The sequence below is a fragment of the Solirhodobacter sp. genome, from assembly GCF_964715405.1.
On sequence record NZ_CBAICG010000021.1, the window covers coordinates 1 to 54,319 of the forward strand.

Consider the following 54,319-nt stretch of genomic DNA (forward strand, 5'->3'; position numbering starts at 1 on the left):
TGAGGACGAGTCCGTCCGAAAACCAGCTTGCCGCCATGACGGCGGCTGCGAAAGCCCGAAACCGGAGCACTTTGCCCGAACGCAGCCTCACCGCAACGATCAGGCAGCCAAATCGGCGCAGCCGAAGCGCTTGATCAGACGTTCCTTAACGGTTCCCAAGTTCTCCATTTTGGCGAGCAGGAACCGCGCCGCAAGCCGCAGCGCGTGGCTCGCGTCCCGCGCCACCAGCGACACGATCAGCCGCCGCCAGCGCGCGAAGAGATACGACCCTTCCCCGCGCGTGAAAAGCGCCGCCACCTCGCCCGCCGTCATTGCCCGCCTCTCCCCATTCCGCCGCTCCGCGGGGGAGTATTTTTGCCAAGAAGAACCGGCAAGGAAGGAGTCTGCCCCTTGCGCATCTTCTTGGCGAAAATACTCCCGCCGGAGGCTCCCCAAGCATCGGCAGCGGGCAGGCCGGGGTCATTTCCCGAACAGGTCGGCCTGCCCCGGCGCCTTGGGCGGCTCGATCCCCAGATGCCGCCAGGCCTTCTGCGCCAGCATCCGGCCGCGCGGGGTGCGCTGGATCAGGCCCTGCTGCAAGAGGTAAGGCTCGATCACTTCCTCGATCGCGTCGCGGCTTTCGCTCAGCGCGGCCGAGATCGTCTCGACCCCCACCGGCCCGCCGCCGTAGTTCTCGGCCAGCAGGCTCAGATAGCGCCGGTCGGCGCTGTCGAGGCCGAGGTGATCGACCCCCAGCCGGGTCAGCGAACTGTCGGCGATCGCCCGCGTCAGCGTGCCGTCGCCCTCCACCAGCGCGAAATCCACCACCCGGCGCAAGAGGCGCCCGGCGATGCGGGGCGTACCGCGCGCGCGTTTCGCGATCTCGCGGCAGCCGTCGGGGGCGGCGGGGATGTTCAGCAGGCGGGCGCCCCGGGTGACGATCTCGTGCAGTTCGTCCTCGGTATAGAACTGCAACCGGGTGGGGATGCCGAAGCGGTCGCGCAGTGGCGTCGTCAGCAGGCCCAGCCGGGTGGTGGCGCCGACCAGCGTGAAGGGCTGCAGGTCGATCCGCACAGTGCGCGCCGCGGGCCCCTCGCCGATCACCAGATCGAGCGCGAAATCCTCCAGCGCCGGATAGAGCACCTCCTCCACCACCGGGGACAGCCGGTGGATCTCGTCGATGAACAGCACGTCGCGCGGCTCGAGGTTGGTCAGGATCGCCGCCAGATCGCCGGCCTTGGCCAGCACCGGGCCCGAGGTCATGCGGAACCCCACCCCCAGTTCGCGCGCCATGATCTGCGCCAGCGTGGTCTTGCCCAGACCGGGCGGGCCGTGGAACAGCGTGTGGTCCATCGCCTCGCCGCGCATCTTGGCGCTTTCGATGAAGACGCGCAGGTTGGCGCGCGCCTCGGCCTGCCCGATGAAATCCTCCAGCCGCTGCGGGCGCAGCGCGCGGTCGCCATCCTCGGGCAGCGATTCGGGGCGCAGCGTGGGGTCGGGCGTGGCCATCCCCTACCCCTTCGGCGCCAAGAGCTTCAGCGCGGCGCGGATCAGCGTGGCCGTCGTGGCCTCGGGCGTTTGGGCGGCGACGGTGGCCACCGCCTGCGCCGCCTCGCCCTGGCCATAACCGAGGTTGATCAGCGCCGACAGCGCATCGGCCGTGTGCATCGCCCGCGCCTCGGCCGGGGCCGGCGCGGCGCGGGGGGCGCGGCGCGTCGGCGCCACCGTCCCCTCGGCCTCGGGCAGCGTCGCCGGGGCCGACAGCGCGGCCCCCATCGCCATCACGCCGGGCGCCTTGGCCTTCAGTTCCAGCACCACGCGCTGCGCGATCTTGGGGCCGACGCCGGGCGCCGCCTTGATCGCCGTCACGTCGCCCAGCGCGATCGCGCGGGCCAGCGTTTCCGGCCCCAGCGTGCCAAGGATCGCCAGCGCCGCCTTGGCGCCCACCCCCTGCACCGTCATCAGCAACCGGTGCCATTCCTTTTCCAGCAGGGTCGGAAAGCCGAACAGTTGCAACAGGTCCTCGCGCACCAAGAGTTCGGTATAAAGCGCCACCGCCTCGCCCAGCCCCGGCATCTGCGCCAGCGTACGGTCCGAGACATGCACGATGTAGCCCACGCCGCGCACGTCGATCAGCACATGGTCGGCGCCGCGATGGTCCAGGATGCCCGCGATCCGCCCGATCATCGCGCCGCCTCCGCCCGCGCGAGCGCGGCGGCAAAGCGCCCGGCCGACTGCATGTGATGCGCGTGGCAGATCGCCACCGCCAGTGCGTCGGCCGCATCCGGTCCGGCGATGATGACCCCCGGCAGATGCAGCCGCACCATGTGATCCACCTGCACCTTGGCGGCGTGGCCGACGCCCACCACCGTCTTCTTGACGGCGTTCGGCGCATACTCCCCCACCTCCAGCCCCGCCTGTGCGGGCACCAGCAGCGCGATGCCGCGCGCCTGGCCCAGCTTCAGCGTGGCGACGCCGTCCTTGTTGACGAAGGTCAGCTCCACCGCCGCTGTGTCGGGCGCGTATTTGCGCACCACTTCGGTCAATTGGGTGTGCAGGGTCAGCAGGCGCGGCGCCAGATCGCCCGAATCAGAGTGGCAGATTCCGTTTGCGACGTGAGTCAGTCGCGATCCCGCGACGTCGATCAGCCCCCAGCCGAGGTTGCGCAACCCGGGGTCGATCCCCAAAACCCGCATGCTGCCCCACTGCCCTGTTGCTTTTCTGACGCAGTAGCACGAACAGCGAACATCCGCCAGAGTCATCGCCCGGCGGCAGCCTGCCACACTTCCGCCACAAACCGGCCCTCGCAGATGCAGAAAGCGCCGCTCCGGCCATCAAAAGCGACGCCGCTTTCACAGCGCCGTCACCTTCGTTTCAGCCTTGTTTCATTGGGTGAAAGCCATGCGTTCCACGCATGAGGGACATGCGCCCCGTTCCGCTTGAGTCCGCAAACTGCCGGGCCTAAATGCGCTTCATCGTAACAGCGCCTGAAGATCAGGCACTCTGAAAAGGATATCCGCCATGGCCGCCGCTTCGTCGACCCGCCCGGCGCCGTTCGGCGCCATCGCGACCTACAAGGTCGTTACCGCATTCTCCGCCCTCGCCACCGTGATGTCGACCTGGAACGACGCCCGCGTGACCCGCCATTCGCTGGGCAAGCTCAGCGACCGCGAGCTTGACGACATCGGCCTGTGCCGGGGTGACATCGAGCTGATCGCGCAAAACCGCGCCTGATCGCCCGATCCGCAACAAGAAAGGGCCGCGTCGGGGAAACCCGCGCGGCCTTTGTCTGTTCAAGGGGGGCGCTACTTGGCCGCGGCCTGCGAACTGCGCAGATCCGAAATCTTCTCGGCCAGAAAACCAGTTACCGGATCCACCGACATCACCACCGCGCCGACGCGATCGATGGTGCCGCCCGCCTGAAGCCCGGCGATGCGGTTGGCATAGTCCGCGGGCCCGACGACGGACAGCATGAGAACCTTCACGACGGTCACCGCGATCACAACCATCACAAGCGGGCGAACGATGTGGAATGAACGCGACGGCGGTGGCACGAAATAGGCGCGGCTCAGTGTGCCGGTCGCCTCAAATCCGCCACCGCGGCGATGTCGTTTCTGAATGCGGTAGATGCGTCCGTAGAAGTCACGCAGATTCGGGTCGGCCATAACAAACTCCAACAGCACGGCCCCCGCCACGTGTTGGTTCTACGGTGATATTGCGGCAAAATTAAGGCGCATGACGCGAACTTGCCGCAAATTGGGCTGGTATGACCCGCGCTCGCGCGGTCGTGATCAGCGCGACGTGATCAGGGCGACGGGCCCGGCGCGCGCGGCAATGGCGCCGCGATGAACAGCCCGGCCTTGCCGCGCATGGTCTGGCCCGCGCCGCCAAGCCCGGTCATCGCCCCGCCCGGCATGGGGACGTGAACGAAGGTGATGCCGCCCAGGACCGACCCGCCCGCCCCCGCCGAGCCGGCTGCCTGCGCGCCCATCCCCATGCGGCGCACGCCCGGCGCGGCCACCATCGTCACCCCGGAGGGAGACGGATTGAAATTGAGTGAGGTCGGCGCCGAGGTCGGCGTTTCGGACGGGGCAGAGGCCGCCGTGCTTTCCACCGCGCTGATCTTGGTCTGCGCCGCGACCGCCACAGCGACGGCGTCACCCGTGGTCGCGCGCAGCAGCATCGTCACCGGGTCGGGGCGCATCAGCAGCGCGGCAAACTGGTCGAGCATCGTCCCCCGCGCCAACTCGGCACGATGCTGGTCATAGGCATCGGGACCGATGTCCAGAAACAGGGCGCCCTTCAGCACGATCACCGACACCGCCGCCATGCCCGCCAGCTTCAGGCCGATCTCGGTCCGCCGCCAGGGGCGCGCAAGGTGGGCGCCCAGCGCAATGCGTGGCCGGGTCAGCGCGGCACGGACCCGCGCTTCCTCGATGCGGCGCAGCCGATCCTCGAATTCGTCGTGTTGGTTGGCGTCCATTCCTCATCGCCTCGGGTCCGACCTGCCGGACCGGACGACCCTGAGCCGCAAAAGCGGCGAAAGCATGGAAAATTATCGGCGTTTCATCAGCGTCAGCGCGCTCCACTCGCCCAGATCCTCGCGGGTCTCCAGTTCGAAGCCCTGCGCGGCATAGGCCGCCGTCACCGCCTCGGCCTGCGTCACCAGCAGGCCCGACAGGATCACCCGCCCGCCCGGCGCGACATGGGCGGCCATCGCCGGGGCCAGGTCGATCAGCGGCCCCATCAGGATGTTCGCGAACACGAGGTCGAACGGCGCCGCCGCCTCCAGCCGCGGATGGTCGAACCCCGCCGCCTCAAGGCAGATCACCCGGCCGTCCAGCCCGTTCACCGCCACGTTGACCTCGGCCACCTCGACCGCGACCTCGTCGATATCCGACGCCAGCACCGGGTTCGGCCAGATCGACGCCGCCGCCATCGCCAGAACCGCCGTGCCGCAGCCGATATCGGCGACGTTCAGCGCCACGACCCCCGCCCGGTCCAGCCGGTCGAGCGCGCGCAGGCAGCCCAGCGTGGTGCCGTGGTGCCCGGTGCCGAAGGCCATCGAGGCCTCGATCATCAGCGCGATCCGGCCCTCGGGCACCTTGTCGGCGTCATGGCTGCCGAAAACGAAGAAGCGCCCCGCCTCCACCGGCGTCAGCTCGCGCCTGACCTTGGCGACCCAGTCGATCTCGGGCAGTTCCGACACCGCGAACGGCCGCGCGCCATGCACGGCCGCCAGCAACGCCAGCGCCACCCCGTCGGGGGCTTCGGTGAAATAGACGCCAACCTCCCAGAGGCCCGAGCCGTCCTCGATCTCGAACACGCCAACGCCGGTGGGTTCCGGCTCCAGCGTCTCCAGCGCCTCGGCCAGCGCCTCGGCGGCCTCTTTCCCCGGCAGGGTCGTCAAAGCGGAATAGGTGGGCATCGCGGGCACTCCGGGATTGCGGTCGGTCCTGCCCTACGGCGCGGCGTCCGCGCGGTCAAGCCAGCCCCGCACCGTCTCGACCCCCGCGGCCAGGTCTGCCGCCGCATCGAGCCGCAGCAGCGGGCAGGGCAGCCGCGACAGCCAATCCTCCTGGGTGCGGCGGGAGCGGCGCAGGAAGGTCGGATCGTCATAGCCCGCCGCCCAGGCGACAAACTCGCGATGCGCGGGCTCCAGATCGCCCCCCGGCGCGATCCGCGCGCCATGGCGTGCGACCTCCCGCGCCGTCAGCCGGGCAACACGCGCGGCCGGGTCCAGCGTCAGGAACACGGCATGGGTCAGCCGCGGGATCACCGCATCGCCCCACCCCATCGGCGAGCCCGACAGCACCCAATCGGCGCGCGGCAGGAACATGCCATGCATCAGCGCGACGCGCTCGCCCTCGCGGCGCCGCGCGGTGAAGGGCGGATCGGTCGGGTGCCAGTAGAAATCGTCGAGGTCGAAATGCTGCGTCTCCAGCGTCGAGGCCAGCGCCCGCCCCAGCGTCGAGGTGCCCGCCCCGCTGCCGCCGATGATCAGGATGCGTGCCACGCGCTGCCTCCTCCGGTTCGGGTCCGAGGTAGCGCGTGGCCCCGGGCACGGCAAGCGGCGGCGTGCCTTGGAATCGGCTTGGCCGTGCTATGGTGCGGCAGGGCGGGCCGACGGTGTCCGCCCCACCCCGCAACCCACCGGAGGAAACCCCCGATGACCCGACATTTGGCCCGCGCTTTCGCCCTTGTGCTGGCGCTTGCCCTGCCCGGCGCCGTTCTCGCCGATCCGGCGATGAGCGCCGACAGTGCGAAGGGAAAGATCCTGACGAATGCCGCCGGCATGACGCTTTACACCTTTGCCAAGGACGCAGCCGGGAAATCCGCCTGCAACGGCGGCTGCGCTGCGAACTGGCCGCCGCTCGCGGCCAAATCCGGCGACATGGCGCTGGGTGACTGGACGATCATCACCCGGGACGATGGCACGATGCAGTGGGCCTACAAGGGCGCGCCGCTTTACACCTTCAAGATGGACAAGGCCAAGGGCGACGTGACCGGCGACGGCATGGCGGGCGCCTGGCACCTAGCGCGGCCGTAACGCGCGCCCGCCTGGCTGACCGGCGGGCTGACGGCCTGCCCGCCGATCAGTCACAGAAAGCTCTGCGGGTCGATGTCGATCGCCAGCCGCAGATCGGCGGGCAGTTTCACCTGCCCGACCCAGCGCGCCAGCGCCGCCTGCAACGGCGCGCCCTTGTCCGCCTTGACCAGCAGCCGCACCCGGTGCCGCCCGCGGATGCGCGCGATCGGGGCGGGCGCGGGCCCGAAGACCTGTGCGCCCACCGCGCGCAACGGCCCGTCGCGCCGCGCCAGTTCGGCGCCGAAATCGAACACCGCCTGCACGTCGGGTGACGACAGCACGATGCCCGCCATCCGGCCATAGGGCGGCATCCCCGCCGCCTTGCGCTCGGCGGCCTCGGCGCGCCAGAACCCCTCCTCGTCGCCCGACAGGATCGCGCGGATCACCGGATGCTCCGGCTGGCAGGTCTGCAACAGCGCCAGCCCCGGCTTTTCCGCCCGCCCGGCGCGCCCCGCCACCTGCCGCATGGTCTGGAACGTCCGTTCCGCGGCGCGCAGGTCCGAGCCCTGCAAGCCCAGATCGGCGTCGATCACCCCGACCAGCGTCAGATGCGGAAAGTTGTGCCCCTTGGCCACCAGTTGCGTGCCGATGATGATGTCCGCCGCACCCGCCGCGATGGCCTCGATCTGCTCCTTCAGTGCCCGCGCCGACCCGAACAGGTCGGATGACAGCACCGCCACCCGTGCGGTGGGAAAGACCTTCGCGACCTCTTCTGCCAGCCGTTCGACCCCCGGCCCCACCGGCGCCAGCTTGCCCTCCACCCCGCACGACGGGCACTTGACCGGCATCGGCTTGGTTTCGCCGCACTGATGGCAGACGAGGCGTTTCAGGAACCGGTGTTCCACCATCCGCGCGTCGCAGTGGTCGCAGCCGATCTGGTGGCCGCAGGCGCGGCAGACCGTCACCGGCGCATAGCCGCGGCGGTTGAGGAACAGCAGCGATTGTTCCCCTGCCTGCAAGCGTGCCGCCACCGCCCGTTGCAGCGTGGGCGAGATCCAGCGGTCACTGGCCAGCGTTTCCGCCCGCATGTCGATCGCCCGCATCTCGGGCAATTCCGCCGCGCCGAAACGGGCAGGCAGGTCAAGGCGCGCGTATTTCCCGGCCTCGGCGTTGACCCAGCTTTCGAGCGAGGGCGTCGCCGAAGCCAGCACCACCTGCGCGTGCAGGATCGAGGCCCGCAGCACCGCCATGTCGCGCGCGTTGTAAAGCACGCCGTCCTCTTGCTTGTAGGAGGTGTCGTGTTCCTCATCGACGACGATCAGCCCCAGATCGCGGAACGGCAGGAACAGCGCCGAGCGCGCGCCCACCACCAGTTGCGCCGCGCCTTCCCCTGCCATCCGCCAGACCCGCCGCCGTTCGGTGACGGTGATGCCGGAATGCCATTCGGCCGGGCGCGCGCCAAAGCGATCCTCCACCCGCGCCAGAAACCCCGCCGTCAGCGCGATCTCGGGGATCAGCACCAGCGCCTGGCGCCCCTTGGCAAGGCATTCCGCCACCGCCTCCAGATAGACCTCGGTCTTGCCCGAGCCGGTCACGCCTTTCAGCAGCGTGGTGCCATAGGTGCCCGCGGCCACGCCCGCCCGCAGCACCGCCGCGGCCTTCGCCTGATCGGGCGACAGCACCGCCCCCGCCAGCGTCGGGTCGAGCCGCGGATAGGGCTGATCGCGCGGCGCCGCTTCCTCCGACACCGCGCCCTGCGCCACCAGTCCCTTGACCACCGACGACGTGACCCCGGCAAGATCGGCCAGTTCGCCCAGCGTGAAGGCCAGCCCGCCGTGGTCGCGCAGCACGGCCAGCACGCGGGTGCGCGCATCCGTCATGCGGTCGGGCTCCGCCCCGCCCAGCCGGTAGACGCGCCGCATCGCCGGGCTGTCGCCCAAGCCCGGCGCGCGGGTCGCCAGCCGCAGCATCGCGTGCAGCGGCGTCAGCGTGTAATCGGCGGCGCGGCTCAGGAACAGCCGCATTTCCTCCTGCATCGGCGCCGCGTCCAGCACCCGCGTCACGCCGCGCAGCTTGGCCGCATCAAAGCCGCCCTGCCCCGGCCCCCAGACCACGCCCAGCACCCGGCGCGGGCCCAGCGGCACCTCGACATAGGCGCCCGCGACACAGCCGCCTTCGGGGGCGCGGTAATCCAGCAGACGGTCAAGCGGCTGCGTGGTCAGCACGCCGACCCGCTCGCCCTCGTCAAAATCGCCCGCGTCCGTCATGCCCGATCCTTTGGCCTTCCGAGAGGCCCCACCTTGCGCTAATACATCGCCGACCACAGCCGCAACCGGAAGGGGACGCGCCCATGAAATTCTTCGTCGATACCGCCGACGTCGCCGCCATCGCAGAGCTGCACGCTCTGGGCATGGTGGACGGCGTGACCACGAACCCCTCGCTGATCCTGAAATCCGGCCGCGACATCCGCGAAGTCACCCGGGAAATCTGCAGCATCGTCTCGGGCCCGGTCTCGGCCGAGGTGGTGTCGCTGAAGGCCGACGAGATGATCGCCGAAGGGCGCAGCCTTGTGACCATCGCGCCGAACATCACGGTGAAGGTGCCGCTGACCTGGGACGGGCTGAAAGCCTGCAAGGTGCTGTCGGACGAGGGCCACATGGTCAACGTCACGCTCTGCTTCTCGGCCAACCAGGCGCTGATCGCGGCCAAGGCCGGGGCCACCTTCATTTCGCCCTTCATCGGGCGGCTGGACGATACCAACGTGGACGGGCTCGACCTGATCGCCGACATCCGCACGATCTACGACAACTACAACTTCAAGACCCAGATCCTTGCCGCCTCGATCCGCACCGTGAACCACATCACCGAATGCGCCCGCATCGGCGCCGATGTGATGACCGCCCCGCCGGAGGTGATCCGCAAGCTGGCGAGCCACCCGCTGACCGACGCGGGTCTGGCGCAGTTCATGAAAGACTGGGAAAAGACCGGGCAGAAGATCCTCTGACCTTGACGGCCTGCCCGCCCCGGACCACCTCCGGGGCAGCGCCCCGCCGCGAAAGGATCAGATGATGCACACCCGCCCGCTCGGGCTCACCGGCCCCCAAAGCTCGGCGCTCGGCCTTGGTTGCATGGGCATGTCGGATGCCTATGGCCCCGCCGACCGCACCGAAAGCCTCGCCACGATCCACGCCGCGATGGAGGCCGGGATCACCCTGCTCGACACCGGCGATTTCTACGGCATGGGCCACAACGAGATGCTGATCGCCGAGGCGATCCGGGGGCGGCGCGACCGCGTGCTGCTGTCGGTCAAGTTCGGCGCGCAGCGCGACCCGTCCAACGCCTGGATCGGCTTCGACGCGCGCCCTGCGGCGGTGAAGACCGCGCTGGCCTACACGCTGCGGCGGCTGAACACCGACCATGTCGACATCTACCGCCCGGCCCGCCTTGATCTGCAGGTGCCGATCGAGGACACCATCGGCGCCATCGCCGACATGGTGAAGGCGGGCTATGTGCGCGCCATCGGCCTGTCGGAAGTCGGCCCGGAAACGATCCGCCGCGCCGCCGCCGTGCACCCGATCTGCGACCTGCAGATCGAGTATTCGCTGATCTCGCGCGGGATCGAGGCCGCGATCCTGCCGACCTGCCGCGATCTTGGCATCGGCATCACCGCTTATGGTGTGCTGTCGCGCGGGCTGATCTCGGGGCACTGGACCGGCGCGATGCAGCCCGGCGACCTGCGCGGCAACTACCCCCGCTTCAACGCCGACAACCTGGCGCACAACCTTGCGCTGGTCGAGGCGATCCGCGCCCTCGCCGAGGCCCGCGCCGCCACCGTCGCGCAGGTTGCCATCGCCTGGGTGCTGGCCAAGGGCGCCGACATCGTTCCGCTGATCGGCGCCCGCAGCCGGGTCCGACTGGACGAGGCGCTGGGCGCGCTCGGGCTCGACCTCAGTCCCGGCGAGGTCGCCGCGCTGGAGGCCGCGATCCCGCAGGACGCCGCCGCGGGCCCCCGCTACGCCGCCGCCCAGATGACGCACCTTGACAGCGAACGCGGCTGAACCCGCCAAACGTCTGGTGCCAAGCTCGCATTTTCGTGTATGGTTCGGCGAAACACGTTAGCGAAGCCGCGTCGCTTCGCCCCAAAAGACGAGGCAGGCATGGCTGAGGCGGCAATGATCGACAACGACTTGCGCGACCGGATTCTGGCGGACCCCGAGCGGGTGCTGGACGACCACGATCTGATGCGCGCCCTTGTCGCCGCCAACGAGCGCGCGCTCGGCTCCAACGTGGTCGATCTGCGCGGCATCGCGATGGAACGGCTGGAGGCGCGGCTCGACCGGCTGGAAGACACCCACCGGTCGGTGATTGCCGCGGCCTACGAGAACCTCGCGGGCACCAATCAGATCCATCGCGCCGTGCTCCGGATGCTCGACCCGGTCACGTTCGAGGAATTCCTGACCAACCTTGGCGGCGAGGTCGCGCAGATCCTGCGGCTCGAATCCGTCCGTCTGGTGCTGGAAACCGGCGAAGCCGACAAGGATCCGGTGCTGCGCCGTCTTGGCGACGTGCTGATCACCGCCGCCCCCGGCTTCATCGACAGCTATGTGCAGGCCGGGCGCCGTGGCCCCGCGCGCCCCGTGACGTTGCGCCAGACGCAGCCCTCATCCGACGCGATCTATGGCGAGGCGGCGGGCTGGGTCCGGTCCGAGGCGCTGATGCGGCTCGACTTCGGCACCGGACGGCTGCCGGGCCTCTTGGCCTTCGGCTCGGAAGACCCCCACCATTTCCGCCCCTCGCAGGGCACCGACCTCTTGGCCTTCTTCGCGGGCAGCTTCGAACGGGCCATGCGTCGCTGGCTGGCATGAGCCTCGCGCTCTCGCCCGCCGAACGCGACGCGCTGGAGCAGTGGCTGACCCATCTCGCCGCCCTCAAGGGCCGCGCCGCCAATACCGTCGCCGCCTACCGCCGCGACGTGACCGGCTTTCTGGACTTCCTCGCCCGTCATCATGGCGGCCCGATGGGGCTGGGTGCGCTGGTGGCGCTGGGTCAGCCCGACCTGCGCGCCTGGATGGCGCATGAACGCGGGCGCGGCGTCTCGACCCGCTCGCTGGCACGCGCGCTGTCGGCGGTCAAGACCTTCCTGCGCTGGCTCAGCGACCGTGACGGCGGCGAACCGACCGCGATCCTGGCCGCCCGCAGCCCGAAATACCGCCGCAAACTGCCGCGTCCGCTCACCGAAGACGCCGCCCGCGCGATGCTCGCCGCCGTCGGCGACGACGCGCGCGAAGACTGGATCGCCGTGCGCGACACCGCCGTGCTGACGCTGCTTTACGGCTGCGGGCTGCGCATCTCCGAGGCGCTGGGGCTGACCGGCGCCGCCGCCATGCTGCCCGATACGCTGCGCATCCGCGGCAAGGGCGGCAAGGAACGGCTGGTGCCGGTGCTGCCCGCCGCCCGCGCCGCCGTGGCGGCCTATGTCGCGCGCTGCCCCTTCGACCTCGGCCCCGCCGACGCGCTCTTTCGCGGCGCGCGCGGCGGCCCGCTGTCGCCCCGCCTGATCGCCAGGGCGATGGAGGGCGCGCGGCACCGCCTTGGCCTGCCCGCTACCGCTACGCCGCACGCGATGCGCCATTCGTTCGCCACCCACCTCTTGTCGGCGGGCGGCGACCTGCGCGCCATTCAGGAACTGCTCGGTCACGCCTCGCTTTCCACCACGCAGGCCTATACCGCCGTCGATGCCGCCCGCCTGATGGAGGTTTACGACGCCGCCCACCCCCGCGCGTGACGGGTCGGCCATTGCCAGCCCGCGCGGTTTCGGTCATGAAACCCACATGACAGACAAGCAACGCGCCTTCTCCGTTCACCTGCTCACCGCCACGGGTGCGGTGTTTTCGATGCTGGCCATGCTGGCCGCCGTCGATGGCAAATGGTCGCTGATGTTCCTGTGGTTGGTGGTGGCCTTCATCGTCGATGGCCTCGACGGCCCGCTGGCCCGCAAGTACGACGTCAAGACCTACGCGCCGCAGATCGACGGCGTGCTGCTGGACCTGATCATCGACTACCTGACCTATGTCTTCATCCCGGCCTTCGCGCTGTTCAAATCGGGCCTGCTGCCGGGCTGGACGGGCTGGATCGCGATCTTCGTGATCACCTACGGCAGCGTCGTCTACTTCGCCGACACCCGGATGAAGACCAAGGACAACTCGTTTTCCGGCTTCCCGGCCTGCTGGAACATGGTCGCGGTGGTGATCTTCGCGCTGAAGCCCGATTTCTGGGTCACGCTGGCCGTGGTGGTGATCCTGGCCGCCGCGATGTTCACCCGGCTCAAGTTCATCCACCCGGTCCGCACCGACCGCTGGTATCAGATCTCGCTGCCGGTCGCCGTCGCCTGGACAGTCTTCGCCACCTGGGCCGCCCTGACGAATTTCCAGGCCGGGCTCTTTGCGCACACCGGCCTGCTGCTGACCAGCCTCTACCTCGCCTTCGCCGGCATCGCCCAGCAGATCACGCCCGTGCGCGACTGACCGCGCCCGGCGTCAGATCAGCAACCCCGCCGCCCGTTCGAGCTTCAGCAGCGCCACCTTCGTCTCCACCCCCATCCCGCCGGAAAACCCGCCAAGACCGCTGGCCCCCAGCACCCGGTGGCAGGGGATGAAGATCGGGATCGGATTGGCCCCGCAGGCCTGCCCGATCGCCTGCGCGCTGACGCCCATCTGCCGCGCGATCTCGCCATAGGTGCGGGTGCGGCCAAAGGGAATGGCGCGCAGGATGTCAAGGAACGCGCGCTGGAATTCGCCGCCACCCGGCGCCAGCGGCAGATCGAACGCGGTCAGCCGCCCGGCGAAATAGGCCTCCAGTTGCGCTTTCGCCGTGTCGAGCAGGGCCGACGAATCCTCGCCGCCCCTGCCCCAGCGCAGCCGCACGATCGCCCCGCCGTCCTCCTCGATCGTCACCGGGCCGGTCGGCGTGTCCTGCGTCGCGCGGATCATCGCGGGGTCGCCTTACCCCAGCGCGTCGTTGCAGCGCGCGCAGGTGCCCGCATGGGCGTGGCGGCCCACATCGGGCAGGATCTTCCAGCAGCGCTGGCACTTCCCGCCCTCGGCCGCCTCGAAGACCACGCCCACCCCCGGCACCTCGGGCAGGCGGAACGCCTCTTCCGGCATCGGGTCGGTGGTGATCTGGATGTCGGAGGTGATGCAGAGGTCGGCGAAATCGACCCCGTGCAGCAGATGCGCCACCGTGGCATCCGCCACGTGCACGACCGGCGCCGCCTCCAGACTGGCACCGATCACCTTGGCCGCGCGCTGCACCTCCAGCGCCGCCGTCACCACCCGGCGGACCTGCCGCACCTGCTCCCACTTCGCCGCCAGCCCGGCATCGAGCCAGCCCTCGGGCGTCGCGGGCATGTCGTGCAGGTGCACCGAGTCCTCCGCATCGGGGAAGCGCGACAGCCACACATCCTCCATCGTGAAGACCAGGATCGGGGCGAGCCAGGTCACCAGCCGCTGGAACAGCGCATCCAACACCGTGCGCGCCGCCCGCCGCCGCAGGCTACCCGCCGCATCGCAGTAAAGCGCGTCCTTGCGCACGTCGAAGTAAAGCGTCGACAGGTCCACCGTGCAGAACTGAAAGAGCCGCTGGAACACGCCCTGAAAATCGTAGGCGGCGTAGCCCTTGCGCACCTCGGCATCCAGTTCCGCCAGCCGGTGCAGCACCCAGCGCTCCAGCTCCGGCATCTGCGCCGCGTCCACCCGCTCGGCGTCGTCGAACCCCTTCAGGTTGCCCAGCACGAAACGCAGCGTGTTGCGCAGGCGGCGGTAGCTGTCGGCGGTGCCTTTCAGGATCTCCGGCCCGATGCGCTGGTCCACGGTAAAGTCGGCCTGCGCGACCCAGAGCCGCAGGACATCGGCGCCGTATTGGTCGATGACCTCCTGCGGCCCGACCGTGTTGCCGAGCGACTTGGACATCTTCATGCCCTTCTCGTCCAGCGTGAAGCCATGCGTCAGCACGCCCCGGTAGGGAGCGCGCCCCAGCGTGCCGCAGGCTTGCAGCATCGAGGAATGGAACCAGCCGCGATGCTGGTCGGTGCCCTCCAGATAAAGGTCGGCGATCCCGTCCACCGAGCCATCCGGGCGATCGCGCAGCACGAAGGCGTGGGTGGAGCCAGAGTCGAACCACACATCAAGGATGTCGAAGACTTGCACATAGGCGTCCGGATCATGCAGGCCGCCCAGCACATTCTCCTTGAATCCTTGCACATACCAGACATCCGCGCCGCCTTTCTCGAATGCGGCCACAATCCGGGCGTTGACGGCCGGATCGCGCAGAACGTAATCCGAATCCGTTGGTTGCGTGCCGTTCTTCACAAAACAGGTGAGCGGCACCCCCCAAGCCCTTTGCCGGGATAGCACCCAGTCCGGCCGCGCCTCCATCATCGAATGCAGGCGGTTGCGCCCCGAGACCGGCGTGAACTGCACCAGCTCCTCGATCGAATAAAGCGCGCGGCCCCGGATCGTATCCTTGCCGGTCACGCCGGTCAGCCCGTCCTCCAGGCTGCGGTCGATCGCCACAAACCACTGCGGCGTGTTGCGATAGATCAGCGGCGCCTTGGAGCGCCAGGAATGCGGGTAGGAATGCTTGATCTTGCCCTTCGCCAGCAGCGCGCCCGCATAGGCCAGTTGCTTGATCACCTCGACATTCGCCGGGCCGTCCTTGCCGTCCGGCTGAATGATCGACAGCCCGCCGAACAGCGGCAGATCGGCGCGGAACGACCCGTCGGGTTCCACGTTGTAGGTCATCTTCAGTTCGGGGAACGTGTCGCGGAATTCCAGATAGATCTGGTAGTCGTCGTCGCCGTGGGACGGCGCGGTGTGCACGAACCCGGTCCCGGCATCTTCGGTGACATGATTGCCCGGCAGCATCGGCACGCGGTAGTCCCATTCGCCCTTGGCATCGTCGATGCCGCGGAACGGATGGGCGAGAGTGAGGGCGGAAAGCTCCTCAGAGGTTACGCCGCGCAGCCGGGTGAAACCCTCGACCCTCGCCGCCTTGAACACCGCCTCGGCCAGCGCATCCGCCAGCAGGAGCTTTTCGCCGGGCTTCGCAGTGCTGTTCTCGGCCACGCTACCGACCTCGTAGAGGCCGTAAGCGATGGCGGGGTTGAAGCAGACCGCCCGGTTCTGCGGGATCGTCCAGGGTGTGGTGGTCCAGATCAGGACGCTCGCCCCGGAAAAGTCAGTTCTTTCTGCGGCGGTCACAGATGAATGGTGCCGCCCAGTCTCATCCCGATGCTCTGAGTAGACCGTTTCAACCCTAAACCTTACCCAGATCGTATGGCTGGTATGGTCGTGATACTCGACCTCCGCCTCGGCCAGCGCGGTCTTCTCCACCGGCGACCACATCACGGGCTTGGAGCCCTGATACAATGACCCGTTCATCACGAACTTCAGGAACTCCTCGGCGATCACCGCCTCGGAATGGTAATCCATCGTGCGGTAGGGGTCGGCCCAGTTGCCGGTGACCCCCAGCCGCTTGAACTCGGCGCGCTGGATGTCGATCCAGCCTTCCGCGAACTTGCGGCATTCCTGCCGGAAGGCGACCACGTCCACGTCATCCTTGTTCAGCCCCTTGGCGCGGTACTGTTCCTCGATCTTCCACTCGATCGGCAACCCGTGGCAATCCCAGCCCGGCACATAGCGGGCGTCGCGGCCCATCATCTGCTGGCTGCGCACCACCATGTCCTTCAGCACCTTGTTCAGCGCGTGGCCGATGTGCAGGTGACCGTTGGCATAGGGTGGGCCGTCGTGCAGCGTGAAGGGCACCCGGCCCTGTTTCTGCCGCAGGCGGTCATAGACCCCGATCCGTTCCCAGCGGGCCAGCCACTCGGGCTCGCGCTGCGGCAGGCCCGCGCGCATCGGAAACTCGGTCTCGGGCAGGAAAACGGTATCGCGGTAGTCAGGCGTATCGGCGCACATCGGATGCGGTCCTTCACTCGGATGGGTCTGGCAGGGGCGCGGCAGGGCGCGCGCAGGCGGCATCACCCGGCGGCTGAGCGGCTCAGCGCGCCGGGCCGCTAATTCGACGCGTTGCGACGAGTTCCCGGTCCATGCCGGGCTTATACGCAAGCCCCGCCGCGTGGTCCAGAGCCTGCGGCGCCGCGCCCCGTTGCGCCCGCCCGGCGTCCGCGTCAGGGTCGGCGCTCCAGCGAGGACAGTCCCATGAATGCGATGCCGCCCCGTTTCTTCGTCACGCCCGAGCAGATCGACCGGGTGATGGCCTCGTTCTACCACCGCATCCGCCACCACAGGGTGCTGGGCCCGGTCTTCACCGTCCATGTCGGCACCGATGACGCCCTCTGGCGCGCGCATGAAGACAAGATCGGCCGCTTCTGGAAGAACGCGATCCTGCGCGAGGGCGGTTACGAGGGGCGCCCGATGATGGTGCACCGCGCCGCGATGGACATCCTACCCGAACACTTCCCGCTCTGGCTCGCGCTCTTTGACGACACCGCGCAGGCGATCCTGCCACCCGAGGCCGCGGCCGCCTGGTCGGCGATGGCGCACCGGCTTGGGAACGCCTTCCGCATGGGTGTCGAGGATGCGCGCCGCCCGGCGGGCACGGTGCCACGGTTGGTCTGACCCGCCTCTTTCGGTCCTCAAGTATCCCGGGGTCCGGGGCAGAGCCCCGGGGCCGATCCCCCGCGGATCGGCCGGAGGCTCAGCCGAAGGGATCGACCGGGTAGCCCACGTCGGTGAGGTAAAGCCCCTGCGGCGGGCAGACCGGGCCGCAGGCGGCGCGGTCGCGGGCCTGAAGCGCGGTTTTCACGTCGTCGGGTTGCCAGACCCCGGCGCCGACGCGCTCCAAGGTGCCAACGATGGACCGGACCTGATTGTGCAGAAAGCTGCGGGCGCGCAGGATGAACCGATACTCGGTGCCCTGCGGGGCGGGGTGGGCGGTGATGGAAATCTCGTCCAGCGTCTTGACCGGCGAGGCGGCCTGACACATCGCGGCGCGGAAGGTGGTGAAGTCGTGGTGGCCGATCAGGTGGGCGGCCCCGGCCTGCATCGCGGCCAAATCCAGCGGCAGCATCACCTGCCAGACCCGGCCGCGGTCATGCGTGGCCGGGGCGCGGCGGGCGAGCAGGCGAAAAAGGTAGCGCCGTTCGAGCGCGGAAAACCGGGCGTGGAAGTCGTCGGGCACCCGGGCGGCGGCGAGGATCGCGACGGGGGCGGGCTTCAGGTGCCAGTTCAGCGCCTCGGTCAGCGTGAACGGGCTCCAGTCTTTCGCAAGGTCGCAATGGGCGACCTGTCCGGTGGCGTGAACGCCGGTATCGGTGCGGCCCGCCGCCGCGATGCCGGGCATGGCGGGCTCCAGCCGCCGCAGCGCGGTTTCCACCCTGTCCTGCACGGTGGGCTGGCCGGACTGGCGCTGCCAGCCGTTGAACGGGCCGCCGTCGTAGTCGATTTTCAGCGCGTAGCGGGGCATTGTGCGGGCGTAGCGCGGCGCCGGGGCCTTGGCAAGCGCCGCCCCCTACCGCTGGGGCGCTGCGCTGCCTATCTTGGGGCGGAACAAGGCGGGGCGGGGCGTGGTCATCAGCAGGCTGGCGGACGGGGTGACGCGCGGCGTCGAGGGGGCGCTGGCCTCGGTATCGGGCGCGTTGTTCGAGCCGGTGATCCGGCTTGGCGTCACCGGCCTGTCCCGTGCGGGCAAGACGGTGTTCATCACCTCGCTGGTCGCCAACCTGATGGACCGGGCGCGGATGCCGCAATTGCAGGCGGCGGCGCAGGGGCGGATCCTGTCGGCCTACCTGCAACCGCAGCCCGACGACACCGTGCCGCGCTTTGATTACGAGGCGCATCTGGGCGCGCTGACCGGGCCGCAGCCGCACTGGCCGGACTCGACCCGGGCGGTCAGCGAGTTGCGGCTGTCGCTGCGGGTGCGGCCGGGCGGGTTCTTCGGCGCGCTGACCGGGGTGCGGACGGTGCATCTCGACATCATCGACTATCCGGGCGAGTGGCTCTTGGACCTTGCGCTGATGGACAAGACCTATGCCGACTGGGCCGAGGAAACGCTGACCCGGATCGCCGCGCGGCCCGAGGCGGCGGGGTTCCTGCGTGATGCGGCGGCGGCGGACCCTGCGGCGAAGCTGGAGGAGCCGGTGGCGCAGGCGCTGGCGGCCTCGTTCACCGCTTACCTCACCGCGGCGCGGGCGGCGGGCTATTCCGACTGCACGCCGGGGCGGTTCCTGCTGCCGGGCGAGCTTGCCGGTTCGCCGGTGCTGACCTTCGCGCCGCTGCCAAAGCCCGAGGCGGCGAAGCGGGGCGCGCTCTGGCGCGAGATGGAGCGGCGCTATGACGCCTATCGCCACGCGGTGGTGCGGCCGTTCTTTCGCAGCCATTTCGCCCGGATCGACCGCCAGGTGGTGCTGGTCGATGCGCTGGGCGCGATTCACGCTGGACCGCAGGCGGTGGAAGACATGCGCCGCGCGATGGCGGATATCCTCGGCGCCTTCCGGCCCGGCCGCGCCTCCTGGCTGGCCGACCTGCTGGGGGGCAGGCGGGTGGAACGCATCCTCTTCGCCGCGACCAAGGCCGACCATCTGCACCATTCCCAGCACGGTCGGCTGACCGCGATCATGGAGGCGATGCTGCGCGAGGCCCGCGACCGCGCCGATTTCGCCGGGGCCAAGACCGCGGCGATGTCGATTGCCAGCCTGCGCGCGACGGTGGAGGAGCAGGTGACGCGCGACGGCGCCAGCCTTGACTGTGTGCGGGGGGCGCTGGCCTCGAGCGGCAAGCAGGCCGCGATGTATCCGGGCGAGTTGCCGGAAGACCCCGCCGCGTTGCTGGTGCCCGCCCGGCAGGGCGCGGCGCGCTGGCTTGATGCCGATTTCGCGGTGATGGGCTTCGCGCCCGCGCGGCTGAACCTGAAACCGGGCGAGGGGCCGCCGCACATCCGGCTGGACCGCGCGGCAGAGTTTCTGATCGGAGACCGGCTGGCATGAGCGACGCAAAACGCCCTGTGGTGATCGAGATGGACGACGGCCCCGCCGACCCCGGCGCGGCGCCCCCGGTGCCAGAGGCGACCGGCGCCGCCATGCAGGGCGTGGTGCGGCTGGCATCGCGGCCGCGATCACGGCTGGGCGGCTGGTTCTGGGCGGCGGCCTCGGCGCTCTTTTCGTTCGTGCTGTCGGTGGCGGCGTGGAACTATGTCACCGGCCTTCTGGCCAGCAACCGGGTGCTGGGGCTGATCGCGCTGGTGCTGGTGGTGGTCTTCGTCGCACTGCTGCTGGTCATCGCGCTGCGTGAACTGGCGGCCTTTGCCCGGCTGAACCGGGTCGACGGCATCCGCGCCGAGGCCGAGGCGGCGGCGGGCACCGGCGATCTGAAGGCCGCGCGCCATATCGTGACCCGGATCGAGGCGCTTTATGCCACCCGGCCCGAGTTGCGCTGGGCCCGCGAGCGGCTGGCGGCGCGGCACGGCGAGGTGTTCGACGCCGACGCGCTGATCGCGCTGGCCGAGGCGGAACTGCTGGCCCCGCTCGATCAGGCCGCGCGGCGCGAGATCGAGGCGGCGGCGCGGCAGGTGGCGACCGTCACCGCGCTGGTGCCGCTGGCGCTGGCCGATGTGGTCACCGCGCTGGCCGCCAACCTGCGCATGATCCGCCGCATCGCCGAGCTTTACGGCGGGCGATCCGGTGTGCTGGGCAACTGGCGGCTGACGAAAACGGTGATGACCCATCTGGTGGCGACCGGGGTGGTGGCGGTCGGCGACGACATGATCCATTCGGTGGCGGGGGGCACCGTCCTTTCCAAGCTCTCGCGCCGGTTCGGCGAGGGCGTGGTGAACGGCGCGCTGACCTCGCGCGTTGGCGTCGCCGCGATGGAGGTTTGCCGGCCGCTGCCGTTCCGCGCGCTGCCGCGGCCGAAGGTGTCGAATCTGGTGGCGCGCGGGCTCAAGGGGCTGTTCGGCGACAAGGCCGAAGGCTGACGCCGGGCACCGGGATGGTTTCCGGCAGAAACCGGCGCGGCGCGGGTGGACAAGCCACCGCCGCCGCGCGACGATCCGGGCCATGAAACCGCGCAGCCCCCGCCTTGCCGTCCGCGCGCTGATCCTTGACGGGGATCGGCTGTTGCTGGTCAACGCCTACCCCGGCGGCACCTCCGATCTGTGGTGCGCGCCCGGCGGCGGCGTCCATGCCGGCACCGCGCTGCCCGAAAACCTCGCCCGCGAGGTGATGGAGGAATGCGGCATCGCCATCGCGATCGGCGCGCCCTGTCTGGTGAATGAATTCCACGACCCCGAAACCGGCTTTCATCAAGTCGATGTCTACTTCCGCTGCCGCGCCCTTGGCCCCCTGCCCGAGGACTGGAGCGACCCCGAGGGCGTGGTGACCCAGCGCCGCTTCGTCACCCGCGCCGAACTGGCCGCGCTGCGCTTCAAGCCCGACAGCCTGCCCGAGGCGGCGTGGCCCGACCTTGCCGCCGAAGGCATCCTTTACGACCCGCTGGAGGTGATCGTGCGATGAGCCGCGCCTTTGTGAAAGAGGGCACCGGCGATCTGGACCCGCTGCCCGACCTGCCGCGAAGCCCGCATCCGAACTATGTGACCCCCTCCGGTCTCGCTGATCTGCGCGCGCGGCTCGCCGAGGCGCAGGCCCGGCTGACCGCGCTGCGCGCCCGCCCCGAGCGGCTCGACAAGCTGCCCGAGGCGGCGGCCGAGCGCGACATCCGCTATCTGGAGGCGCGGCTGCGCGGCGCGATCCTGGTCACACCCCCCGAAGCGCCGGCCGAGGTCGCCTTCGCCACCGCCGTCACCGTGGCTGACGAGGACGGTGCCGAAACGGTCTGGCGCATCGTGGGCGAAGACCAAGCCGATGCCACGAAGGGCTGGATCGCGCCGCAATCCCCGCTCGCCCGCGCGCTGATCGGCGCACGGCTGGGCGATACCGTCACCTGGCGCCGCCCCTCGGGCGCGGTAGAACTGGAAATCCTCGCCATAGCCCCTTCGCCATGACCGTGACCATCCGCCCGCTCGACCCCGTGACCGATGCCGCCCGTGTCGATGCCTTCTGGCATGACGCCGCCGATTACATCCGGCTGGAGCGGGACGAAGACCCCCATCCCGGCCTCACCATGGAGTTCTTCACCGATACCCCGCCCGGCTGCGCGCCGGGGTTGAAGTTCGGCCTGTTCGACGGCGCCCGCCTTTGCGGGATCGCCGACCTGGCCTTCGGCTCCCCCGGCCCCGCCGACGCCTATCTTGGCCTGATGATGCTGGCCGCCCACACCCGCGGCCGCGGCTTGGGCACCCGCTTCCTGCGCGCCCTCGAAGCCGAGGCCCGCGCCCGCCGCGCCGCCGCGCTTTACCTCGCCGTGCTCGACGCCAACCCGCGCGGCCGCGCCTTCTGGGAACGCGAGGGCTTCACGCTGCACGAGGCCGACCGCAGCGTCACGTTGGGGCCGAAGACCCAGACCGCCTGCCGGATGGTCAAGCCGCTGGACTGAGCGGCCCGCCCGCAGGTCAGCGTGACCGAACGGGGCGCAACGACATGCCCACCCCGCCCAGCACCAGCAGCGCCGCAGCCGCAAAGCGCCACGATGGCGGCTCGCCGATCACCAGCATTCCGCCCGCCATCGCGATCACCGGCACTGTCAGTTGCGCCACCGCCGCCACCGTCGCGGCGATCCGGGGCAACACCGCATACCACAGCGAATAGCCCAGGCCCGAGGTCACCACCCCCGATAGCACCGCCAGCCCGACGCCCTGCGCGGTGATCCCGTGCATCGCGGGCGAGAACGTCAGCACCAGCAGCGCCAGCGGCGCCGCGAGCAGGAAATTGGCCGCCGTTGTCGCCTGCGGATCAACCGCACCGCGCCCGCACAGCGAATAGACGCCCCAGCCCGCGCCCGCCGCCGCCATCAGTGCGGCGCCGCCGGGCGCAGGCGCGCCCTGCCCACCCGGCCACAACAGCCAGACCAGACCCGAGAAGGCGACCAGGGTTCCGATCCAGCGCCGCGCCGGAACCTGCTCGTGCCGCAGCAAAGCCCCGGTAAACATCGTGATCTGCACCGCGCCGAACAGCAACAGCGCGCCCACTCCGGCGGTGAGGGTGAGATAGGCGAAGGAAAACCCGATCATGTAAAGCGCCAGCGCCGCGACGGCGAGCCCGCGTCGCGGCCCGGTCAGCGGCAGCGACGCCCCCCGCATCCGTGCCAGCGTCACCAGCATCACCGCGCCCGACCCAAGACGCACCGCCGCGAAGGCGGCCGGTCCGATCGCCCCACCCGACAGCGCAAGCCGGTTGAGCACCGAGTTGGCCGCGAAGGCGATCATCGTCAGGGCAACCAGTCCGAACAGACGCATCCGATCCCCCGGTCGTCCAATGCGGCGGGACAGTCGCCACCGCAAGCTCGCGGCGGCGTGATCGTCCCACACTTCCGGCCCCACCGGAAACGGAAAAAGGGGCCCCGTTTCCGGAGCCCCTTCGCTATCGTTCCGGATGGAACGGATGACTTACATCATCCCGTCCATGCCGCCCATGCCGCCCATGCCGCCGCCGCCGCCGGCGCTTTCCTTGGCCGGACGATCGGCGATCATGCACTCGGTGGTGATCAGCAGACCGGCGATCGAGGCCGCATCCTCAAGCGCAGTGCGCACGACCTTGGCCGGGTCGATGACGCCGAACTTGAACATGTCGCCATATTCCTCGGTCTGGGCGTTGAAGCCGAACTTCGGATCGCTCGACTCGCGCACCTTGCCGGCCACGACCGAACCATCGACGCCCGCGTTCTGGGCGATCTGGCGCAGCGGCGCTTCAAGCGCCTTGCGCACGATGATGATGCCCGCGTCCTGGTCCGAGTTCAGGCCTTTCAGCCCGTCAAGCGCCTTGCCGGCCTGGATCAGGGCCACACCGCCGCCAACGACGATGCCTTCCTGAACCGCAGCGCGGGTCGCGTTCAGCGCGTCATCGACGCGGTCCTTGCGCTCTTTCACTTCGATCTCGGTCATGCCGCCGACGCGGATCACGGCAACACCGCCAGCCAGCTTGGCCACGCGCTCTTGCAGCTTTTCCTTGTCGTAGTCCGAGGTGGTGTCCTCGATCTGACCGCGGATCTGGGCCACGCGGGCCTGAATCTCGGCCTTGTCGCCCGCACCGTCGATGATCGTGGTGTTGTCCTTGTTGATCGTGATCTTCTTGGCACGGCCGAGCATGTCGATGCCGACATTCTCCAGCTTCATGCCCAGATCGTCCGAGATCACCTGACCGCCGGTCAGCACCGCGATGTCCTGCAGCATGGCCTTGCGACGATCACCGAAGCCCGGCGCCTTGACGGCGGCGATCTTCAGGCCGCCACGCAGCTTGTTGACCACGAGGGTCGCCAGCGCTTCGCCTTCGACGTCTTCCGAGATGATCAGCAGCGGCTTTTGCGACTGGATCACGGCTTCCAGCAGCGGCACCATCGGCTGCAGCGACGAGAGTTTCTTCTCGTGCAGCAGGATCAGCACATCTTCCAGCTCGACGATCATCTTGTCGGCGTTGGTGACGAAGTAGGGCGACAGGTAGCCGCGGTCGAACTGCATCCCCTCGACCACTTCGGTCTCGGTTTCCAGGCCTTTGTTTTCTTCGACGGTGATGACACCCTCGTTGCCGACCTTCTGCATCGCGTCGGCGATCTGACGGCCGATTTCGGCCTCGCCGTTGGCGGCAATCGAGCCGATCTGGGCGACTTCGGCGCTGTCGGTGACCGGGCGCGAGGCTTTCTTGATCGCTGCGACGACGGCCGCGGTGGCCATGTCGATGCCGCGCTTGAGGTCCATCGGGTTCATGCCGGCCGCGACCGACTTCATGCCCTCTTTGACGATGGCTTGCGCCAGAACGGTGGCGGTGGTGGTGCCGTCGCCCGCTTCGTCATTGGTGCGGGAAGCGACTTCCTTCACCATCTGCGCGCCCATGTTCTCGAAGCGGTCCGACAGTTCCACTTCTTTCGCGACCGTCACACCGTCCTTGGTGATGCGGGGCGCGCCGAACGATTTCTCGATCACGACGTTGCGGCCTTTCGGGCCGAGAGTCACCTTCACCGCATCGGCGAGGATGTTGACGCCACGCAGCATGCGCTCGCGGGCATCGGAATCGAACTTGACGTCCTTGGCAGCCATATTGGTTTGCTCCTGGTAGTCTTGGATTGCAGGGAAAGGTCAGCGCGGGGGCTCAGGCGAGGATGCCGAGCCCCGAGCCGTCAGGCGATGATCCCGAGGATATCGCTTTCCTTCATGATCAGCAGTTCTTTGCCGTCGACGGTGACTTCGGTGCCCGACCACTTGCCGAACAGCACCTTGTCGCCAGCCTTCACGGCCGGGGCGATCAGCTCGCCCGAGTCCTTGCGCGCGCCTTCGCCAACGGCGATGATCTCGCCTTCAGCGGGTTTTTCTTTCGCGGTATCCGGGATGATCAGACCACCCTTGGTCTTCTCTTCGCCTTCCAGGCGACGGACGAGCACGCGATCGTGCAGCGGTATGAAAGCCATCTGTGAACTCCCTCAGGGTTCCGGTTGAAACGGGATTAGCACTCACCGGTGGCGAGTGCCAACGACAGTCATCTAGGCAGCGCCGCGCGACCTGTCAACCGGGTGGCGCGGCGAATTGCGCAGGTTCCGGCGCTTGGCTCTGGCCCGCCGTGCGCCGCCGTGCAAGGCTTCGGCACATCCAGAGGGAACCCATGCTCAGGCTCGCCGTCGCCCTGCTCTGGCTCGCGCTTGCGGGCGCCGCCGCCGCCGCCGCGCCGTCCTGCGGCGGGCGCGACCTCTTGGCCGCGATGACCCCGGCCGCCCGCGCGGCGCTGATCGGCACCGCGCCCTATCCCGAGGGCAACTTCTGGCGCGCCACGCGCGGCGCCACCACCATCGTCGTGGCGGGCACCTATCACCTGAACGACCCGCGATTCGGCCCCGTCACGGCGCAGCTTCAGCCCTATCTCGATCAGGCCGACACGCTGCTGCTCGAAGCCGGCCCGGATGAGGAAAAGCAGCTCAAGGACGATGTCGCCGCCCACCCCGAGCGCATCGTGAACGCCACCGGCCCCACCCTGCCCGAGGCGCTGTCGGCCTCGGAATGGGCGGCGCTGTCGGATGCGCTGCGGCTGCGCGGGATGCCGCCCTTTGTCGCGTCGAAGTTTCAGCCCTGGTATGTCGCGATGCTGCTTGACCTGCCGCCCTGTCCGCTGGCCGCCTCGGCTGCCGACGGGCTCGACGCGCGGCTGACCGTGATGGCGCAGGCCCGGCACATCCCGATCGTGGCGCTGGAGCCCTGGGACACCACCTTCCACCTGTTCACCGGGATGGGGTTCGACACCCAACTGGGCATGTTGCGCATGTCACTGGCGGGCGAGGCCAGCGCCGCCGACCTGAACACCACGCTGACCAACGCCTATTTCGCGGGCCAGCACCGGCTGATCTGGGAATTCGGCCGCCAGAACGCGCTGTCCGCACCGGGCGCCAACCCCGCCGCCTTCGACCAGTTGGAACGCACCCTGCTGACCGACCGCACGCAATCCTGGATGCCCGGCCTGCTGGCCGTCGCCGATGGCCACAGCGTCGTCGTCGCCGTCGGCGCCGCCCATCTTGGCGGGTCGGACGGGTTGCTGAACCTGCTGCACCTCGCCGGGTTTGCCCTGCACCGACTGCCATTCTAGGCGCCGCGGCGGCGTGACAAGCCCAGGCGCCGCGCGCCCGTGACAAGCCACGCCGCACCGCCTATAAGACCGGCGAATTCCTCCACGCGAACGGATCCCGACCCATGATCAAGGTTTTTGGCCACAAATCCCCCGACACCGATTCCACCGGCTCGCCCATCATCTGGGCCTGGTATCTGACCGAGGTGAAGGGCACCCCCGCCACGCCCGTGCTGCTGGGCGAACCCAACACCGAGGCGCTGTTCGTGCTCAAGCACTGGGCCCTCGACAAGCCCGCGATCATCGCGAACGTCGCCGCGGGCGAGCCTTGCGTGATCGTCGACACCAACAACCCCGCCGAACTGCCCGCCGCGATCAACGACGCCAACGTGATCGAGATCATCGACCACCACATGCTGGTCGGCGGCCTCAAGACCCGCACCCCGATCACCATCACCATGCGCCCGCTGGCCTGCACCGCCACCATCCTGCACGACCTGATCGGTGCCGACCTTGGCCGCGCCCCGCGCGGGGTGCTGGGCGCGATGCTGTCGTGCATCCTGTCCGACACGCTGGAATTCCGCTCGCCCACCACCACCCCGCATGACCGCCACGTCGCCGAAAAGCTGGCCAAGACGCTGGGCGTGGAAATCCCCGACCTGGCGGCGGCGATGTTCGAGGCGAAATCCGATGTGTCGGACTTCTCCGATGCCGCACTTCTGCGGATGGACAGCAAGGAATATTCGGTTGCCGGCAAGGAACTGCGCGTCTCGGTGCTGGAAACCACCGCGCCGAAGGTGATCCTGGATCGCAAGGCCAGCCTGATGGCCGCGATGCCCGCCGTTGCGAAAGAGGACGGCGCCGATCAGGTGCTGCTGTTCGTGATCGACATCCTGCGCGAAGAGGCGACGCTGCTGGTGCCGAACGATCTGGTCCGGCAACTGGCCGAGGCGAGCTTTGGCTGCACCGTCACCGGCGACACCGTGGTGCTGCCCGGCGTGATGAGCCGCAAGAAGCAGATCATCCCCGCGCTGAAGCTGTAACCCTGCCGGGGCGCCCGATCGGCGCCCCGTTTCCGCATCGGTCGAACGTCGGTGCAACGTCGGTGTGTTTTCGGTGCTGTTTCGGTAACGCCAAAAAGGGCCCCAAATGACCCGTCTGATCGCCTCGCTGGCCGAGATGTCGCACAGCTACGACGCCATCCTCTGCGACCTCTGGGGCTGCCTGCACAATGGCCACGCGCCCTTCCCCGAGGCCGTCGCGGCCCTGCAAGCGTTCCGCAAGGGCGGTGGCCGGGTCGTGCTGCTGACCAACGCGCCGCGCCCGAACATCAGCGTTATCAGGCACCTGGACCGGATGGGCGTGCCGCATGACGCCTATGATCTGGTCGTCTCGTCCGGCGATGCCACGCAAGAGGCGATGGTGGCCGGTCTGGTCGGCCGCAAGATCTTCCACATCGGCGCCCCGAAGGATGAGAGTTTCTTTACCGAAATGACCGAGAATCCCGGACGGCTCGCCACCATCACCCGCGTGCCGCTCGATCAGGCCACCGGCGTCGTCTGCACGGGCCTCGGTGACGATCTGACCGAAACGCCCGCCGATTATCGGGCGGTGCTGCTGTCCGCGCGGGTGAAGGGATTGACGATGCTCTGTGCCAACCCCGACATCATTGTCGATTATGGTGACAAGCGGTTGTGGTGCGCCGGTGCGCTGGCCCAGGATTATGAGGCGGCAGGGGGCACCGTGCTTTACTTCGGCAAGCCGCATTCGCCTGCCTATGCGCTCGCCCGCCGCCGCCTTGCCGCCCTTGGCTGCAACGCCGCCGACGACCGTCTGCTGGCGATCGGCGACGGCATCGACACCGACATCCGCGGCGGCGTCGCGGAAGGGATCGACACGCTGTTCGTGACCGGCGGCATCGCGGCCACCGAGTTCGGTCCCGACCCCGAGACCCCGGATACCGCCCGCCTCGACGCCTGGCTGACCGCGAAACAGCTTAGCCCGACGGCGGCCATTCCCCGGCTGCGCTGACGGCAAAGCAGGATTATTACGGCTGCGGCAAAGTATCCGCAACATTCTTGCGCAACGATCTTGTGCAAAGGCGCGTCCCCGGTTATGCTGCACTGCAACATGACCGATGGAATCGCCCCGATGTTCGACACCCCCACCGACAACCTGCCGCGCGGCACGATCTGCATCGAAGACCTTGAAATCGGCATGATGCGGCATCTGCAAAAGCAGGTAACCGATCGCGACATCTCGCTTTTCGCCGAAATCTCGACGGACCGGAACCCCGTCCACCTTGATGACGATTACGCCCGCGACACCATCTTCGAGGGCCGCATCGCGCACGGAATGCTGACCGCCGGCCTGATCTCGGCGGTGATCGGCGAGCAACTGCCCGGCCACGGCTCGGTCTACCTTGGCCAAAGCCTCAAGTTCATGGCCCCCGTCCGCCCCGGCGATACCGTGCGGGCCGAGGTGACGGTGCTGACCATCGACCACGGCCGCCGCCGGGTCACCCTTGATTGTCGCTGCCTTGTGGGCGATACGGTCGTGCTGAAGGGCGAGGCGCTGGTGTTGGCGCCCAGCCGGAAATTCGACTGACGGCGGGCCCCCGCGCGGACAGCCTGCCCGGGGGGACGATGCGCGTTCTGACCAGATGGACCGGCCTTGACGGCGCCGAGCGTGGCGCCTCGGTCGCGATGGGCAACTTCGACGGTGTGCACCGCGGCCATCAGGCCGTGATCGACCTTGCCCGCGACCGCGCCCACCGGATCGGCGCGCCGCTTGGCATCGTCACGTTCGAGCCGCACCCGCGCCAGTTCTTCGCCCCCGAGACCCCGCCGTTCCGCCTGATGAACGCCGAAGCACGCGCCCACCGGCTGCAAAAGCTTGGCGTGGAAAGGCTTTACCAGATCGGATTTGACGCCGATCTGGCCGCGATGACGCCCCGCGCCTTCGCGCAGGATGTACTGGCCCGCGGCCTTGGCGTCGCCCATGTCGTCATCGGCGCCGATTTCTGCTTCGGCAAGGGCCGCGCCGGTTCCGCCCCCGACCTTGCCGCCTTCGGGGCCGACCTGGGCTTTGGCGTCACCGTCGCCGACCTCATCGCCGACGCGGGCGCCGAAATCTCGTCCACCGCGATCCGCGCGGCCTTGACCGGTGGCCGCCCGCGCGATGCCGCCCGGATGCTGGGCCACTGGCACCGCATCGAGGGGCCCGTGCTTCACGGCGAAAAGCGTGGCCGCGATCTGGGCTATCCCACGGCGAACATGGATATTTCCGGGCTGCATCCGCCCCGCTTCGGGGTCTACGCGGTCAAGGTTGACGTGCTGACGGGCCCTTACGTCGGCACCTATGATGGCGCCGCCAGCCTTGGCGTGCGGCCGATGTTCGGCGCGAACACGCCCAACCTCGAAACCTTCCTGTTCGACTTCGCGGGCGACCTTTACGGCGCCGACCTCTCGGTCGCGCTGGTCGACTTCCTGCGCCCGGAACTGACGTTCACCGGCCTGCCCGACCTGATCGCGCAGATGGAGGATGACTGCACCCGCGCCCGCGAGATCCTCGCCGCGGTCTGACCCCTTTCCTTTCCCAAGGCCCTCGGCCAGAGTCGCGCGCATGAAAGACCCGAAATCCCGCGACCCGCTGCGCCCGAAGTTCTGGGAGCGCCCGCTGACCAGCCTCAACCCGCGCGAGTGGGAGGCGCTGTGCGACGGCTGCGGCAAGTGCTGCCTGAACAAGCTGGAAGACGAGGAGACCGGCGAGATCGCCTTCACCCGCGTCGCCTGCCGCCTGCTGGACGGCGAAAGCTGCCGCTGCGCGCAGTACGAGATTCGCAAGCAATTCGTGCCCGAATGCGTGGTGCTGACCCCGAAGACCATCGCCAAGGTCGCCTACTGGCTGCCCGTCACCTGCGCCTACAAGCTGCTGCACGAGGGCAAGCCGCTATTCGACTGGCACCCGCTGATCTCGGGCGACCCCGAAAGCGTGCACGCGGCGGGCATGTCGGTGCGCGGCTGGACGGTGCCCGAATTCGAGGTGCCGGAAGAAGACTGGGAAGACTATATCGTCGAGGGGGAAATCTGATGTTCTTTGTCTCCGACAACGCGGCCCCCGTGCCGCCCGAGGTGCTGGCCGCCCTTGCCCGCGCCAACGAGGGCTACGCGATGCCCTATGGCAATGATGCGATCATGGCCGGGGTCCGCGCCCGCATCCGCGAGATCTTCGCGGCACCCGAGGCGGCGGTTTACCTCGTCGCCACCGGCACCACCGCCAATTCGCTGGCGCTGGCACTTTACTGCCCGCCCTGGGCGACCGTCTTCTGCCACCGCGCCGCCCATATCGCCGAGGACGAATGCGGCGCGCCCGAGTTCTACACGGCGGGCGCCAAGCTGACGCTGGTCGATGGCGCCGACGGCAAGATCACGCCCGAGGGGCTGGCGGCCTGCATCGCGGGCACCGCCCTAGGTGGTGTGCACAACGTGCAGCGCGGCATGGTCAGCCTGACCAACATCACCGAAAGGGGCACCGCCTACACCCCCGCCGAGGTGGCGGCACTGACCGCGGTGGCGAAGTCCTTTGGCCTGCCCTGCCACATGGACGGCGCGCGCTTTGCCAATGCGCTGGTCGCCACCGGCGCGACGGCGGCCGAGATGACGTGGCAGGCGGGCATCGACGTGCTGTCGTTCGGCGGCACCAAGAACGGGCTGATGGGGGTCGAGGCGGTGGTGATCTTCGACCCCGCCAAGGCGTGGGAGTTCGAGTTGCGCCGCAAGCGGGCGGGGCACCTCTTTTCCAAGCACCGCTACCTGTCGGCGCAGATGCAGGCCTATCTGGAGGGCGACCTCTGGCTGCGCCTTGCCGACCGGGCCAACAGCGCGGGCCAGCACCTGGCCGAAGGCCTTGCGGCGACGCCGGGCTGTGTGCTGGTGCATCCCCCGGCGGCGAACCTGATGTTCGCCACCCTGCCCCGCGCCGCGCACCGACGCGCGCGGGCCGAGGGTGCCGCCTATTACATCATGTCGCCCGACAGCAGCATGGACGGCCCCGACGACACGCCGCAACTGGCGCGCTTCGTGACAAGCTGGTGCACGACCGAGGCCGACGTGGATCGCTTTCTCGCCCTCATCCGCGGCTGAGAAAGCCGCCCACCGCCGCCGCCACCTGCGCGACATGCGTCACCGGCAGCATGTGCATGGCATCCGGCACCGTGACCCGTTCCGCCATCGGCAGCCGCCGCGCCAGCGCATCCGCGATGGCGGCCACGATCGCGGGCGAGGCGCCGCCGTCGAGGATCAGCACCGGCACCCGCAGCGCCTCCAGCCGACCGGGGGCCAGCAGCCCGCCTGTATCGCCGATCAGGCCCGGCGAGGCGGCCTCGATCAGCCCGATCCGGTCGGTGATGTAATCGCGCTGGCGTTGCGGCAACGCCTCCCACGGCGCCCCGGTGCCCCAGAGCGCGGTGAACAGACGCGCGGCCGCGATCGGCGCGCCCGCCCCCCGTGCGGCATCGACGGGGCCAAGGTCGGCGAGATGCTGCGCGATGGCCCGCGGGCCGGCGGCGGCGAACAGCGTCGGCTCGATCAGCACGAGGCGGCGCACCCGGTCGGGGTGGTTCAGCGCCAGCCGAAGTGCGACGACCGCGCCGAAGGAATGGCCGATCACGTCCACCGTGCCGGGCGGCAGCGCCGCCAGCGCCATCCGTTCAGCCTCGGCCATGATGTCGGTGCCGGGCACCCAGTCGGGCGCGGTGCCGTGGCCGGGCAGGTCGATCGCCGTCAGCGTCAGCAGGTCGGCCAGCGCCGCGCCCAGGCCCGCCCATTCCCCGGCATGCGCCAGCGAGCAGTGCAGCGCCAGCGCCGGGCGGGCGCCGTGGCCGTAGTGCCGCAGGCTCACAGCTTGCCCGACAGGTGCAGGTCGAGATCGTCGAGCCGGTCCTGGCCCCAGAACCGCTCATCCCCGTCGGTGATGTAGAACGGCGCGCCAAAGGCACCCCGGTTCACCGCCTCTTCAAGGTTGCGCACATAGGTCTCGGCGCCCAGCAGCAGCCCGCTGTCGGCCAGCTTCGGGTTGAACCCGGCATGGGCCAGCACATCGCGGATCACCTCGTCGTCGGCGATGTCACGCTCTTCGGCCCAGCAGGCGCGGGTGAAACCATGCACCAGCGCGCCCAGATCGCCGCTGCCGCCCGCCTGAACGGCAGCCTGCGCCGCGATGATGGCATAGGACGAGGGCGCCGAGTTCACCGGAAAGAACGCCGGGGCGAGGTTGATCGGCATCCCCGCCTTGGCTGCCTGCCGCCGCAGTTCCTGAAGGCGGTATTCCTTGCGGCTGTCGTGACGGTCCTTCAGCGCCTGCCCGCCGGTGCGCAGGAACAGCGCCAGAATATCCACCGGCTTGTAGGCGATGCTGGCGCCATGTCGCGTGGCGATCTCCTCAAGCCGCGTCCCGGCAAGGTAGGTATAGGGCGACACGGTCGAGAAAAAGTAATCGATATGGGCCATTCGTGCTGATCCTCCCGTGCTGCGGTTTGCAAGACCGTAGCCGGGTGGTAAGCGGTGTCAACGATCCGAATCCCTCATCTGATCCCGTCCAAGGACCAAGACATGGCCGCCATGAGCGAACCGAAGCTGATTTCCGGCAACGCCAACCGCCCGTTGGCGCAGGCCATCGCGCGGCGAATGTCGATGCACCGGGGCATGTCGGTCGGGCTGGTCGAGGCGCGGGTGGAACGCTTCAACGATCAGGAGATTTTCGTCGAGGTGTTCGAGAACGTCCGCGGCGAGGATATGTTCATCATCCAGTCGACCTCGAACCCGGCCAACGACAACCTGATGGAGCTTCTGATCATGACCGACGCGCTACGCCGGTCTTCGGCGGCGCGCATCACCGCCGTGATCCCCTACTTCGGTTACGCAAGGCAGGACCGCCGCACCAAGGCGCGCACTCCGATCAGCGCCAAGCTGGTGGCGAACCTGATCACCCAGGCGGGGATCGAACGGGTGCTGACGCTGGATCTGCACGCCGCGCAGATTCAGGGCTTCTTCGACATTCCGGTGGACAACCTCTATGCCGCCCCGGTGTTCGCGCTGGATATCGAACATCACTTCAAGGGTCAGTTGCAGGGCGTCACCGTGGTCTCGCCCGACGTCGGCGGCGTGGCACGCGCCCGCGATCTGGCGCAGCGCATCGGCTGCAACCTCGCCATCGTCGACAAGCGCCGGGTGAAGCCGGGCGAGGTGGCGGAAATGACGGTGATCGGCGACGTGACCGGCCAGACCTGCATCATCGTCGACGACATGGTCGACACCGGCGGCACGCTGGTGAAGGCGGCCGACGTGCTGCTGGAAAGCGGCGCGAAAGAGGTTCACGCCTACATCACCCACGGCGTCCTGTCGGGCCCGGCGGTGGACCGGGTCAGCGTCTCCAATCTGAAAAGCCTTGTCATCACCGATTCGATCGAGCCGACCGAAGCGGTGAAGAAAGCCGCCAACATCCGCATCGTGCCGACCGCCCCGATGTTCGCGCAGGCGATCCTGAACATCTGGAACGGCACCTCGGTGTCGTCGCTGTTCGAGGTGGATACGCTGGTGCCGATCTACGAAGGCATGTATTCGCGGCCCTGAAGCGGCGTCAGTAAAGCTGCCAGTCGTCCTCGTCCGGCAGCTCGCCAAAAGCGGTCCAGTCGGCGCGGATGCGCGCCACGCGGGTGTCGCCCCAGGTCCGGAACACGATCCGGAAGCCTGCGGGCGTGATGTCCTCGGCCTTGATGTCGGCGCGCTGGTTGGTCTTCTGGTCCAGATCCCACATCGAGATGCCGACCAGCACCGCAGGTTCGCTGCGGAAGGGCTGGGCAAAGTGCACCGGCAGGCGGCATTCGCGCGGCCCGGTGCCCGACCACATCACCCCGCCATCGGCAAAATCCGAGAACAGGAGCAGCGAGCCCTGGTCGATTCCGATATTCTGGCCGCGCAGACGGATCATGCCTTCCCCTTCAATGCTCCAGCCTGGACCACAATACCGGCAAAAGTGGGGTATCAACATGGAAAAGGCCCCGGACTCCGGGGCCAGTCCACACGCGCGTCAGCACCGATCAGACCGCCACGGTTCCACGCAGCATCTCGATGTCGTGGACAAGCTTCAGCGCCGCGTCGCGGTCCTCGGGCAGGGCCGTGGCCGCAAGGCTGCGCGCCTCGTCCAGCATGGAGTCGATGATCGTGCCGGTGGCTTCCTCGATCGGAACCGCCCGCTCGGCCAGAACGGCGACGCCATCCGCCGTGATCTCGGCGAACCCGCCCGAGACCACGAAGGATTTGAGCCCGTCCGTCCCGGTCGCGCGCAGCACGCCCGGACGCAGCGAGGTGATCAGCGGCGCATGGCCCTCCATCGCCGTCAGGTCGCCGTCGGCGCCCGGAATCTGCACCTCGGTGGCCGCAAAGGAAGCCAGCTTCCGTTCCGGTGTGACAAGGTCGAACTGCATCGTGTTGGCCATGTTAGCCTCCTCAGGCCGCAGCCGCGGCCAGGCGCTCGGCTTTCGCGATCACTTCCTCGATCCCGCCAACCATGTAGAACGCGGCTTCCGGCAGATGGTCGTATTCACCGGCCACCACCGCCTTGAACGACTTGATGGTTTCTTCCAGCGGAACCTGCTTGCCGTCGGCGCCGGTGAAGATTTTCGCCACGTCGAACGGCTGGCTCAGGAACCGCTGAATCTTCCGGGCGCGGGCCACGGTCAGCTTGTCCTCTTCCGACAACTCGTCCATCCCGAGGATGGCGATGATGTCCTGCAACGACTTGTAGCGTTGCAGGATGCTCTGCACCGACCGCGCCACGTCATAGTGCTCCTGCCCCACCACCAGCGGGTCCATCAGGCGCGAGGTCGAGTCGAGTGGGTCCACGGCCGGGTAGATGCCCAGTTCCGAGATCGCGCGGCTGAGGTTGGTGGTGGCGTCAAGGTGCGCGAACGAGGTCGCGGGCGCCGGGTCGGTCAGGTCGTCAGCCGGCACATAGATCGCCTGCACCGAGGTGATCGACCCCGCCTTGGTCGAGGTGATGCGTTCCTGCAGCGCGCCCATGTCGGTCGCCAGCGTCGGCTGGTAGCCCACGGCGGAGGGGATGCGGCCCAACAGCGCCGACACTTCCGAACCGGCCTGGGTGAAGCGGAAGATGTTGTCGACGAAGAACAGCACGTCGGTGCCCGACTGGTCGCGGAACTGCTCGGCCAGCGTCAGGCCCGACAGCGCGACGCGCATCCGCGCTCCCGGCGGTTCGTTCATCTGGCCGTAGACAAGGGCCACTTTCGACTCGGTCAGGTTATCGACCTTGATGACCCCCGATTCCATCATCTCGTGGTAAAGGTCGTTGCCTTCCCGCGTCCGCTCGCCCACCCCGGCAAACACCGAGTAGCCCGAGTGCACCTTGGCGATGTTGTTGATCAGTTCCATGATCAGAACCGTCTTGCCCACCCCGGCGCCGCCGAACAGGCCGATCTTGCCGCCCTTGGAATAGGGCGCCAGCAGGTCGATCACCTTGATCCCGGTGACGAGGATTTCCGAGCTTGTCGATTGTTCCGCGAAGGTCGGCGCCGGACGGTGGATCGAGCGGTATTCGGTCGCGTTGACCGGACCCTTTTCGTCCACCGGCTCGCCGATGACGTTCAGGATGCGCCCCAGCGTCGCATCGCCGACGGGCACCATGATCGGGCTGCCGGTATCGGTCACCGGCTCGCCGCGCACCAGACCCTCGGTCGCGTCCATGGCGATGGCGCGCACGGTGTTTTCGCCAAGGTGCTGCGCCACTTCGAGCACCAGACGCTTGCCGTTGTTCAGGGTTTCGAGGGCGTTCAGAATCGCGGGAAGCTCGTCCCCGAACTGAACGTCCACAACGGCGCCGATCACCTGGGTGATCTTACCGACGGCTTTCTCTTGTGCCATGTCGTTATCTCCGGTTCGTCAGAGCGCCTCGGCGCCCGAAATGATTTCGATAAGCTCTTTGGTGATCGCGGCTTGGCGCGAGCGGTTGTAGACGATCGTCAGACGGTCGATCATGTCCCCCGCGTTCCGCGTCGCGTTGTCCATCGCGCTCATCCGCGCGCCCTGTTCCGAGGCGCCGTTTTCCAGCAGCGCGGTGAAAAGCTGCGTCGCCACGCCGCGCGGCAACAGGTCGGCAAGGATGCCCTCTTCCGACGGCTCGTAGTCGTAGAGGCTCGACGCCTTCGCTTCGCCCTCGAACTTGGCCGGGATGATCTGCTGCGCGGTCGGAATCTGGCTGATCACCGACTGGAAGCGGTTGAAGAAGATCGTCGCCACGTCGAACTCGCCGCCGTCGAACCGCGACAGGATGTCCTTGGCGATGCCCTGCGCGTTGACGTAGCCCACTCGCTTGACGTCGGCCATGTCGACATGGCCGATCATGTACTGGCCATAGTCGCGGCGCAGTTGTTCGCGCCCCTTCTTGCCGACGGTGAGGATCTTCACCGTCTTGCCGCGGCTGAGCAGCGACATCGCATGGGCGCGCGCCAGCCGCACGATGGTCGAGTTGAAGCCGCCGCAAAGGCCCCGCTCCGACGTCATGACGACCAGCAGATGCACCTTGTCGGCGCCGGTGCCCGCCAGCAGACGCGGCGCGCTGGCCGAACTGCCGACCGACGCCGCCAGCCCCGCCATCACCGCGATCATCCGCTCGGCATAGGGCCGGGCGGCAACGGCGGCATCCTGTGCGCGGCGCAGTTTCGCCGCGGCGACCATCTGCATCGCCTTGGTGATCTTCCGCGTGTTCTTCACGCTTCCGATCCGGTTCTTCAAGTCCTTGAGGCTCGGCATCTAGGTCTCTCCCGTGCCCATCGCTCAGGCGAAGTCTTTGGCGAACTCGTCCAGTGCGGCGCGGATCGACTTTTCGAGATCGCCCGCCACCTTGCGGTCGTTCACGGTGATGTCGGTCAGCAGCGCCTTGTGGTTGGTGCGCAGGTGTTTGAGCAGTTCCGCCTCGTAGCGGGCGACCTGTTTCACCGGCACCGAGTCCAGATACCCCTTGGTGCCCGCGAAGATCACGCAGACAATCTCGGCGTTGGTCAGCGGCGAATACTGCGCCTGCTTCATCAACTCGGTCAGCCGCGCACCGCGGTTCAGCAGTTTCTGCGTCGAGGCGTCGAGGTCGGAACCGAACTGGGCGAAGGCCGCCATTTCGCGGTACTGCGCCAGTTCCAGCTTCACCGGACCCGCGACCGACTTCATCGCCGAGGTCTGGGCTGACGAACCGACGCGCGACACCGACAGACCGGTGTTCACGGCCGGGCGGACGCCCTGGTAGAACAGTTCGGTTTCCAGGAAGATCTGGCCGTCGGTGATCGAGATCACGTTCGTCGGAATGAAGGCCGACACGTCGCCGCCCTGCGTTTCGATGATCGGCAGCGCCGTCAGCGAGCCCGAGCCGAAATCCTCGTTCAGCTTGGCCGAGCGTTCCAGCAGGCGGGAGTGCAGGTAGAACACGTCGCCCGGATAGGCTTCACGCCCCGGCGGACGGCGCAGCAGCAGCGACATCTGGCGGTAGGCAACGGCCTGCTTGGACAGGTCATCATAGATGATCAGCGCATGGCGGCCGTTGTCGCGGAAGAACTCCGCGATCGCGGTGGCCGAGTAGGGCGCCAGGAACTGCATCGGCGCCGGGTCCGACGCAGTCGCGGCCACGATGATCGTGTAGGCGATGGCACCGGTCTCTTCGAGCTTCTTCACCAGCTGCGCCACGGTCGAGCGTTTCTGCCCGATCGCAACGTAGACGCAGTAAAGCTTCTTGCTCTCGTCGTCGCCCGCCGCTTCGTTGTAGCTTTTCTGGTTCAGGATGGTGTCGAGCGCGATGGCGGTCTTGCCGGTCTGGCGGTCGCCGATGATCAGCTCGCGCTGGCCACGGCCGATCGGGATCATCGCGTCGACCGACTTCAGGCCGGTCGCCATCGGCTCATGCACACCCTTGCGCGGGATGATGCCCGGCGCCTTCACGTCGGCCACCCGACGCTCGGTGGTGCCCAGCGGGCCCTTGCCGTCGATCGGGTTGCCCAGACCATCGACCACGCGGCCCAGCAGGGCGTCGCCCACCGGCACGTCCACGATCGACTTGGTGCGCTTGACGGTGTCGCCTTCCTTGATGGTGCGGTCTTCGCCGAAGATCACGATGCCGACGTTGTCAACCTCGAGGTTCAGCGCCATGCCGCGGATGCCGCCCGGAAACTCGACCATCTCGCCGGCCTGCACATTGTCGAGGCCATAGACGCGGGCAATCCCGTCACCAACCGACAACACGCGACCGACCTCGGCAACTTCAGCCTCCTGGCCGAAGTTCTTGATCTGCTCTTTGAGGATCGCGGAGATCTCAGCAGCTTGGATACCCATTTATCCGACCTCTTTCATTGCATTCTGGAGGGCGTCGAGCTTCGAGCGGATCGACGTGTCGATCATCTTCGAGCCGACCTTGACCACGAGGCCGCCGATCAGCGTGGCATCGACGGCGGTTTTCAGTTTGACGTCCTTGCCGATCCGCGCCTTGAGGGCGGCGGACAGCTTGTCGGCCTGCGTTTTCGTCAGGGCACTGGCGGCGGTCACTTCGGCCGTCACCTCGCCCTTTTCGTCGGCGATCCTTGCCTGAAGCTGCGCCACAAGCTGCGGCAGCACGAACAGGCGGCGCTTGGCGGCCATCAGCCCGAGCGTATGCGCGACAAGGGCCGAAAGCCCCATCTTCGCCGCCAGTGCCGCGACCGCACCCGACTGTTCCTCGCGCGAGAAGATCGGCGAACTGATCACGGTGCGCAGATCGGCGCTTTCGGCGAGGGCGGCGCCCAGCGCCTCCACATCCTGTTCAAGCGTCGGCAGCACCTTGTCTTCGCGGGCCAGTTCGAAAACGGCCGTGGCGTAGCGTGCGGCGATGCCGGAAGAGATCGAAGCTGGTTCGGACACGTCCACCCTTCCGCTGTTCGGGGCCCGTTTCGCGCGTTTCCGCGTCGGACAGAGGCCACCCATGACGCGCGCATCGTGCACGCACCCTTTGAAATCCGGCGTGGGTTTAGCAGAGGACTTCCCCCCTCGCAACCGTCTTGCTCACGATCTGGTGAGGCTCTGTGCAAGCGATATCAATGGGTTGGGAGATCGTCACAAAACTGCGACCCTTTGCGCAGTTGGATCGGCGAAAGAATCCACCGCGCTGCGCATCCGCCCCGCGCGATCGGGCCTGAATCAGCCCTGACTCACGCCGGTTCGACCCCTGGCCCCGGCAGCCCTTCCAGCACCTTCAGCGGCAGCCGCACCACATCCCTGATGCCGGGGCGCAGCGGGGCGTGAACCTGCTTGGACGCCTCGACCATCAGCACGCCACCCGCCAGCCAGGGCGCATAGCGCCCGGCGCGTTCCCAATAGGGCGCGGTGCGCAGCCAGAACCGCTTGCGCGATGGCGGCGCATACAGCGCCGAGGCGGTGCGTTCCGGGGTAAAGGCGTGCTTGCGCAACTGCGCCTCCAGTTGGCCCAGCGAATAGGGGTGGCCGTGCCCGAACGGCGTGACATCGCGCCGCGCCCACAGGCCGGTCCGCGACGGCACGATGAAAATCACCCGCCCGCCGGGGCCCAGCACCCGCCAGCATTCATCCAGCAGCGCCGCCGGATGGTCCGAGGTTTCCAGCCCGTGCAGCAGCACCAGCTTGTCAACCATGCCGGTCGGAATCGGCCACTGGGTTTCCTCGGTCAGCACGCTGGTGTTCGGCATCCCCGCAGGCCAGGGCATCACCCCCTGCGGCGCGGGCATCAGCCCGATCACCCGGCGCGCATCGGCCAGATAGGGCCGCAGCAACGGCACCGCGAAACCGAAGCCCACCACCGTCTGCCCCTTGGCCTCGGGCCAAAGCGTGACAAGCTGATCGCGCACGGCCTTCTGCGCGGCCCGGCCAAGGCCGGTCCGGTAGTAGAAGTTGCGCAGGTCCAGCACGTCGAGGTGCATTCACTTCACCCTTGTCCGCATGTGCCCGCCCGGGCGACAGTCATCCGGTAGCATACCCAAGCCGATCGGAAACGCCATGCCGCTTGAAATCGTCACCGTCCCCTGCCTGAAGGACAATTACGCCTATCTCGTGAACGGCCCCGACGGGACTTGCCTGATCGACGCACCCGAAGCCGGCCCGATCATCGCCGCGCTCGAAAGCCGGGGCTGGAAACTGGACTCCATCCTGATCACCCATCACCACCACGACCATGTCGGCGGGGTCGAGGAACTTCGCGCGAGATACGGCTGCACCGTCATCGGGCCAAAGGCCGAAGCGGACAAACTGCCCAGGCTCGACCGCGCGCTCGCCGATGGCGACACGGTCGGCACCGGCGCCGCCCTTGCCGTCGCGCTGGCGGTGCCGGGCCACACGCTCGGCCACCTGGCCTATCACTTCCCCGACGCGGGCGTCGTCTTCACCGCCGACAGCCTGATGGCGCTTGGCTGCGGGCGCATCTTCGAGGGCCCCGCCCCGATGATGTGGGCCAGCCTGCAACGCCTCGCCGCCCTGCCGCCGGAAACGCGGGTCTACTCGGGCCACGAATACACGACGGGCAACGCGAAATTCGCCCTGACCATTGAACCCGGCAACGCGGCGCTTATCTCTCGATGCAACCGGGTGGCCGCGTCCAGAGCGAAGGGCGAGCCGACCGTGCCCAGCCTGCTTTCCGAAGAACTGGCGACCAATCCGTTCCTGCGCGCAGCGCGGCCCGACGTGAAGGCCGCGGTCGGCATGACCGGCGCAAGCGATGCTGAAAGTTTCGCCGAAATCCGGCGGCGCAAGGACGCGTTCTGACCGCCCCGAACCGCAAGGCGCTTGAACTGGGGGTTTCCGATCACATTTTCATCGAACGGTGATTATTCGGCGCCCCCACAGAAAAAACCCTTGAAGCGGGGCGAATAACACCGAACTTTAAACGTATGAGGCCAGGGTGGGAACGGGCGCTCAACCCCCTTCCGACCCGCAGGATAGGAGCACACAAAGTGCCGTCTTTTTCGAACACCCTCGAGCAAGCCATCCACGGCGCCCTGGCGCTTGCCAATGCCCGCCGCCACGAACTCGCCACGCTGGAACACCTCCTGCTGGCGCTGATCGACGAACCCGAAGCGGCCAAGGTGATGCGCGCCTGCAGTGTCGATCTTGACACCCTGCGCCGCACCCTCGTCGATTTCATCGACGACGACCTCTCGACCCTTGTCACCGATGTCGAAGGGTCCGAAGCCGTGCCCACCGCGGCCTTCCAGCGCGTGATCCAGCGCGCGGCGATCCATGTGCAGTCCTCGGGCCGCACCGAAGTGACCGGCGCCAACGTGCTGGTGGCGATCTTCGCGGAACGCGAGTCGAACGCGGCCTATTTCCTGCAGGAGCAGGACATGACCCGCTACGACGCCGTCAACTTCATCGCGCATGGCGTGGCGAAAGACCCGTCGTTCGGCGAAACGCGGCCCGTCACCGGCGCGACCGAGCATCAGGAAACCCCCAAGGCCGAAGCGGGCGAAGCAAAGGAGTCGGCGTTGTCGAAGTACTGCGTCGACCTCAACACCAAGGCCCGCAAGGGTGACGTCGATCCCCTCATCGGCCGCGAGGCCGAGGTGGAACGCTGCATCCAGGTGCTCTGCCGCCGCCGCAAGAACAACCCGCTGCTGGTCGGCGATCCGGGCGTCGGCAAGACCGCCATCGCGGAAGGCCTTGCCTGGAAGATCGTCAAGGGCGAAACGCCCGAGATTCTGGCCCATGCCACCATCTTCTCGCTCGACATGGGCGCGCTGCTGGCCGGCACCCGCTACCGCGGCGACTTCGAGGAACGCCTGAAAGCCGTGGTCAAGGAAATGGAGGATCACCCTGACGCGATCCTGTTCATCGACGAGATTCACACCGTCATTGGTGCCGGTGCGACCTCCGGCGGCGCGATGGACGCCTCCAACCTGCTGAAGCCCGCGCTTCAGGGCGGCAAGTTGCGCTGCATGGGTTCGACCACCTACAAGGAGTTCCGCCAGCACTTCGAAAAGGACCGCGCGCTGGCCCGCCGGTTCCAGAAGATCGACGTGAACGAACCCTCGGTCGAGGATTCGATCAAGATCCTGATGGGCCTGAAGCCCTACTTCGAAGAGCATCACGACATCCGCTACACGCAGGACGCGATCAAGGCCGCGGTCGAACTGGCCGCGCGCTACATCCATGACCGCAAGCTGCCCGACAAGGCGATCGACGTGATCGACGAAGCGGGCGCGGCCCAGCACCTGTTGACCGAGTCCAAACGCCGCAAGACCATCGGCGCGAAGGAGATCGAGGCCGTGGTGGCCAAGATCGCCCGCATTCCGCCCAAGAGCGTCTCGAAAGACGATGCCGAAGTGCTGCGTGACCTCGAAAAGGGTCTCAAGCGTGTGGTCTTCGGCCAGGACAAGGCGATCGAGGCGCTGTCGTCGGCGATCAAACTCGCTCGCGCCGGTCTGCGCGAGCCGGAAAAACCGATCGGCAACTACCTCTTCGCGGGCCCGACCGGCGTCGGCAAGACCGAGGTGGCGAAACAGCTCGCCTCCTCGCTCGGGGTGGAACTGCTGCGCTTCGACATGTCGGAGTTCATGGAGAAACACTCGGTGTCGCGTCTCATCGGCGCGCCTCCGGGCTATGTCGGCTTCGATCAGGGCGGGATGCTCACCGATGGCGTCGATCAGCACCCGCATTGCGTGCTGCTGCTCGATGAAATGGAAAAGGCCCACCCCGATGTCTACAACATCCTGCTGCAGGTGATGGACCACGGCAAACTGACCGACCACAACGGCCGGACGGTTGATTTCCGCAACGTGATCCTGATCATGACCTCCAACGCCGGCGCGATGGAAATGGCGAAATCCGCCATCGGCTTCGGCCGCGAACGCCGCACCGGCGAGGATACGGCGGCGGTGGAACGCACCTTCACGCCCGAGTTCCGCAACCGTCTGGACGCGGTGATCAACTTCGCGCCGCTGCCGCGCGAGGTGATCCTGCAAGTGGTCGAGAAGTTCGTGCTTCAGCTTGAGGCGCAACTGATCGACCGCCACGTCCACATCGAGCTGACGCCCGAAGCGGCGGCCTGGCTGGGCGACAAGGGCTATGATGACAAGATGGGCGCCCGCCCGCTGGGTCGGGTGATCCAGGAACACATCAAGAAGCCGTTGGCCGAGGAACTGCTGTTCGGCAAGCTGATGAAGGGCGGCCTGGTCCGCGTCGGTGTCAAGGACGATGCCATCGACATCCAGATCGAGGAACCCGCCCGCCCGCGCCTGACCGGCCAGAAACCGCCGCTGCTGACCGCCGAGTAGCTCGGCCGAACCAGACCCGACAGCCCCCGCGCGCGCCGGCCCGCGGGGGCTTTCATTTGTCCGCCAGCGCAGCCCGGCGCCGCCTCCCCTGCCCTCATTCGCCTTGGCCCAAGTATCCTCCGGGGTGAGGCGCGAAAGCGCCCAGGGGGCAGACAGCCCCCTCTCGAATTTTCGCCGAAAATTCGCTCCCAGCCGTTGGAAAACGGTGCCAACGTCGGTGCGGAATCGGTGCAAAATCGGTGTGGTTTCGGTGCCCCGATTTCGCTGCGTTGACAATGGCTTAACCTCGAATCGGCCCGGCCGTCACTTCTCGGTCAGCTTCAGCTCGATCCGCCGGTTCTGCGCCCGTGCCTCGGGGGTATCGCCGGTCGCCACCGGCTGGAACTCGCCAAACCCGGTGGCGGCCAGGCGCGAGGCCGGGAAGCCCTGGCTGACCATGAAGCGCACCACCGACAGCGCCCGCGCCTGGCTCAGTTCCCAGTTGTCCTTGAACTGCCCTGTGCCGCTCAACGGGGTCGAGTCGGTGAACCCGTTCACCTGCAGGATCCAGTTGATGTCGGTCGGCATCTGCGCCGCAACATCCTGCAGGATCGACGCGACCTTGGCGATCTGCTGCTTGCCCGCGTCCGAAAGGTCCGCCGAACCCGGCTCGAACAGCACCTCGGACGAGAATACGAAGCGGTCGCCCACCACCTTCACCCCGTCGCGCCCCGCCAGCACCTGACTGACCTTGCCGAAAAACTCCGACCGGTAGCCCGCAAGCTGCTTGTTCTGCGCTTCCAGGCGCTTGCGCTCGGCCTCTTCCAGATCGGCGCGGCGGCGCTGTTCATCGGCCAGTTGCGCCAGCGCCTGATTGAGCTGGCTTCCAAGCGATTGAATCTGCACCGAATTTTCGCTGTCCTTCGCGGCCGAGGAATCCAGAACGCCCTGCAGGTTTGCCAATTGCGCGCGCATCGCCGCGATCTGCTGGTTCAACAGCGCGACCTGCCGCGCACTATCGGCCGATTTCTTCTGCTCGTCGGTCAGCGTCTGCTGCGCCACCGCCAGCAGGGCCGCGTTCTTCTGCGCCTCGGTGATCTGGCTCTGGCTGGCAGCCTCGGCCACCGCCTTGGCGTTCTGCGCCGCGGCCAGCAGGGTCAGCGTATCCTCGGCCCGCTTGCGCTGTTCTTCCAGCGCCAGCGTCATCGCGGTCAATTCGTCCTGCGAGTCCTTCAGCTTCTGGCGCAGCGCCTCGGCCGCGGCGGCGTCGGCCAGCCGCTGCTTTTCCTGATCGCTCAGCTCCGCCTGCGCCCCCGCCAGTTGTTGCTTCAGCGCCACGGCGGCGGCCTGTTCGGCCAGCCGCGCCTTCTCGGCCTCGCTCAGATTGGATTGCAGCGCCGTCACCTGCTGACCCAGATCGGCAGTCGCCGCCTTGTTCGCGTCCAGCGCCTTCAGCACATCGGCCAGCGCGGTCTGGCTGTCGCTGACCCTGGTGTGCAGATCGGCGATCAGCGCGTCCAGCGCCGCGCGCCGTGCCGCGGCCAGCCGCGCCGCCTCGGCTTGCGCGTCGATCTCGCTGCGCGCCTTGGCCACGGCCAGTTGCAGCGCGTCTTGCTCGGTCTGCAACGTGTCGCGCGCGGTCGTCAGGTCGCTGACCTGCTGGCCCAACTGCGCCATCTGCCCCTTCGCAGCGTCGCGGTCAGCCAGCAGGCTGGCCACCTGCTGCTCGAAGCTGGTGATCCTGGCCTGAGCGGCGGAAAGATCGCCTTCGCGCGCGGAAAGCTGGGTGTTCAGCGTCGCGATCAACGCGCTTTGCTGGTCGGCTTTCGCCTTCGCGCTGTCCAGTTGACCGGTCAGCTGGCCGACCTGGTCCTTCAGCTTGGCCGCATCGGTGCGCGCCAGCCCCAGCGCGTCGGCAAGGCTTTGCACCTGCTGGCTCAGCGCATCCAGTTCGGTGTTTTGCGTCGTGATGGTGGTGCGCAGAACGAACTGCACGATCAGGAAGATCGTCACCACGAACATCAGCACCAGCAGCAGCGAGCTCATCGCGTCGACAAAGCCGGGCCAGATCGGCGCGTCGCTGCGGCTGCCGCGGCGGGACAGGCCCATGCCCTAGCCCCGTCCGATCGGCGGCACGGTGCCGCGCGACAACTGCCGGATCGCCGCCGTCAGCGCCGCCAGATCGCCGCGCAGGTCGGTCATGCTTTCCTGCCGCCCGGCCGAGATTTCCTCAAGGATTCGCAGCAGTTGCACGTCGATGGACCGCAGCCGCATCCGGCTTTCGGCGTCGACATGTTCGGCCCCGCCTGCATCCTCGCGCCCGTGCTGGGCCGTCAGCGCGCGTTCCTGCACCTTTGCCGCGCGGTCCTGCGCCTCGGCGGTGCGGTCCAGCGCCTCGGCCACCCGGTCCTGCCGGAAGATCGCGCGTTCCATCGTCTCGATCATGCGATCCTGCGCGATGGCGCTGCGGTCCTGCGCCTCGGCCAGCCGCGACAGCGCGGTGCCGGTGCCCGCCACGCCCTCCAGCCGCACCGTCACGCGGCCGACCGCCTCGATCAACGCGCCCAGCCGCTGCTCGACCGAAACCCGGCCCGCTTCGGACTGGGTGAACAGAAGCTGGATGGACTCGATCTGCTCGGCCATGTGGTCCAGCACGCCGACCACCACACCCTGATCGAACCCGCTTTCGCCATCCGCGCTGGCAAAGCCGATGCGCGTGATGCTCGACAGCCATTCCTCCAACTCGCGGTAGAACCGGTTCTGGCCGTGGCTGGCGAACAGTTCCAGCAGCCCCAGCACCAGTGATCCGAACAGGCCCAGCAGCGAGGACGAAAACGCCATCCCCATGCCGCCAAGCTGCGACTGCAAGCCGCCCATCAGCTTTTCAAACACCTGCGTCGCCGTCTCGCCCTCCTTGGGCGCCAGCGAGCGGATGGTTTCGACCACGGCGGGAACCGTCGTGGCCAGCCCCCAGAAGGTGCCAAGAAGGCCAAGGAAAATCAGCAGGTTGGTCAGATAGCGGGTCACGTCGCGCTCTTCGTCGATGCGCGTCGCGACGGAATCGAGGATCGAGGTCGAGGCCGATCCGCTGATCTGCGACCGCGCCCCGCGTGACCGCAGAAGCGAGGCCAGCGGCGCCAGCAACTGCGGCGCCCGCACGCCCTCATGCCCCGGCACACGATTGGCGAAATCGTCGATCCAGCCGACCGAGGCGAGGATCTGGGCGAGTTGCCAGAAGCAGGCGACGACCCCGATCACGAAGACCAGAATGATGACCGAGTTCAGCCCGGGGTTCGCGCGGAAGATCACGTCAAAGCTGCTCCAGGCGAAGTAGGCGCCAAAGGCCACCATCACCAGCACAACGACCATCGTCGTGATCTGGCGGACGGGCCGGGAGAAGTTCGTTTCAGCCTCGCGCAAGGGCGTTTCCATCCGGGCCGGTCTGGCCCCCTGAAGGTTCCGCTCGACAATAGGCGGCACCGCGACGGCTGCCAACCGGCAATCCGTCAACGCGGCCCTAGCGTTGCGCGTTTGCCCTCAGGTGGCGCACCCGCGTGGCGAGCCAGTCCAGGTCGGCATCGGCGATGCCCAGTTCGGCGATATGCGCGGCGGTGTTGAAAAGATACTCGCTGTTCGACCCGCGCCCGCCCACGGCCGGGGCAATCATCCGCGCCTGCGCCTCCAGCGTCAGGCCGCCGCAGTATTGCGCGTGATCGGGGTCGATGACGAAGGTCACCGCCTCCACCGATGTGCCATCGCGCAGCATGACCGGCTGCCGCGTTTCGAGATACGCCGACGAGATCAGTTCGCGCTCGCGCAGCGCGGCGATCGTTTCATCCTCGGCGCCCGGCGTCACGCGGAAGGCGACGCCGTCACAGACCGCCCCCGCCCGCGCATCCAGCGCCAGCACCAGCCCCGGCGCGTCGATGGTGCCGCGATGGTGGATCGAGAGCATGCAGAACGACCGGTGCCATCCGTGCAGCCGCGCGATCTGCTGCTCGGCGACCGGAAAGCCCGGATGCCAGATCAGCGATCCGTAGCCGAATACCCAAAGCGGCGTCGCCTGCATGTGTCTGGTCCTCCGTTCGCGCCCCTTGTAAACAGCGGGGGTGCTGCGGCGAAAGGGGCCATGATGCGGATAATGGTGGGCCTGATGCTGGGTCTCTTCGTGCTTTGGGGCGGCTGGTGGTTCGCGGCCTCCAGTGCCGAACACCGTGCCGCCGTCGCCTTCTTCGCCGACCGCCGCGCCGCGGGCTTTACGGCCGAGTATTCCAGCCTTGACGTTGCGGGCTTTCCGAGCCGTCTTGACCTGACGGTGAACGATGTGGCCCTGGGCGATCCCGCCGCGGGCATCACCTGGCGGGCGCCCTTCGCGCAGCTTCTGGCGCTCAGCTACAACCCCTATCACTTCATCGCCGCCCTGCCCCACCGGCAGGAACTTGCGACCCCGGTCGGCACCTTCTCGGTCACCTCCGACCGGATGGAGGCGAGCTTGCGCGTGGTGCCCGGCCTCGCCTTCACGCTGGACGAAATCGTCGCCGTGGCCGACCAGCCCGGCCTCACCGCTTCGACCGGCTGGCAGGTGACGGCGGCGACGATGCGACTGGCGACCCGTCGGGTTCCCGGCCGACTCCTCGCGCAACAGATCGGGGCGGAGGCCGACCACATCACCCCCAACCCGATGCTGAAGGCGATGCTGGACCCGACGGGTGCCCTGCCCGACACGCTCGATCAGGCTTATCTGGACGCCGAGGCCGGGTTCGACACGGCCATCGACCGCCATAGCACCACCCACCCGCCGCACCTGACCGACCTGACCCTGCGGGACGGCCACATCACCTGGGGGCAGATGCTGCTGTCGGCCACCGGCAAGGTCACCGTGGATGCCGAGGGCGTGCCCGAGGGCCGCATCACGATCCGCGCGAAGAACTGGAAGGGGATGGTGGCGGTCGCCGTGACGCTTGGCCTCGTTCGGCCGGAGCTGGCACCGACGGTGCAGAACATGCTGGCGGAGCTTGCCAAGGGTTCGCCCGATCCCGATGTGGTCGAGTTGCCGCTGGAGTTCCAGAAGGGCTGGATGAGCCTCGGGCCGCTGCCGGTAGGCGCCGCGCCCCGCCTGCGCTGAGGCGCCCCGGCCTTAGTGGCAGTAGGCGCCGTAATTGTACTGCGCAGTATCGAAATGCATGTGGGTCTGGTGAAAACGGTCGCCATCCGGCCCCAGCGTGGTGCCGAAGATGCCGCAGGCCGCGTGATAGGCCACCTTCATCTCGCGCGTGTCCTCGCCGGGCTTGCGCCAGTCGCTGGCCACCAGCACGGTCTTGCCATTGGCCAGCGTATAGCCGCCGATGTCGATCGCCTTGCCCAGCGCATGCAGGCTCAACTTGGCGCCCCGGATGCCATCGACCGGTCGGCATTCGTAGCTGCCGAAGACGTCCAGCGACGCGACGCCGCCACCCTCGTTGCCGACGGCGGGTTTCAGCCCCGACACCACCCATTTCTTCAGCGCGACAGCGGTGGCGCAGTCGATGGTGGCGGGCGTTGACAGCCGCACGCCTGCAACCGCCGTCACCTTCACCGCCTCGGAAATGCCGCAGCCCCGGACCCGGCTGACCACCGGCGCGATGCTTTCGCCGGTGATGCCCGGATCGCCGCACAGCGCGCCCCTGGCGCCTTCCGTGAGGCCCGGCCCCAAGGGTGCGCGGAACATGACGCGCTGCAACAGCGTGGGCTGCGCGGCCGACGCTTCGGCCCCCGGGATCGGCGTCGCCTGCGGCTGGGCAGCGGGCGCTTGCGCGACAAGGGCAGGCGCAGCGGGCCGCGCCATCGGCCGCGGCGACACCGCGGGCGTCAGTGTGGCCTTGCCCAGCGCGGCCTCCTCGGCCGGGCGCAGGCGCGGCCGGATCGACGCCAGTCGGCCCCGCTGCGGCAGCACCAGCACGGTGTCGTCGATCGGCCCGGTCTCGGGGTGAAGCATCGGCAGACTAGCCAGGATCACCGGCGTGCCGTCCAATGTCAGATCGGCAAGAAAGGCCGGGTTGGGCCGCGGCAGCAGCGACACCGCCGGGGCCTGCGCCTCGACCGTGCCGGATGCAGCACCCAGAGCAAGGGCCGCAAGCAGGAGTTTCCGCATCAGGGGATGACCTTCGAACGCCCGAAATCAGGAGCAGACGTATCCTGCCCGGCCTCGATGATGCTACGCCGAATCGCGCGGGTGCGGGTGAAGTAGGCGAAAAGATGCTCGCCGTCGCCGATCCGGATGGCGCGTTGCAGCGCGAACAGTTCCTCGGTGAAGCGGCCGAGGATCTCCAGCGTGGCGTCCTTGTTGTTCAGGAACACGTCGCGCCACATCGTCGGATCGCTGGCCGCGATGCGGGTGAAGTCGCGAAACCCGGCGGCGGAATACTTGATCACCTCGCTGTCGGTGACGCGGCCCAGGTCGTCGGCGACGCCCACCATCGTGTAGGCGATCAGGTGCGGCGTGTGGCTGGTGACGGCCAGCACCAGATCGTGGTGGGCGGCGTCCATCTCGTCGACGTTGGCGCCCATCTCTTGCAGCAGGGCGCGCAGCTTGGCCACAGCCCCCATGTCGGCCTGCGCCAGGGGCGTCAGCAGCCACCAGCGGTTCTGGAACAGCGTGGCAAATCCGGAACGCGGGCCGGAATATTCGGTCCCCGCGATCGGGTGGCCGGGGATGAAGTGAACCCCCGGCGGCAGGTGCGGCGCCACCGCGTCGATCACCGCCTGCTTGACCGAACCGACATCGGTCACCGTCGCGCCCGGCTTCAGATACGGCGCGATCTCGGCCGCCACCGCCCCCATCGCCCCCACCGGCACCGCCAGAACCACAAGGTCGGCATCCCTCACCGCCTCGGCGGCGGTGTCGTGCACTGTGTCGCACAGCCCGATCTCCAGCGCCACGGCGCGCGTCTGCGCCGTCCGGGCATGGCCCGAGATCGTTCGCGCCAACCCGCCCGCCCGGATCGCATGGGCAATCGACGACGCGATCAGGCCCAGCCCGATCAGCGCCACCTTGTCATAGGTCACCGTCATTCCTTGGGCCCCTTGAACTGCCCGATGGCATGAGCGACCCGGCGACAGGCGGCCTCGTCGCCAACGGTAATGCGCAGGCAATGCGGCAAGCCGTAGCTTGCCACGCGCCGCACGATCAGCCCGCGGGCCCTGAGGAATTCGTCGCAGGCCTCGGCCTCGGCGGTATCGGCGAAACGGGCAAGGATGAAGTTGGCGGTCGAGGTATCCGACGGCACGCCCAGTTCGGCCAGCGCCTCGGCCAGCCAGCGCCGCATCCGCGCATTCTCGGCCCGGCATTTCGCGACATGGTCCTGATCGTGCACCGCCGCCTCGGCCGTCTCAAGCTGGGTGGTGGACAGGTTGAACGGGCCGCGAACGCGGTTCAGCACGTCGATGATCGCGGCGGGGCCGTAGCCCCAGCCGATCCGCAACCCGCCAAGGCCGTAGATCTTCGAGAACGTCCGCGTCATCACGACATTGTCGCGCGCCTCGACCAGCGCCGCGCCGCTGTCGTAGCCCGGAACATATTCGGCATAGGCGCCATCCAGCACCAGGATGGCCTGCGGCGGCATCCCTGCCGCCAGCCGCGCCAACTCGCCCGCACCGATCATCGTGCCGGTCGGATTGTTCGGGTTGGCCAGGAACACCAGCTTCGTGCGCTCGGTGCAGGCCGCCAGCAGCGCGTCAACGTCGGTCGTGCGCTCGCGTTCGGGCACCTGCACCGGCGTGGCGCCGACCGCCATCGCCGAAATCTTGTACATCAGGAACCCGTGTTCCGTGTGCAGCACCTCGTCGCCCGAACCGGCATAGGCCTGACAGAGGAAGGTGATGATCTCGTCGCTGCCGACCCCGCAGATGATCCGCGCCGGGTCAAGCCCGTGCACCTCGCCGATCGCGCGCCGCAGGACGGCGTGGTCGGTCGAGGGATAGCGGTGCAACTGGTGCACCGAGCGCAGGAACACCTCTTTCGCCCGGTCCGACGGCCCGAACGGATTTTCGTTCGACGACAGCTTCAGCGAATTCGCCACCCCGGCGACATGGCTCTGCCCGCCCTCGTAGAGCGCGATGTCAAGAATGCCGGGCTGCGGGCGGATTGCGTCACTCATACCAGACCTCCAGGGCGTCCGGGCCTGAATAAACGCGGGCGTCGCGCAAGGCCAGTGGCATTTCGGCGCGCGATCAGTGCCGCGCGCTGCGCGAGATCATCCAGTCCATCGTCGCCAGCAGCACGCCCGAGATGACAAAGGTCAGATGAATGACCACCATCCAGTAAAGCTGCCCCTCATGCCCCGCCGTGTCAAAGCCGGGCTGCCCGATTTCCATGAACCGCTTCAGCAGGTCGATCCCCGAGATCGCCACGATCGACGCGATCAGCTTGATCTTCAGCCCCTGGAAATCGACCTTGCCCATCCATTCGGGCCGGTCCTCCTGCGGGCCGATGTCGAACTTCGACACGAAGTTCTCATAGCCCGAAAACATCACGATCAGCACGAGATTGGCCGCCAGCGTCAGGTCGATCATCGTCAGCCCGGCCAGGATCGCGGACTCGCCGTCCATCTCCAGCACCTGCGGGGCGTAGTGGGCGATCTCGTTCACGAAGACCACGACCATGCCGGCCAGCGCCGCGACAAGGCCAAGATACATCGGCGCCATCAGCCAGCGCGAGGCGAACAGGAACCGCTCGAACGCCCGTTCCATTGCCGGTTTCTGCCGCATCTTCCGCCTCTGTTCCGCATCGGCATCCGTCGCCGACGCGGTGAGAGGTGGCATCCCGCGCCGGAAATGCAAGAGGCCCGCGCGATGGCGGGCCTCCCGTAACGGCATGACGCGGCGCGTCAGTTCTTGGCGTAGTATTCCACGACCAGGTTCGGCTCCATCTGCACCGGATAAGGCACATCGCCCAACGCCGGCTGGCGGATGAATTTCGCCGTCATCTTCGAGTGATCGACTTCGATGTAGTCGGGCACGTCACGCTCGGCCAGCCCGATGGCTTCGAGCACCAGCGCGAGCTGCTTGGAACGCGGGCGGATCTCGATCACGTCGCCTTCGCTGACGCGGTACGACGCGATGTTGACGCGCTTGCCGTTGACCATCACATGGCCGTGGTTCACGAACTGGCGCGCGGCAAAGATCGTTGCCACGAACTTGGCGCGGTAGACCACCGCATCCAGACGACGCTCCAACAGGCCGACCAGGTTTTCACCGGTGTCGCCGCGCACCCGCTCCGCCTCGGCATAAACCTTACGGAACTGCTTTTCGGTCACGTCGCCGTAGTAGCCCTTCAGCTTCTGCTTGGCGCGCAACTGGGTGCCGAAGTCGGAAAGCTTGTTCTTGCGGCGCTGGCCGTGCTGGCCGGGGCCGTATTCGCGCTTGTTGAGCGGCGATTTCGGACGACCCCAGATGTTTTCGCCCATCCGGCGGTCGATCTTGTGCTTGGCAGACGTGCGTTTGGTCACGGCTGATCTCCTTCGTGCGCGGGCCTTGCGGCCGAGGAAGGGCGTTGTCCTTTTCCCGGCTTTCGCGGGGACGACAGGCCTCCCCTTGCGGGGGCCACCAACACCAAATGAAAGCCCGGCCTTGCGGGCCGGGACAGAGACAGGGTTATACAGCCGCTTTCCGTGCTGTCAATGCCGAACCCTCACGCCACCTCGTAGCGCAGGATCGCGGCTTCCGAGGTGGTCAGGTTGCGCCGCGCGAAGCCGCCGTAGCCATCCGGGTCGCGGTCGAGGCCGGGGAACAGCGCCAGCAGTTCCGCCCGCTGCACCGGGTTCACCGTGTCCAGCGAGGTGTTCGAGGGGTGGAAGCTTTCGGTTTCCAGCCCGTTGGCCCAGACCACCTGATGGCGCGCCAGCAGGATGTGCACATAGGTCACCTCGCGCAGCGTGGTATCGACGTAGATCGAGCGGCCGTTCACCAGATCCTTCGCCGTCACCAGCACCTCGGGGTCATTGAACAGCGCCTGCGCCGCCGCCCCGCTGACCAGCATCCGGTGCTGCGGCGAGACGAGCAGGTCATCCTCGGGCCGCTCGATCCCCAGCGCGCCCGCCGTCAGCCGGACCGGGCGCAGGTGCGGCATCGCAAAGAGCCGGGCCCCGGTCATCTTCCGATGACCCGCCCAGATCACCTCTTGCGGGCCGTCATCCTTGGTCAGGATGCGCTCGCCCGGTCTCAGCGTCTCGATCCGGCGGCTGCCGTCCGGGGTGGCAATGCGGGTGCCGGGGGTAAAGCAGATCACACCGCCCGCCAGCGGACTGTCATCGAACGCCGTGCTGGGCGGCAGCGCCGCGCGCACCACCCAAAGCTCGGCGCCCTCTTCCGGCATCTCGCCCACGAACATCAGCAGGCGCGCGCCACCATCCGGCGTGTCGATCAGGGTGGCGCTGTAACTGCGCGGCCCGTCGGTCAGCACGAAGCCCTGATCGGGTGCGTCGTCGGGTTCCGCCACATCCGCCAGCAAAGGCCGGTTCGCCAGCGCGGCGCCGACCAGACGCCGCACCGTGCGCGCTGCGCGGCGGCGCAGGTCCGCCACCTCGCAATCACCCGAAAGAATGAGGACGCCCTGCGGCCCATCGACCCGCACTGCTGTGCCGGTCCAGCGCCAGGTGACGCCAACGCCCATCATGTCCAAAGGCGCCGACCGAAGCCCATCAACCTCGGTTTGCGCCCAAGAGATGACAAACGTGCCACGATAGCCCGTTTTCATGTCTGCCTGCCTGCTCGTACTGCCTGAAACATCGTCTTTTTCTGTTTCGTGAGTACTAACACGCAAGCAGCAGATTGGAAACAATTTTAGTAAAATTGGGGGTGC

At 68.0% G+C, this 54,319-nt stretch carries 57 protein-coding genes; 24 read left to right on the forward strand and 33 right to left on the reverse strand.

The window, feature by feature from the left end:
- Positions 1 to 99: 99 nt before the first annotated feature.
- The 4 genes from AC11WY_RS10885 to ruvC all read right to left on the reverse strand — a co-directional run bounded on the left by AC11WY_RS10885 (position 100) and on the right by ruvC (position 2,675).
- Positions 100 to 312, reverse strand: a complete 213-nt coding sequence (locus AC11WY_RS10885; RefSeq protein ID WP_482925295.1) for a hypothetical protein — start codon at positions 310 to 312, stop codon at positions 100 to 102.
- Positions 313 to 459: 147 nt separating this feature from the next.
- Entirely contained in the window at positions 460 to 1,488 is a 1,029-nt protein-coding gene (ruvB, locus tag AC11WY_RS10890) for a Holliday junction branch migration DNA helicase RuvB (protein WP_482925297.1), read from the reverse strand.
- Between the two features lie 3 nt (positions 1,489 to 1,491).
- The gene (gene ruvA, locus AC11WY_RS10895; protein WP_482925299.1) at positions 1,492 to 2,166 is read right to left on the reverse strand and encodes a Holliday junction branch migration protein RuvA; all 675 of its coding nucleotides are present in this window, start codon (positions 2,164 to 2,166) and stop codon (positions 1,492 to 1,494) included.
- Complete coding sequence (gene ruvC, locus AC11WY_RS10900) at positions 2,163 to 2,675, reverse strand: crossover junction endodeoxyribonuclease RuvC (RefSeq protein WP_482925301.1); 513 nt, start codon at positions 2,673 to 2,675, stop codon at positions 2,163 to 2,165. Before ruvC ends, ruvA begins: the two co-directional genes overlap by 4 nt.
- A gap of 325 nt (positions 2,676 to 3,000) precedes the next feature.
- On the opposite strand from ruvC, the gene AC11WY_RS10905 reads away from it, so the two are divergent.
- The gene (locus AC11WY_RS10905; RefSeq protein WP_482925303.1) at positions 3,001 to 3,213 is read left to right on the forward strand and encodes a DUF1127 domain-containing protein; all 213 of its coding nucleotides are present in this window, start codon (positions 3,001 to 3,003) and stop codon (positions 3,211 to 3,213) included.
- A 71-nt stretch (positions 3,214 to 3,284) separates the two neighbouring features.
- On the opposite strand, the gene AC11WY_RS10910 is transcribed toward AC11WY_RS10905, so the two are convergent.
- The 4 genes from AC11WY_RS10910 to AC11WY_RS10925 form a co-directional block, all read right to left on the reverse strand.
- Positions 3,285 to 3,644, reverse strand: coding sequence for a hypothetical protein (locus tag AC11WY_RS10910; RefSeq protein WP_482925305.1), 360 nt, complete (start codon positions 3,642 to 3,644; stop codon positions 3,285 to 3,287).
- 140 nt (positions 3,645 to 3,784) lie between these two features.
- Complete coding sequence (locus tag AC11WY_RS10915) at positions 3,785 to 4,462, reverse strand: hypothetical protein (protein ID WP_482925307.1); 678 nt, start codon at positions 4,460 to 4,462, stop codon at positions 3,785 to 3,787.
- 72 nt (positions 4,463 to 4,534) lie between these two features.
- Complete coding sequence (locus tag AC11WY_RS10920; RefSeq protein WP_482925309.1) at positions 4,535 to 5,407, reverse strand: 50S ribosomal protein L11 methyltransferase; 873 nt, start codon at positions 5,405 to 5,407, stop codon at positions 4,535 to 4,537.
- Between the two features lie 33 nt (positions 5,408 to 5,440).
- Positions 5,441 to 5,995: a P-loop NTPase family protein gene (locus AC11WY_RS10925; RefSeq protein WP_482925311.1), complete on the reverse strand. Its 555-nt coding sequence runs from the start codon at positions 5,993 to 5,995 to the stop codon at positions 5,441 to 5,443.
- A 153-nt stretch (positions 5,996 to 6,148) separates the two neighbouring features.
- Between AC11WY_RS10925 and AC11WY_RS10930 the strand changes: the two genes are divergently transcribed.
- Entirely contained in the window at positions 6,149 to 6,529 is a 381-nt protein-coding gene (locus AC11WY_RS10930; RefSeq protein WP_482925313.1) for a COG4315 family predicted lipoprotein, read from the forward strand.
- 50 nt (positions 6,530 to 6,579) lie between these two features.
- On the opposite strand, the gene AC11WY_RS10935 is transcribed toward AC11WY_RS10930, so the two are convergent.
- Positions 6,580 to 8,775, reverse strand: a complete 2,196-nt coding sequence (locus tag AC11WY_RS10935) for a primosomal protein N' (RefSeq protein WP_482925315.1) — start codon at positions 8,773 to 8,775, stop codon at positions 6,580 to 6,582.
- 83 nt (positions 8,776 to 8,858) lie between these two features.
- On the opposite strand from AC11WY_RS10935, the gene fsa reads away from it, so the two are divergent.
- The 5 genes from fsa (at position 8,859) to AC11WY_RS10960 (ending at position 13,032) form a co-directional block, all read left to right on the forward strand.
- A complete protein-coding gene (gene fsa / locus AC11WY_RS10940) occupies positions 8,859 to 9,512 on the forward strand; it encodes a fructose-6-phosphate aldolase (RefSeq protein ID WP_482925317.1) in 654 nt (217 codons plus the stop codon).
- A gap of 64 nt (positions 9,513 to 9,576) precedes the next feature.
- Positions 9,577 to 10,566, forward strand: coding sequence for an aldo/keto reductase (locus AC11WY_RS10945; protein ID WP_482925319.1), 990 nt, complete (start codon positions 9,577 to 9,579; stop codon positions 10,564 to 10,566).
- 99 nt (positions 10,567 to 10,665) lie between these two features.
- Complete coding sequence (locus AC11WY_RS10950) at positions 10,666 to 11,373, forward strand: DUF484 family protein (protein WP_482925321.1); 708 nt, start codon at positions 10,666 to 10,668, stop codon at positions 11,371 to 11,373.
- Positions 11,370 to 12,293, forward strand: coding sequence for a tyrosine recombinase XerC (locus AC11WY_RS10955; protein ID WP_482925323.1), 924 nt, complete (start codon positions 11,370 to 11,372; stop codon positions 12,291 to 12,293). Before AC11WY_RS10950 ends, AC11WY_RS10955 begins: the two co-directional genes overlap by 4 nt.
- A 46-nt stretch (positions 12,294 to 12,339) precedes the next feature.
- Entirely contained in the window at positions 12,340 to 13,032 is a 693-nt protein-coding gene (locus tag AC11WY_RS10960; RefSeq protein ID WP_482925325.1) for a CDP-alcohol phosphatidyltransferase family protein, read from the forward strand.
- 12 nt (positions 13,033 to 13,044) lie between these two features.
- On the opposite strand, the gene AC11WY_RS10965 is transcribed toward AC11WY_RS10960, so the two are convergent.
- A complete protein-coding gene (locus AC11WY_RS10965) occupies positions 13,045 to 13,497 on the reverse strand; it encodes a methylated-DNA--[protein]-cysteine S-methyltransferase (RefSeq protein ID WP_482925327.1) in 453 nt (150 codons plus the stop codon).
- Between the two features lie 12 nt (positions 13,498 to 13,509).
- Positions 13,510 to 16,482: an isoleucine--tRNA ligase gene (ileS, locus tag AC11WY_RS10970; protein WP_482925329.1), complete on the reverse strand. Its 2,973-nt coding sequence runs from the start codon at positions 16,480 to 16,482 to the stop codon at positions 13,510 to 13,512.
- A gap of 243 nt (positions 16,483 to 16,725) precedes the next feature.
- On the opposite strand from ileS, the gene AC11WY_RS10975 reads away from it, so the two are divergent.
- Positions 16,726 to 17,145, forward strand: a complete 420-nt coding sequence (locus tag AC11WY_RS10975; protein ID WP_482925331.1) for a group III truncated hemoglobin — start codon at positions 16,726 to 16,728, stop codon at positions 17,143 to 17,145.
- A gap of 79 nt (positions 17,146 to 17,224) precedes the next feature.
- On the opposite strand, the gene truA is transcribed toward AC11WY_RS10975, so the two are convergent.
- A complete protein-coding gene (gene truA, locus AC11WY_RS10980) occupies positions 17,225 to 17,992 on the reverse strand; it encodes a tRNA pseudouridine(38-40) synthase TruA (RefSeq protein ID WP_482925333.1) in 768 nt (255 codons plus the stop codon).
- Positions 17,993 to 18,092: 100 nt separating this feature from the next.
- On the opposite strand from truA, the gene AC11WY_RS10985 reads away from it, so the two are divergent.
- From AC11WY_RS10985 to AC11WY_RS11005, 5 genes are all read left to right on the forward strand, one after another.
- The gene (locus tag AC11WY_RS10985) at positions 18,093 to 19,511 is read left to right on the forward strand and encodes a YcjX family GTP-binding protein (protein ID WP_482925335.1); all 1,419 of its coding nucleotides are present in this window, start codon (positions 18,093 to 18,095) and stop codon (positions 19,509 to 19,511) included.
- On the forward strand, positions 19,508 to 20,497 hold the full coding sequence (locus tag AC11WY_RS10990) for a YcjF family protein (RefSeq protein WP_482925337.1): 990 nt from the start codon (positions 19,508 to 19,510) through the stop codon (positions 20,495 to 20,497). The genes AC11WY_RS10985 and AC11WY_RS10990 overlap by 4 nt, the downstream gene beginning before the upstream one ends.
- Before the next feature lie 82 nt (positions 20,498 to 20,579).
- The gene (locus AC11WY_RS10995; RefSeq protein ID WP_482925339.1) at positions 20,580 to 21,035 is read left to right on the forward strand and encodes an NUDIX domain-containing protein; all 456 of its coding nucleotides are present in this window, start codon (positions 20,580 to 20,582) and stop codon (positions 21,033 to 21,035) included.
- Positions 21,032 to 21,523, forward strand: a complete 492-nt coding sequence (locus tag AC11WY_RS11000; RefSeq protein WP_482925341.1) for a GreA/GreB family elongation factor — start codon at positions 21,032 to 21,034, stop codon at positions 21,521 to 21,523. Before AC11WY_RS10995 ends, AC11WY_RS11000 begins: the two co-directional genes overlap by 4 nt.
- A complete protein-coding gene (locus AC11WY_RS11005) occupies positions 21,520 to 22,014 on the forward strand; it encodes a GNAT family N-acetyltransferase (protein ID WP_482925343.1) in 495 nt (164 codons plus the stop codon). The genes AC11WY_RS11000 and AC11WY_RS11005 overlap by 4 nt, the downstream gene beginning before the upstream one ends.
- 16 nt (positions 22,015 to 22,030) lie before the next feature.
- Here the strand turns inward: AC11WY_RS11005 and AC11WY_RS11010 are convergent, their stop codons facing one another.
- From AC11WY_RS11010 to AC11WY_RS11020, 3 genes are all read right to left on the reverse strand, one after another.
- Complete coding sequence (locus tag AC11WY_RS11010) at positions 22,031 to 22,873, reverse strand: DMT family transporter (protein WP_482925345.1); 843 nt, start codon at positions 22,871 to 22,873, stop codon at positions 22,031 to 22,033.
- A gap of 150 nt (positions 22,874 to 23,023) precedes the next feature.
- Positions 23,024 to 24,667, reverse strand: coding sequence for a chaperonin GroEL (gene groL, locus AC11WY_RS11015; protein ID WP_482925347.1), 1,644 nt, complete (start codon positions 24,665 to 24,667; stop codon positions 23,024 to 23,026).
- 80 nt (positions 24,668 to 24,747) lie between these two features.
- Positions 24,748 to 25,035: a co-chaperone GroES gene (locus AC11WY_RS11020; protein ID WP_482925349.1), complete on the reverse strand. Its 288-nt coding sequence runs from the start codon at positions 25,033 to 25,035 to the stop codon at positions 24,748 to 24,750.
- A 191-nt stretch (positions 25,036 to 25,226) separates the two neighbouring features.
- On the opposite strand from AC11WY_RS11020, the gene AC11WY_RS11025 reads away from it, so the two are divergent.
- The 7 genes from AC11WY_RS11025 (at position 25,227) to AC11WY_RS11055 (ending at position 31,321) form a co-directional block, all read left to right on the forward strand.
- Positions 25,227 to 26,198 (forward strand): TraB/GumN family protein, encoded by a 972-nt coding sequence (locus AC11WY_RS11025; protein WP_482925351.1) that lies wholly within the window; start codon positions 25,227 to 25,229, stop codon positions 26,196 to 26,198.
- A 104-nt stretch (positions 26,199 to 26,302) separates the two neighbouring features.
- On the forward strand, positions 26,303 to 27,220 hold the full coding sequence (locus AC11WY_RS11030; protein ID WP_482925353.1) for a manganese-dependent inorganic pyrophosphatase: 918 nt from the start codon (positions 26,303 to 26,305) through the stop codon (positions 27,218 to 27,220).
- 106 nt (positions 27,221 to 27,326) lie between these two features.
- The gene (locus tag AC11WY_RS11035; protein ID WP_482925355.1) at positions 27,327 to 28,208 is read left to right on the forward strand and encodes a TIGR01459 family HAD-type hydrolase; all 882 of its coding nucleotides are present in this window, start codon (positions 27,327 to 27,329) and stop codon (positions 28,206 to 28,208) included.
- Positions 28,209 to 28,307: 99 nt separating this feature from the next.
- A complete protein-coding gene (locus AC11WY_RS11040) occupies positions 28,308 to 28,784 on the forward strand; it encodes a MaoC family dehydratase (protein WP_482925357.1) in 477 nt (158 codons plus the stop codon).
- Positions 28,785 to 28,822: 38 nt separating this feature from the next.
- A complete protein-coding gene (locus tag AC11WY_RS11045; RefSeq protein ID WP_482925359.1) occupies positions 28,823 to 29,761 on the forward strand; it encodes a bifunctional riboflavin kinase/FAD synthetase in 939 nt (312 codons plus the stop codon).
- Between the two features lie 40 nt (positions 29,762 to 29,801).
- Positions 29,802 to 30,269 carry a YcgN family cysteine cluster protein gene (locus AC11WY_RS11050; protein WP_482925361.1) on the forward strand — a complete coding sequence of 156 codons (468 nt, stop codon included), beginning with the start codon at positions 29,802 to 29,804 and terminating at the stop codon, positions 30,267 to 30,269.
- Positions 30,269 to 31,321, forward strand: coding sequence for a threonine aldolase family protein (locus AC11WY_RS11055; protein WP_482925363.1), 1,053 nt, complete (start codon positions 30,269 to 30,271; stop codon positions 31,319 to 31,321). Before AC11WY_RS11050 ends, AC11WY_RS11055 begins: the two co-directional genes overlap by 1 nt.
- On the opposite strand, the gene AC11WY_RS11060 is transcribed toward AC11WY_RS11055, so the two are convergent.
- The gene (locus tag AC11WY_RS11060; RefSeq protein ID WP_482925365.1) at positions 31,308 to 32,078 is read right to left on the reverse strand and encodes an alpha/beta fold hydrolase; all 771 of its coding nucleotides are present in this window, start codon (positions 32,076 to 32,078) and stop codon (positions 31,308 to 31,310) included. The genes AC11WY_RS11055 and AC11WY_RS11060 overlap by 14 nt on opposite strands.
- The gene (locus AC11WY_RS11065) at positions 32,075 to 32,686 is read right to left on the reverse strand and encodes a DsbA family protein (protein ID WP_482925367.1); all 612 of its coding nucleotides are present in this window, start codon (positions 32,684 to 32,686) and stop codon (positions 32,075 to 32,077) included. The genes AC11WY_RS11060 and AC11WY_RS11065 overlap by 4 nt, the downstream gene beginning before the upstream one ends.
- A 102-nt stretch (positions 32,687 to 32,788) precedes the next feature.
- Between AC11WY_RS11065 and AC11WY_RS11070 the strand changes: the two genes are divergently transcribed.
- On the forward strand, positions 32,789 to 33,808 hold the full coding sequence (locus AC11WY_RS11070) for a ribose-phosphate pyrophosphokinase (protein ID WP_482925369.1): 1,020 nt from the start codon (positions 32,789 to 32,791) through the stop codon (positions 33,806 to 33,808).
- 7 nt (positions 33,809 to 33,815) lie between these two features.
- On the opposite strand, the gene AC11WY_RS11075 is transcribed toward AC11WY_RS11070, so the two are convergent.
- From AC11WY_RS11075 to AC11WY_RS11105, 7 genes are all read right to left on the reverse strand, one after another.
- The gene (locus AC11WY_RS11075; protein WP_482925371.1) at positions 33,816 to 34,166 is read right to left on the reverse strand and encodes an H-type lectin domain-containing protein; all 351 of its coding nucleotides are present in this window, start codon (positions 34,164 to 34,166) and stop codon (positions 33,816 to 33,818) included.
- Positions 34,167 to 34,275: 109 nt separating this feature from the next.
- Complete coding sequence (locus AC11WY_RS11080; RefSeq protein WP_482925373.1) at positions 34,276 to 34,674, reverse strand: F0F1 ATP synthase subunit epsilon; 399 nt, start codon at positions 34,672 to 34,674, stop codon at positions 34,276 to 34,278.
- 10 nt (positions 34,675 to 34,684) lie between these two features.
- Positions 34,685 to 36,115: a F0F1 ATP synthase subunit beta gene (gene atpD, locus AC11WY_RS11085; protein ID WP_482925375.1), complete on the reverse strand. Its 1,431-nt coding sequence runs from the start codon at positions 36,113 to 36,115 to the stop codon at positions 34,685 to 34,687.
- 18 nt (positions 36,116 to 36,133) lie between these two features.
- On the reverse strand, positions 36,134 to 37,003 hold the full coding sequence (locus tag AC11WY_RS11090) for a F0F1 ATP synthase subunit gamma (RefSeq protein ID WP_482925377.1): 870 nt from the start codon (positions 37,001 to 37,003) through the stop codon (positions 36,134 to 36,136).
- A 24-nt stretch (positions 37,004 to 37,027) separates the two neighbouring features.
- Positions 37,028 to 38,566, reverse strand: coding sequence for a F0F1 ATP synthase subunit alpha (atpA, locus tag AC11WY_RS11095; RefSeq protein WP_482925379.1), 1,539 nt, complete (start codon positions 38,564 to 38,566; stop codon positions 37,028 to 37,030).
- On the reverse strand, positions 38,567 to 39,127 hold the full coding sequence (locus tag AC11WY_RS11100; protein ID WP_482925381.1) for a F0F1 ATP synthase subunit delta: 561 nt from the start codon (positions 39,125 to 39,127) through the stop codon (positions 38,567 to 38,569).
- Positions 39,128 to 39,414: 287 nt separating this feature from the next.
- The gene (locus tag AC11WY_RS11105; protein ID WP_482925383.1) at positions 39,415 to 40,158 is read right to left on the reverse strand and encodes a class I SAM-dependent methyltransferase; all 744 of its coding nucleotides are present in this window, start codon (positions 40,156 to 40,158) and stop codon (positions 39,415 to 39,417) included.
- Positions 40,159 to 40,234: 76 nt separating this feature from the next.
- Here AC11WY_RS11105 and gloB point away from each other — a divergent pair, with 76 nt between their 5' ends.
- Positions 40,235 to 40,996, forward strand: a complete 762-nt coding sequence (gene gloB / locus AC11WY_RS11110) for a hydroxyacylglutathione hydrolase (protein ID WP_482925385.1) — start codon at positions 40,235 to 40,237, stop codon at positions 40,994 to 40,996.
- A gap of 188 nt (positions 40,997 to 41,184) precedes the next feature.
- The gene (gene clpA, locus AC11WY_RS11115) at positions 41,185 to 43,503 is read left to right on the forward strand and encodes an ATP-dependent Clp protease ATP-binding subunit ClpA (protein WP_482925387.1); all 2,319 of its coding nucleotides are present in this window, start codon (positions 41,185 to 41,187) and stop codon (positions 43,501 to 43,503) included.
- Between the two features lie 303 nt (positions 43,504 to 43,806).
- Here the strand turns inward: clpA and AC11WY_RS11120 are convergent, their stop codons facing one another.
- The 3 genes from AC11WY_RS11120 to AC11WY_RS11130 all read right to left on the reverse strand — a co-directional run bounded on the left by AC11WY_RS11120 (position 43,807) and on the right by AC11WY_RS11130 (position 47,551).
- On the reverse strand, positions 43,807 to 45,591 hold the full coding sequence (locus AC11WY_RS11120; RefSeq protein WP_482925389.1) for a peptidoglycan -binding protein: 1,785 nt from the start codon (positions 45,589 to 45,591) through the stop codon (positions 43,807 to 43,809).
- A 3-nt stretch (positions 45,592 to 45,594) separates the two neighbouring features.
- Positions 45,595 to 46,914: a biopolymer transporter ExbB gene (locus tag AC11WY_RS11125; RefSeq protein ID WP_482925391.1), complete on the reverse strand. Its 1,320-nt coding sequence runs from the start codon at positions 46,912 to 46,914 to the stop codon at positions 45,595 to 45,597.
- Positions 46,915 to 46,999: 85 nt separating this feature from the next.
- Complete coding sequence (locus AC11WY_RS11130) at positions 47,000 to 47,551, reverse strand: gamma-glutamylcyclotransferase (RefSeq protein WP_482925393.1); 552 nt, start codon at positions 47,549 to 47,551, stop codon at positions 47,000 to 47,002.
- 63 nt (positions 47,552 to 47,614) lie between these two features.
- Between AC11WY_RS11130 and AC11WY_RS11135 the strand changes: the two genes are divergently transcribed.
- The gene (locus AC11WY_RS11135; protein ID WP_482925395.1) at positions 47,615 to 48,607 is read left to right on the forward strand and encodes a DUF2125 domain-containing protein; all 993 of its coding nucleotides are present in this window, start codon (positions 47,615 to 47,617) and stop codon (positions 48,605 to 48,607) included.
- A 12-nt stretch (positions 48,608 to 48,619) separates the two neighbouring features.
- Here AC11WY_RS11135 and AC11WY_RS11140 read toward each other — a convergent pair whose 3' ends face one another.
- The 6 genes from AC11WY_RS11140 to AC11WY_RS11165 form a co-directional block, all read right to left on the reverse strand.
- Positions 48,620 to 49,612 (reverse strand): extensin-like domain-containing protein, encoded by a 993-nt coding sequence (locus AC11WY_RS11140; RefSeq protein WP_482925397.1) that lies wholly within the window; start codon positions 49,610 to 49,612, stop codon positions 48,620 to 48,622.
- Positions 49,612 to 50,532: a prephenate/arogenate dehydrogenase family protein gene (locus AC11WY_RS11145; RefSeq protein WP_482925399.1), complete on the reverse strand. Its 921-nt coding sequence runs from the start codon at positions 50,530 to 50,532 to the stop codon at positions 49,612 to 49,614. Before AC11WY_RS11145 ends, AC11WY_RS11140 begins: the two co-directional genes overlap by 1 nt.
- Complete coding sequence (hisC, locus tag AC11WY_RS11150) at positions 50,529 to 51,617, reverse strand: histidinol-phosphate transaminase (RefSeq protein WP_482925401.1); 1,089 nt, start codon at positions 51,615 to 51,617, stop codon at positions 50,529 to 50,531. Before hisC ends, AC11WY_RS11145 begins: the two co-directional genes overlap by 4 nt.
- 73 nt (positions 51,618 to 51,690) lie before the next feature.
- Positions 51,691 to 52,227: a TIGR00645 family protein gene (locus tag AC11WY_RS11155; RefSeq protein ID WP_482925403.1), complete on the reverse strand. Its 537-nt coding sequence runs from the start codon at positions 52,225 to 52,227 to the stop codon at positions 51,691 to 51,693.
- Between the two features lie 119 nt (positions 52,228 to 52,346).
- Entirely contained in the window at positions 52,347 to 52,967 is a 621-nt protein-coding gene (rpsD, locus tag AC11WY_RS11160; protein ID WP_482925405.1) for a 30S ribosomal protein S4, read from the reverse strand.
- A 182-nt stretch (positions 52,968 to 53,149) separates the two neighbouring features.
- On the reverse strand, positions 53,150 to 54,214 hold the full coding sequence (locus tag AC11WY_RS11165) for a Hint domain-containing protein (protein ID WP_482925407.1): 1,065 nt from the start codon (positions 54,212 to 54,214) through the stop codon (positions 53,150 to 53,152).
- Between the last annotated feature and the right edge of the window lie 105 nt (positions 54,215 to 54,319).

Excerpts from the sequence above, each read along its gene's own strand:
- AC11WY_RS10905 (WP_482925303.1), top strand. The coding sequence starts at position 3,001 with ATGGCCGCCGCTTCGTCGACCCGCCCGGCGCCGTTCGGCGCCATCGCG.
- AC11WY_RS10990 (WP_482925337.1), top strand. The coding sequence starts at position 19,508 with ATGAGCGACGCAAAACGCCCTGTGGTGATCGAGATGGACGACGGCCCC.
- AC11WY_RS11050 (WP_482925361.1), top strand. The coding sequence starts at position 29,802 with ATGAAAGACCCGAAATCCCGCGACCCGCTGCGCCCGAAGTTCTGGGAG.
- AC11WY_RS11135 (WP_482925395.1), top strand. The coding sequence starts at position 47,615 with ATGCGGATAATGGTGGGCCTGATGCTGGGTCTCTTCGTGCTTTGGGGC.
- atpD (WP_482925375.1), bottom strand. The coding sequence starts at position 36,115 with ATGGCACAAGAGAAAGCCGTCGGTAAGATCACCCAGGTGATCGGCGCC.
- AC11WY_RS11040 (WP_482925357.1), top strand. The coding sequence starts at position 28,308 with ATGACCGATGGAATCGCCCCGATGTTCGACACCCCCACCGACAACCTG.
- AC11WY_RS10915 (WP_482925307.1), bottom strand. The coding sequence starts at position 4,462 with ATGGACGCCAACCAACACGACGAATTCGAGGATCGGCTGCGCCGCATC.
- hisC (WP_482925401.1), bottom strand. The coding sequence starts at position 51,617 with ATGAGTGACGCAATCCGCCCGCAGCCCGGCATTCTTGACATCGCGCTC.
- atpA (WP_482925379.1), bottom strand. The coding sequence starts at position 38,566 with ATGGGTATCCAAGCTGCTGAGATCTCCGCGATCCTCAAAGAGCAGATC.
- gloB (WP_482925385.1), top strand. The coding sequence starts at position 40,235 with ATGCCGCTTGAAATCGTCACCGTCCCCTGCCTGAAGGACAATTACGCC.
- ruvC (WP_482925301.1), bottom strand. The coding sequence starts at position 2,675 with ATGCGGGTTTTGGGGATCGACCCCGGGTTGCGCAACCTCGGCTGGGGG.
- fsa (WP_482925317.1), top strand. The coding sequence starts at position 8,859 with ATGAAATTCTTCGTCGATACCGCCGACGTCGCCGCCATCGCAGAGCTG.
- AC11WY_RS11010 (WP_482925345.1), bottom strand. The coding sequence starts at position 22,873 with ATGCGTCTGTTCGGACTGGTTGCCCTGACGATGATCGCCTTCGCGGCC.
- AC11WY_RS11130 (WP_482925393.1), bottom strand. The coding sequence starts at position 47,551 with ATGCAGGCGACGCCGCTTTGGGTATTCGGCTACGGATCGCTGATCTGG.
- AC11WY_RS10935 (WP_482925315.1), bottom strand. The coding sequence starts at position 8,775 with ATGACGGACGCGGGCGATTTTGACGAGGGCGAGCGGGTCGGCGTGCTG.
- AC11WY_RS11075 (WP_482925371.1), bottom strand. The coding sequence starts at position 34,166 with ATGATCCGTCTGCGCGGCCAGAATATCGGAATCGACCAGGGCTCGCTG.
- AC11WY_RS11090 (WP_482925377.1), bottom strand. The coding sequence starts at position 37,003 with ATGCCGAGCCTCAAGGACTTGAAGAACCGGATCGGAAGCGTGAAGAAC.
- AC11WY_RS11055 (WP_482925363.1), top strand. The coding sequence starts at position 30,269 with ATGTTCTTTGTCTCCGACAACGCGGCCCCCGTGCCGCCCGAGGTGCTG.
- ileS (WP_482925329.1), bottom strand. The coding sequence starts at position 16,482 with ATGTGCGCCGATACGCCTGACTACCGCGATACCGTTTTCCTGCCCGAG.
- AC11WY_RS10920 (WP_482925309.1), bottom strand. The coding sequence starts at position 5,407 with ATGCCCACCTATTCCGCTTTGACGACCCTGCCGGGGAAAGAGGCCGCC.
- AC11WY_RS10995 (WP_482925339.1), top strand. The coding sequence starts at position 20,580 with ATGAAACCGCGCAGCCCCCGCCTTGCCGTCCGCGCGCTGATCCTTGAC.
- AC11WY_RS11065 (WP_482925367.1), bottom strand. The coding sequence starts at position 32,686 with ATGGCCCATATCGATTACTTTTTCTCGACCGTGTCGCCCTATACCTAC.
- AC11WY_RS10960 (WP_482925325.1), top strand. The coding sequence starts at position 12,340 with ATGACAGACAAGCAACGCGCCTTCTCCGTTCACCTGCTCACCGCCACG.
- AC11WY_RS10945 (WP_482925319.1), top strand. The coding sequence starts at position 9,577 with ATGCACACCCGCCCGCTCGGGCTCACCGGCCCCCAAAGCTCGGCGCTC.
- AC11WY_RS10930 (WP_482925313.1), top strand. The coding sequence starts at position 6,149 with ATGACCCGACATTTGGCCCGCGCTTTCGCCCTTGTGCTGGCGCTTGCC.
- AC11WY_RS10965 (WP_482925327.1), bottom strand. The coding sequence starts at position 13,497 with ATGATCCGCGCGACGCAGGACACGCCGACCGGCCCGGTGACGATCGAG.
- AC11WY_RS11000 (WP_482925341.1), top strand. The coding sequence starts at position 21,032 with ATGAGCCGCGCCTTTGTGAAAGAGGGCACCGGCGATCTGGACCCGCTG.
- ruvA (WP_482925299.1), bottom strand. The coding sequence starts at position 2,166 with ATGATCGGGCGGATCGCGGGCATCCTGGACCATCGCGGCGCCGACCAT.
- AC11WY_RS11080 (WP_482925373.1), bottom strand. The coding sequence starts at position 34,674 with ATGGCCAACACGATGCAGTTCGACCTTGTCACACCGGAACGGAAGCTG.
- AC11WY_RS11155 (WP_482925403.1), bottom strand. The coding sequence starts at position 52,227 with ATGCGGCAGAAACCGGCAATGGAACGGGCGTTCGAGCGGTTCCTGTTC.
- AC11WY_RS11025 (WP_482925351.1), top strand. The coding sequence starts at position 25,227 with ATGCTCAGGCTCGCCGTCGCCCTGCTCTGGCTCGCGCTTGCGGGCGCC.
- AC11WY_RS11070 (WP_482925369.1), top strand. The coding sequence starts at position 32,789 with ATGGCCGCCATGAGCGAACCGAAGCTGATTTCCGGCAACGCCAACCGC.
- AC11WY_RS11140 (WP_482925397.1), bottom strand. The coding sequence starts at position 49,612 with ATGCGGAAACTCCTGCTTGCGGCCCTTGCTCTGGGTGCTGCATCCGGC.
- AC11WY_RS11120 (WP_482925389.1), bottom strand. The coding sequence starts at position 45,591 with ATGGGCCTGTCCCGCCGCGGCAGCCGCAGCGACGCGCCGATCTGGCCC.
- AC11WY_RS11005 (WP_482925343.1), top strand. The coding sequence starts at position 21,520 with ATGACCGTGACCATCCGCCCGCTCGACCCCGTGACCGATGCCGCCCGT.
- AC11WY_RS11145 (WP_482925399.1), bottom strand. The coding sequence starts at position 50,532 with ATGACGGTGACCTATGACAAGGTGGCGCTGATCGGGCTGGGCCTGATC.
- AC11WY_RS11020 (WP_482925349.1), bottom strand. The coding sequence starts at position 25,035 with ATGGCTTTCATACCGCTGCACGATCGCGTGCTCGTCCGTCGCCTGGAA.
- AC11WY_RS10975 (WP_482925331.1), top strand. The coding sequence starts at position 16,726 with ATGAATGCGATGCCGCCCCGTTTCTTCGTCACGCCCGAGCAGATCGAC.
- AC11WY_RS11045 (WP_482925359.1), top strand. The coding sequence starts at position 28,823 with ATGCGCGTTCTGACCAGATGGACCGGCCTTGACGGCGCCGAGCGTGGC.
- truA (WP_482925333.1), bottom strand. The coding sequence starts at position 17,992 with ATGCCCCGCTACGCGCTGAAAATCGACTACGACGGCGGCCCGTTCAAC.
- ruvB (WP_482925297.1), bottom strand. The coding sequence starts at position 1,488 with ATGGCCACGCCCGACCCCACGCTGCGCCCCGAATCGCTGCCCGAGGAT.
- groL (WP_482925347.1), bottom strand. The coding sequence starts at position 24,667 with ATGGCTGCCAAGGACGTCAAGTTCGATTCCGATGCCCGCGAGCGCATG.
- AC11WY_RS11105 (WP_482925383.1), bottom strand. The coding sequence starts at position 40,158 with ATGCACCTCGACGTGCTGGACCTGCGCAACTTCTACTACCGGACCGGC.
- AC11WY_RS11030 (WP_482925353.1), top strand. The coding sequence starts at position 26,303 with ATGATCAAGGTTTTTGGCCACAAATCCCCCGACACCGATTCCACCGGC.
- AC11WY_RS10885 (WP_482925295.1), bottom strand. The coding sequence starts at position 312 with ATGACGGCGGGCGAGGTGGCGGCGCTTTTCACGCGCGGGGAAGGGTCG.
- AC11WY_RS11125 (WP_482925391.1), bottom strand. The coding sequence starts at position 46,914 with ATGGAAACGCCCTTGCGCGAGGCTGAAACGAACTTCTCCCGGCCCGTC.
- AC11WY_RS10955 (WP_482925323.1), top strand. The coding sequence starts at position 11,370 with ATGAGCCTCGCGCTCTCGCCCGCCGAACGCGACGCGCTGGAGCAGTGG.
- AC11WY_RS11165 (WP_482925407.1), bottom strand. The coding sequence starts at position 54,214 with ATGAAAACGGGCTATCGTGGCACGTTTGTCATCTCTTGGGCGCAAACC.
- AC11WY_RS11035 (WP_482925355.1), top strand. The coding sequence starts at position 27,327 with ATGACCCGTCTGATCGCCTCGCTGGCCGAGATGTCGCACAGCTACGAC.
- AC11WY_RS10950 (WP_482925321.1), top strand. The coding sequence starts at position 10,666 with ATGGCTGAGGCGGCAATGATCGACAACGACTTGCGCGACCGGATTCTG.
- AC11WY_RS10910 (WP_482925305.1), bottom strand. The coding sequence starts at position 3,644 with ATGGCCGACCCGAATCTGCGTGACTTCTACGGACGCATCTACCGCATT.